General features: G+C 70.8%; 52 protein-coding genes (1 of these 52 cut by a window edge). 30 read left to right on the forward strand and 22 right to left on the reverse strand.

Translation table 11 applies throughout. The features are described 5' to 3' along the window. Window positions 1-88 precede the first annotated feature (88 nt). Window positions 89-1534, reverse strand: a complete 1446-nt coding sequence (gene argG / locus AB0K02_RS28255) for an argininosuccinate synthase (RefSeq protein WP_365995359.1) — start codon at window positions 1532-1534, stop codon at window positions 89-91. Window positions 1535-1684: 150 nt separating this feature from the next. On the opposite strand from argG, the gene AB0K02_RS28260 reads away from it, so the two are divergent. Next, window positions 1685-2041: a hypothetical protein gene (locus AB0K02_RS28260; protein WP_365995360.1), complete on the forward strand. Its 357-nt coding sequence runs from the start codon at window positions 1685-1687 to the stop codon at window positions 2039-2041. 18 nt (window positions 2042-2059) lie between these two features. Further along, on the forward strand, window positions 2060-3052 hold the full coding sequence (locus tag AB0K02_RS28265; RefSeq protein ID WP_365995424.1) for a pyridoxal-dependent decarboxylase: 993 nt from the start codon (window positions 2060-2062) through the stop codon (window positions 3050-3052). A gap of 36 nt (window positions 3053-3088) precedes the next feature. On the opposite strand, the gene AB0K02_RS28270 is transcribed toward AB0K02_RS28265, so the two are convergent. Both AB0K02_RS28270 and AB0K02_RS28275 read right to left on the reverse strand, forming a co-directional pair. Then, window positions 3089-3580: a DUF6463 family protein gene (locus tag AB0K02_RS28270; protein ID WP_365995361.1), complete on the reverse strand. Its 492-nt coding sequence runs from the start codon at window positions 3578-3580 to the stop codon at window positions 3089-3091. Beyond that, window positions 3574-4194 (reverse strand): DUF2867 domain-containing protein, encoded by a 621-nt coding sequence (locus tag AB0K02_RS28275; protein ID WP_365995362.1) that lies wholly within the window; start codon window positions 4192-4194, stop codon window positions 3574-3576. Before AB0K02_RS28275 ends, AB0K02_RS28270 begins: the two co-directional genes overlap by 7 nt. A gap of 40 nt (window positions 4195-4234) precedes the next feature. Between AB0K02_RS28275 and AB0K02_RS28280 the strand changes: the two genes are divergently transcribed. Further along, complete coding sequence (locus tag AB0K02_RS28280) at window positions 4235-4885, forward strand: TetR/AcrR family transcriptional regulator (protein WP_365995363.1); 651 nt, start codon at window positions 4235-4237, stop codon at window positions 4883-4885. Between the two features lie 155 nt (window positions 4886-5040). On the opposite strand, the gene AB0K02_RS28285 is transcribed toward AB0K02_RS28280, so the two are convergent. Continuing rightward, window positions 5041-6027: an aldo/keto reductase gene (locus AB0K02_RS28285; RefSeq protein ID WP_365995364.1), complete on the reverse strand. Its 987-nt coding sequence runs from the start codon at window positions 6025-6027 to the stop codon at window positions 5041-5043. A gap of 281 nt (window positions 6028-6308) precedes the next feature. On the opposite strand from AB0K02_RS28285, the gene AB0K02_RS28290 reads away from it, so the two are divergent. Next, complete coding sequence (locus AB0K02_RS28290) at window positions 6309-6971, forward strand: DUF4328 domain-containing protein (RefSeq protein WP_365995365.1); 663 nt, start codon at window positions 6309-6311, stop codon at window positions 6969-6971. An 85-nt stretch (window positions 6972-7056) separates the two neighbouring features. On the opposite strand, the gene AB0K02_RS28295 is transcribed toward AB0K02_RS28290, so the two are convergent. The 6 genes from AB0K02_RS28295 to AB0K02_RS28320 all read right to left on the reverse strand — a co-directional run bounded on the left by AB0K02_RS28295 (window position 7057) and on the right by AB0K02_RS28320 (window position 15246). Next, a complete protein-coding gene (locus AB0K02_RS28295; RefSeq protein ID WP_365995366.1) occupies window positions 7057-7755 on the reverse strand; it encodes a hypothetical protein in 699 nt (232 codons plus the stop codon). 565 nt (window positions 7756-8320) lie between these two features. After that, window positions 8321-9763, reverse strand: a complete 1443-nt coding sequence (locus AB0K02_RS28300) for a hypothetical protein (protein WP_365995367.1) — start codon at window positions 9761-9763, stop codon at window positions 8321-8323. 128 nt (window positions 9764-9891) lie between these two features. Continuing rightward, entirely contained in the window at window positions 9892-10377 is a 486-nt protein-coding gene (cpt, locus tag AB0K02_RS28305) for a chloramphenicol phosphotransferase CPT (RefSeq protein ID WP_365995368.1), read from the reverse strand. 103 nt (window positions 10378-10480) lie between these two features. Continuing rightward, on the reverse strand, window positions 10481-12628 hold the full coding sequence (gene helR, locus AB0K02_RS28310) for an RNA polymerase recycling motor ATPase HelR (protein ID WP_365995369.1): 2148 nt from the start codon (window positions 12626-12628) through the stop codon (window positions 10481-10483). A gap of 399 nt (window positions 12629-13027) precedes the next feature. Next, complete coding sequence (locus AB0K02_RS28315; RefSeq protein WP_365995370.1) at window positions 13028-13981, reverse strand: adenosine kinase; 954 nt, start codon at window positions 13979-13981, stop codon at window positions 13028-13030. Window positions 13982-14139: 158 nt separating this feature from the next. After that, the gene (locus AB0K02_RS28320; protein WP_365995372.1) at window positions 14140-15246 is read right to left on the reverse strand and encodes a serine hydrolase domain-containing protein; all 1107 of its coding nucleotides are present in this window, start codon (window positions 15244-15246) and stop codon (window positions 14140-14142) included. Between the two features lie 258 nt (window positions 15247-15504). Here AB0K02_RS28320 and AB0K02_RS28325 point away from each other — a divergent pair, with 258 nt between their 5' ends. Together AB0K02_RS28325 and AB0K02_RS28330 are read left to right on the forward strand one after the other, a co-directional pair. Further along, the gene (locus AB0K02_RS28325) at window positions 15505-15927 is read left to right on the forward strand and encodes an acyl-CoA thioesterase (protein WP_365995373.1); all 423 of its coding nucleotides are present in this window, start codon (window positions 15505-15507) and stop codon (window positions 15925-15927) included. Window positions 15928-16323: 396 nt separating this feature from the next. Then, window positions 16324-16941 (forward strand): GNAT family N-acetyltransferase, encoded by a 618-nt coding sequence (locus AB0K02_RS28330; RefSeq protein WP_365995374.1) that lies wholly within the window; start codon window positions 16324-16326, stop codon window positions 16939-16941. Window positions 16942-17051: 110 nt separating this feature from the next. On the opposite strand, the gene AB0K02_RS28335 is transcribed toward AB0K02_RS28330, so the two are convergent. Beyond that, window positions 17052-17393, reverse strand: coding sequence for a VOC family protein (locus tag AB0K02_RS28335; protein ID WP_365995376.1), 342 nt, complete (start codon window positions 17391-17393; stop codon window positions 17052-17054). Window positions 17394-17586: 193 nt separating this feature from the next. Here AB0K02_RS28335 and AB0K02_RS28340 point away from each other — a divergent pair, with 193 nt between their 5' ends. After that, window positions 17587-18195, forward strand: coding sequence for a GNAT family N-acetyltransferase (locus AB0K02_RS28340; RefSeq protein ID WP_365995378.1), 609 nt, complete (start codon window positions 17587-17589; stop codon window positions 18193-18195). 7 nt (window positions 18196-18202) lie between these two features. On the opposite strand, the gene AB0K02_RS28345 is transcribed toward AB0K02_RS28340, so the two are convergent. Beyond that, complete coding sequence (locus AB0K02_RS28345; RefSeq protein WP_365995380.1) at window positions 18203-18613, reverse strand: Fur family transcriptional regulator; 411 nt, start codon at window positions 18611-18613, stop codon at window positions 18203-18205. Between the two features lie 404 nt (window positions 18614-19017). Between AB0K02_RS28345 and katG the strand changes: the two genes are divergently transcribed. From katG to AB0K02_RS28405, 12 genes are all read left to right on the forward strand, one after another. Continuing rightward, window positions 19018-21240 carry a catalase/peroxidase HPI gene (katG, locus tag AB0K02_RS28350; RefSeq protein WP_365995382.1) on the forward strand — a complete coding sequence of 741 codons (2223 nt, stop codon included), beginning with the start codon at window positions 19018-19020 and terminating at the stop codon, window positions 21238-21240. Window positions 21241-21501: 261 nt separating this feature from the next. Continuing rightward, window positions 21502-22080 carry a DNA starvation/stationary phase protection protein gene (locus AB0K02_RS28355; protein WP_365995384.1) on the forward strand — a complete coding sequence of 193 codons (579 nt, stop codon included), beginning with the start codon at window positions 21502-21504 and terminating at the stop codon, window positions 22078-22080. Between the two features lie 155 nt (window positions 22081-22235). Beyond that, window positions 22236-23312, forward strand: coding sequence for a lactonase family protein (locus AB0K02_RS28360; protein ID WP_365995385.1), 1077 nt, complete (start codon window positions 22236-22238; stop codon window positions 23310-23312). Between the two features lie 305 nt (window positions 23313-23617). Then, the gene (locus AB0K02_RS28365) at window positions 23618-24670 is read left to right on the forward strand and encodes a LacI family DNA-binding transcriptional regulator (protein WP_365995386.1); all 1053 of its coding nucleotides are present in this window, start codon (window positions 23618-23620) and stop codon (window positions 24668-24670) included. 82 nt (window positions 24671-24752) lie between these two features. Further along, complete coding sequence (locus AB0K02_RS28370) at window positions 24753-26348, forward strand: FAD-dependent oxidoreductase (RefSeq protein WP_365995387.1); 1596 nt, start codon at window positions 24753-24755, stop codon at window positions 26346-26348. Between the two features lie 25 nt (window positions 26349-26373). Beyond that, complete coding sequence (locus AB0K02_RS28375; protein ID WP_365995388.1) at window positions 26374-27669, forward strand: sugar ABC transporter substrate-binding protein; 1296 nt, start codon at window positions 26374-26376, stop codon at window positions 27667-27669. Beyond that, window positions 27666-28646 (forward strand): sugar ABC transporter permease, encoded by a 981-nt coding sequence (locus tag AB0K02_RS28380; RefSeq protein WP_365995389.1) that lies wholly within the window; start codon window positions 27666-27668, stop codon window positions 28644-28646. The genes AB0K02_RS28375 and AB0K02_RS28380 overlap by 4 nt, the downstream gene beginning before the upstream one ends. Beyond that, entirely contained in the window at window positions 28636-29508 is an 873-nt protein-coding gene (locus AB0K02_RS28385; RefSeq protein WP_365995390.1) for a carbohydrate ABC transporter permease, read from the forward strand. The genes AB0K02_RS28380 and AB0K02_RS28385 overlap by 11 nt, the downstream gene beginning before the upstream one ends. A 2-nt stretch (window positions 29509-29510) precedes the next feature. Then, complete coding sequence (locus AB0K02_RS28390; RefSeq protein ID WP_365995391.1) at window positions 29511-30890, forward strand: cellulase family glycosylhydrolase; 1380 nt, start codon at window positions 29511-29513, stop codon at window positions 30888-30890. 26 nt (window positions 30891-30916) lie between these two features. Beyond that, window positions 30917-32866 carry a hypothetical protein gene (locus AB0K02_RS28395; protein WP_365995392.1) on the forward strand — a complete coding sequence of 650 codons (1950 nt, stop codon included), beginning with the start codon at window positions 30917-30919 and terminating at the stop codon, window positions 32864-32866. 109 nt (window positions 32867-32975) lie between these two features. Continuing rightward, window positions 32976-34799, forward strand: a complete 1824-nt coding sequence (locus AB0K02_RS28400) for a glycoside hydrolase family 15 protein (RefSeq protein WP_365995393.1) — start codon at window positions 32976-32978, stop codon at window positions 34797-34799. Between the two features lie 275 nt (window positions 34800-35074). Further along, entirely contained in the window at window positions 35075-36397 is a 1323-nt protein-coding gene (locus tag AB0K02_RS28405; RefSeq protein ID WP_365995394.1) for a chloride channel protein, read from the forward strand. Window positions 36398-36514: 117 nt separating this feature from the next. On the opposite strand, the gene AB0K02_RS28410 is transcribed toward AB0K02_RS28405, so the two are convergent. Continuing rightward, entirely contained in the window at window positions 36515-38593 is a 2079-nt protein-coding gene (locus AB0K02_RS28410; protein WP_365995395.1) for a SpoIIE family protein phosphatase, read from the reverse strand. 465 nt (window positions 38594-39058) lie between these two features. On the opposite strand from AB0K02_RS28410, the gene AB0K02_RS28415 reads away from it, so the two are divergent. From AB0K02_RS28415 to AB0K02_RS28425, 3 genes are all read left to right on the forward strand, one after another. Beyond that, complete coding sequence (locus AB0K02_RS28415; RefSeq protein ID WP_365995396.1) at window positions 39059-39655, forward strand: ankyrin repeat domain-containing protein; 597 nt, start codon at window positions 39059-39061, stop codon at window positions 39653-39655. Beyond that, window positions 39652-40776, forward strand: a complete 1125-nt coding sequence (locus AB0K02_RS28420; protein WP_365995397.1) for a hypothetical protein — start codon at window positions 39652-39654, stop codon at window positions 40774-40776. Before AB0K02_RS28415 ends, AB0K02_RS28420 begins: the two co-directional genes overlap by 4 nt. 309 nt (window positions 40777-41085) lie before the next feature. Then, the gene (locus AB0K02_RS28425) at window positions 41086-41415 is read left to right on the forward strand and encodes a DUF427 domain-containing protein (RefSeq protein ID WP_365995398.1); all 330 of its coding nucleotides are present in this window, start codon (window positions 41086-41088) and stop codon (window positions 41413-41415) included. 25 nt (window positions 41416-41440) lie between these two features. Here the strand turns inward: AB0K02_RS28425 and AB0K02_RS28430 are convergent, their stop codons facing one another. After that, complete coding sequence (locus AB0K02_RS28430; RefSeq protein ID WP_365995399.1) at window positions 41441-41800, reverse strand: winged helix-turn-helix domain-containing protein; 360 nt, start codon at window positions 41798-41800, stop codon at window positions 41441-41443. A 125-nt stretch (window positions 41801-41925) separates the two neighbouring features. On the opposite strand from AB0K02_RS28430, the gene AB0K02_RS28435 reads away from it, so the two are divergent. Together AB0K02_RS28435 and AB0K02_RS28440 are read left to right on the forward strand one after the other, a co-directional pair. Further along, on the forward strand, window positions 41926-42948 hold the full coding sequence (locus AB0K02_RS28435; RefSeq protein ID WP_365995400.1) for an STAS domain-containing protein: 1023 nt from the start codon (window positions 41926-41928) through the stop codon (window positions 42946-42948). Between the two features lie 66 nt (window positions 42949-43014). Then, window positions 43015-43497, forward strand: coding sequence for an MSMEG_6728 family protein (locus tag AB0K02_RS28440; RefSeq protein ID WP_365995401.1), 483 nt, complete (start codon window positions 43015-43017; stop codon window positions 43495-43497). A gap of 104 nt (window positions 43498-43601) precedes the next feature. Here the strand turns inward: AB0K02_RS28440 and AB0K02_RS28445 are convergent, their stop codons facing one another. From AB0K02_RS28445 to AB0K02_RS28455, 3 genes are all read right to left on the reverse strand, one after another. Then, on the reverse strand, window positions 43602-44405 hold the full coding sequence (locus tag AB0K02_RS28445) for an MASE1 domain-containing protein (RefSeq protein ID WP_365995402.1): 804 nt from the start codon (window positions 44403-44405) through the stop codon (window positions 43602-43604). A 65-nt stretch (window positions 44406-44470) separates the two neighbouring features. Beyond that, window positions 44471-44740: a hypothetical protein gene (locus AB0K02_RS28450; protein ID WP_365995403.1), complete on the reverse strand. Its 270-nt coding sequence runs from the start codon at window positions 44738-44740 to the stop codon at window positions 44471-44473. Window positions 44741-44995: 255 nt separating this feature from the next. After that, the gene (locus AB0K02_RS28455) at window positions 44996-45457 is read right to left on the reverse strand and encodes a hypothetical protein (RefSeq protein WP_365995404.1); all 462 of its coding nucleotides are present in this window, start codon (window positions 45455-45457) and stop codon (window positions 44996-44998) included. Between the two features lie 332 nt (window positions 45458-45789). Between AB0K02_RS28455 and AB0K02_RS28460 the strand changes: the two genes are divergently transcribed. Then, a complete protein-coding gene (locus tag AB0K02_RS28460) occupies window positions 45790-46071 on the forward strand; it encodes a GlsB/YeaQ/YmgE family stress response membrane protein (protein ID WP_365995405.1) in 282 nt (93 codons plus the stop codon). A 78-nt stretch (window positions 46072-46149) separates the two neighbouring features. Here the strand turns inward: AB0K02_RS28460 and AB0K02_RS28465 are convergent, their stop codons facing one another. Continuing rightward, entirely contained in the window at window positions 46150-49524 is a 3375-nt protein-coding gene (locus AB0K02_RS28465) for a pyruvate carboxylase (protein WP_365995425.1), read from the reverse strand. 951 nt (window positions 49525-50475) lie between these two features. On the opposite strand from AB0K02_RS28465, the gene AB0K02_RS28470 reads away from it, so the two are divergent. From AB0K02_RS28470 to AB0K02_RS28485, 4 genes are all read left to right on the forward strand, one after another. After that, window positions 50476-50730, forward strand: a complete 255-nt coding sequence (locus AB0K02_RS28470; protein WP_365995406.1) for a WhiB family transcriptional regulator — start codon at window positions 50476-50478, stop codon at window positions 50728-50730. A 76-nt stretch (window positions 50731-50806) separates the two neighbouring features. Beyond that, window positions 50807-51379, forward strand: a complete 573-nt coding sequence (locus AB0K02_RS28475) for a dienelactone hydrolase family protein (RefSeq protein WP_365995407.1) — start codon at window positions 50807-50809, stop codon at window positions 51377-51379. Between the two features lie 196 nt (window positions 51380-51575). Continuing rightward, window positions 51576-52169: a DinB family protein gene (locus AB0K02_RS28480; protein WP_365995408.1), complete on the forward strand. Its 594-nt coding sequence runs from the start codon at window positions 51576-51578 to the stop codon at window positions 52167-52169. A 536-nt stretch (window positions 52170-52705) separates the two neighbouring features. Next, on the forward strand, window positions 52706-53014 hold the full coding sequence (locus tag AB0K02_RS28485; RefSeq protein WP_365995409.1) for a hypothetical protein: 309 nt from the start codon (window positions 52706-52708) through the stop codon (window positions 53012-53014). Between the two features lie 33 nt (window positions 53015-53047). On the opposite strand, the gene pip is transcribed toward AB0K02_RS28485, so the two are convergent. The 4 genes from pip to AB0K02_RS28505 form a co-directional block, all read right to left on the reverse strand. Continuing rightward, window positions 53048-54013, reverse strand: a complete 966-nt coding sequence (pip, locus tag AB0K02_RS28490; protein WP_365995410.1) for a prolyl aminopeptidase — start codon at window positions 54011-54013, stop codon at window positions 53048-53050. Between the two features lie 142 nt (window positions 54014-54155). Continuing rightward, on the reverse strand, window positions 54156-54344 hold the full coding sequence (locus AB0K02_RS28495; protein WP_365995411.1) for a hypothetical protein: 189 nt from the start codon (window positions 54342-54344) through the stop codon (window positions 54156-54158). 125 nt (window positions 54345-54469) lie between these two features. Next, window positions 54470-55531, reverse strand: a complete 1062-nt coding sequence (locus AB0K02_RS28500) for an alpha/beta hydrolase (protein WP_365995412.1) — start codon at window positions 55529-55531, stop codon at window positions 54470-54472. 280 nt (window positions 55532-55811) lie between these two features. Continuing rightward, entirely contained in the window at window positions 55812-56147 is a 336-nt protein-coding gene (locus AB0K02_RS28505; protein WP_365995413.1) for a hypothetical protein, read from the reverse strand. 274 nt (window positions 56148-56421) lie between these two features. Here AB0K02_RS28505 and AB0K02_RS28510 point away from each other — a divergent pair, with 274 nt between their 5' ends. After that, on the forward strand, window positions 56422-56821 hold the beginning of the coding sequence (locus AB0K02_RS28510; RefSeq protein WP_365995414.1) for a hypothetical protein. The gene runs 830 nt beyond the window's last position; the window shows 400 of its 1230 coding nt (coding positions 1-400); the start codon lies at window positions 56422-56424; the stop codon falls past the right edge of the window.

Here is a 56821-nt window from a genome sequence, read left to right on the forward strand (position 1 = left end):
GCCGGCCTCTGGGCGGGCCCGGCAGGCCGTTGGGGGCGGTTGGGCGCCAGCGGCGCCGAACCGGCCCTTCCGTTGTGCATACGCCTCGTCAGTCCGTGCCGGACTCCATCGCGGCGCGGTCCAGCATCTCGTCTTCGGCGGAGACCTCGCCGCGGGAGGCGATGGCCTCCGCGCCGCCCTCCGTCAGGGTGCCGATGAGCCCGGTCGCGGCCGCCTGGGCCGCGCCGATCGCGGGTTGGGCGGTGCCGATCAGGCCGATCCCGGCGTACTGCTCCAGCTTGGCGCGGGAGTCCGCGATGTCGAGGTTGCGCATGGTGAGCTGGCCGATCCGGTCCACCGGGCCGAACGCCGAGTCCTCGGTGCGCTCCATGGACAGCTTGTCCGGGTGGTAGCTGAACGCCGGGCCCGTGGTGTCGAGGATCGAGTAGTCCTCTCCGCGCCGCAGCCGCAGGGTCACCTCGCCGGTGATCGCCGCGCCGACCCAGCGCTGCAGCGACTCGCGGACCATGAGCGCCTGCGGGTCCAGCCAGCGGCCCTCGTACATGAGCCGGCCGAGGCGCCGTCCCTCGTTGTGGTACTGGGCGAGGGTGTCCTCGTTGTGGATGGCGTTGACCAGGCGCTCGTACGCCGCGTGCAGCAGGGCCATGCCGGGCGCCTCGTAGATGCCGCGGCTCTTGGCCTCGATGATCCGGTTCTCGATCTGGTCCGACATGCCCATGCCGTGCCGGCCGCCGATGGCGTTGGCCTCCGTCACCAGGTCGACCGCGGACGCGAACGTATTGCCGTTGATGGTCACCGGCCGGCCCTGCTCGAAGCCGATGGTCACGTCCTCGGCCGCGATCTCGACCGAGGGGTCCCAGAACCGGACGCCCATGATCGGCTCCACGGTCTCCACACCGGTGTCCAGGTGCTCCAGCGTCTTGGCCTCGTGGGTGGCGCCCCAGATGTTGGCGTCGGTGGAGTACGCCTTCTCCGTACTGTCGCGGTAGGGCAGGTCGTGGGCGAGAAGCCACTCCGACATTTCCTTGCGGCCGCCGAGCTCGGTCACGAAGTCCGCGTCCAGCCAGGGCTTGTAGATCCGCAGGTTCGGATTGGCGAGCAGGCCGTACCGGTAGAACCGCTCGATGTCGTTGCCCTTGAAGGTCGAGCCGTCGCCCCAGATCTGGACGTCGTCCTCGAGCATCGCCCGCACCAGGAGCGTGCCCGTGACGGCGCGGCCGAGCGGCGTGGTGTTGAAGTAGGCGCGCCCGCCCGAGCGGATGTGGAACGCACCGCAGGTGAGCGCGGCCAGGCCCTCCTCGACCAGCGCGGCGCGGCAGTCGACGAGGCGCGCGATCTCGGCGCCGTAGGTCTTCGCACGGCCCGGCACCGAGCCGATGTCGGGCTCGTCGTACTGGCCGATGTCGGCGGTGTAGGTGCACGGGACGGCACCCTTGTCGCGCATCCACGCGACCGCGACCGAGGTGTCGAGGCCGCCCGAGAAGGCGATGCCGACGCGTTCGCCGGCGGGCAGGGAGGTGAGGACCTTGGACATAGGAAGATTATGCACCATCTCGCATGATCATGCAAAGGCTTCGAGGCACCGCCGTCGGCGGACCGGGTGCGGCGATGTGCGGATCCGCGAGCGGAGCTCCGGGCCCGTCGCGGCTTGCACAGCTGTGCCACCTGTCCCATAGTCCGAGGTATGGACGCGCGCGAGGCGGCGCTCCGACAGGCATACGGCCATGCCGTCCGATGGCTGGCGAGCCTGTCCGACCGCCGGGTTCCCGCCCGCGCTTCGGTCGACGAGATCGTTCGCGCACTCGGCGCCGACCTGCCCGACCGGCCGGGCACGCCCGCCGATGTCGTCGACCTGCTCGCCGCGGCCAGTGAGCCGGGGCTCACCGCCTTTCCCAGCGGCCGCTTCTACGGGTTCGTGGTCGGCGGCGGTGAGCCGGCCGCGCTGGCCGCGGACTGGCTGGTCAGCGCCTGGGACCAGAACTGTGTGATGCGCGCCGTCTCGCCCGCGTACACGGCGGTGGAAGACATCGCGAGTGCCTGACTGCTCGACCTGCTCGGCCTGCCGGGCGACAGTGCCGTCGGCTTCACCACAGGCGCCACGATGGCGAACTTCACCTGCCTCGCCGCCGCGCGCGACGCGGTGCTGCGGCGTGCCGGCTGGGACGTCTCCCGCGACGGTCTCACCGGCGGACCACCTGTGCGCGTCGTCGTCGGCGCGGACCGCCACATGGCCGTCGACCTCGCGCTGCGCTACCTCGGGCTCGGCGAACCCGAACCGGTGCAGGCGGACGACGAAGGACGCATCGCACCCGATTCCCTGCGGCACGCCCTGGCGGCCGGCGGACAGGGCCCCACGATCGTGATCCTCCAGGCCGGGGACATCCACTCCGGCGCCTTCGACCCCTTCGGCGAGACGATCCGCGCCAGTCGCGAGAAGGATGCGTGGGTGCACGTCGACGGCGCGTTCGGGTTGTGGGCGGCCGCCTCCCCGGCGTACGCGCGCCTGACGGCGGGGTGCGCGGACGCCGACTCGTGGGCGACCGACGCCCACAAGACGCTGAACGTCCCCTACGACTGCGGCCTCGCGATCGTGCGCGACCCGTTGGCGCTCCGGGCGGCGATGGGCCTCCACGGCGACTACCTCATCCAGGACGAGGGCGGCGACCCCATCGACAAGGTCCCCGAACTCTCCCGGCGGGGAAGGGCCTTCACGGTGTGGGCCGCGCTCAGGTCCCTCGGCCGGTCCGGTGTGGCCGACCTCGTCGAGCGGCTGTGCCGGCACGCATCCGCGTTCGCCACCGGCATCGCCGGGATCGACGGCGCGAGAGTGCTCAACGACGTGGTGTTCACCCAGGTGTGCGCCGACTTCGGCGACGACGAACGCACCGATCAGGTGCTGAGCCGGCTGCTCGACGACGGTACGGCGTGGATCAGCGGTTCCACGTGGCACGGCCGGCGCGTCATGCGGATCTCGGTGAGCAACTGGTCCACGACCGACGACGACGTGAGACGCGCGCTCGCCGCGATCCGCCGCGCGTCCCTCAGCACCTGACACCCGGCTCGGCACCTGACGCCGCGCCTGCGGAGATCAGGCCTCGGCTGCCTCCGGGCCTCGGGCTGCCTCCGGGTCTCGGGCTGCCTCCGGGCCGGGGACTGCCTCGGACCCGTCCTTCTTCCGTGCCGCCAGGACGATGAGCGCCCCGGCGACCGTCCCCGCGAAGAACGGGGACGGCACGAGGAGGACGCCACCCACCGCGCACCATGCCGCGAGGCCCCAGCCGATTCCGGCCGGCACGGCCACACCACGTCCGGCGAGGTGCCATACGAGGCAGCCCAGGAGAACCAGAGGCACGGAGAAGCTCCCGGGGCCGGCCCAGAAGGCGACCTCGTTCTGGAGTGTCCGCGCCGTCGGATCGGCGCCCCCCGCGAGTTCGAGCGGGACGGCTGCCCATATCCCGCGGTCCGCCCAGCCGGTGACATCGTCCCGGGCGATGAGCGCCAGCAGGGACAGGTGGCCTGCTCCCAGCACGAGCATGATCCCGCTCGCACAGCGGAGCAGTCGCTTCCTGGAGTTCAACACGACTCCCCCTCCTCGTCCTTCGCCTTCACCTCGTTGCGATCGCGCCAGGCTCGCTCCCACTGCCGAGTCAGCGACGGGTACACGATGAGGTGCCGGAAAGGGGCGATGGCGGCCATGTAGAGCCGCCCGAATGTTCCGTTGGGTTTGACGAGGACGGCCATCCGCAGTTCGTAGCCGTCGTTCGCTCCCTGCACCCAGCCGAGATGCATCACGGTGTGCACGGTCTTGTTCGCCAGCTCGCGAGCGGACTCCCTGTCGAGCTCGTAGACCGCTTTCAGGGGCATGCCCTCGTCGTCCGGTCCGCGCGGAGCGTCGCGGAGGTCGTCGGGCAGGCGGTCGCGGAGCGAGGAGACCCGCTCACCGACGCCCGCCGAGGGCTTGTCCCAGCCGAAGATTGCGCCGAGCTTCCATCGAACGGCGAACAGGAGCCTCACCAGCCAGGGCTGCTTCGCGGGTCCGCCGGCTGCTCGCATCGCCGCCAGCATCAACGGAAAGTCGTCGGGCCCGGCTCCTGGGGTGCGGAACGACCACACGTCCTCGACGCAGAAGTCCTTCGTGAACTCGTGGATGCGCCACGGCTGCTCGGTGTAGGCGGTCTCTGCGAGTCGTGGCACGGTTCGGCCTCTCGTTTATACGACACCGTACAATTTTCGAATGTACGGTAACGTACAACTCCGACGCGATCAATGGAGGTGGCCGACTGCCGTGGCCCGCACACCACGAGGCCGCTGGATCGAAGCGGGCCTCGAAGCACTCGCCCGAGGGGGCCCCGACGCGGTCCGTGTCGAGACGCTCGCCGCCGAACTGGGCGTGACCAAGGGCGGCTTCTACGGTTACTTCGACGGCCGTCCCGCGTTGCTCACCGAGATGCTCGACGAGTGGGAACGCCGCTGCACCGGAGAGGTCCTCGCCCAGGTCGACGCCGAGGGCGGCGACCCCGCCGAGAGGATCCGGCGCGCCGGTCAACTGACCTTCTCGGAAGACCTCCACCGTATCGATCTCGCGGTCCGGGCCTGGGCCCGCCACGACGCGTCCGTGGCGAAACGCCTGCGGCGTATCGACAACGAACGCATGGAGTTCCTGCGGAAGATGTTCGGCGCCTTCCTCACCGACCCCGACGAGATCGAGGCGCGCAGCATCCTGGCGTTCGCACTCGCCATCGGCCGCCACTTCATCGTCGTGGACCACCCCGGGTACACCAGACGCGAAGCGGTCCAACTCGCCGGAGAACACCTCTTGCGCCCGGCTGCGCACAACGCCACGAAGACCCGGGACCATGACGCCGACGAGCGGACCGAGGCCTGAACCGGCGTGGCCCCGCCACGGCGGGCCGGGCGCCCGCACACCGGGCGTGTGCTGATCGGACGACGGACCGACCACGCCGGAGACTCCCGCACGACTGAGGACGAGGTCGCCGGGTGTCAGCCGCCGGAACCGGGGGTAGGGACGGTTCGGCCGGCTCAGCCGTTGACGAAGGTGAGGCTGGTCGCGTCGTAGCGGGTGCCCGCGACCTGCCCGGGCGGTGCGGCGGCCTCGACGGCGGCGAGGTCCTCGGTGGACAGCTCGACGAACAGGGCCGCGATGTTCTCCTCCAGGTACCGCTGCCGCCGGGTTCCGGGGATCGGCACCACGTCGTCGCCCCGGTGCTGCACCCAGGCCAGGGCGAGTTGGCCGGCGGTGACTCCCTTCGCCGCGGCCAGTTCGTTGAGCTCGGCGACGATCGCCAGGTTCCGTTCGAGGTTGCCGTCGGCGAAACGCGGCTGGCCGCGCCGTACGTCGGTCTCCGCCAGCCCCTCGACGGAGTTGTACCGGCCGGTGAGGAAGCCGCGCCCGAGCGGGGAGAACGGGACCAGGCCGATGCCCAGTTCGCGGCAGACCGGGGCGATCTCCGCCTCCAGGTCGCGGGTCCACAGCGACCACTCGCTCTGCAGCGCGGCGATCGGGTGCACCGCGTGCGCCCGACGGATGGTTCGCGCGCCGGCCTCGGACAGGCCGAGGTGGCGGACCTTCCCGGCCCGCACCAGCTCTGCCATGGCTCCGACGGTCTCCTCGATCGGCACCTGCGGATCGACCCGGTGCTGGTAGTAGAGGTCGATGTGGTCGACCCCGAGGCGACGCAGCGACGCGTCGCACGCCTGCCGCACGTAGGCCGCGTCGCCGCGGATCCGGGTGGGCTCCCCCAGACGGTTGGCGAAGCCGAACTTCGTGGCCAGCACCACCTCGTCCCGGCGCCCGGCGATGGCCCGTCCGATCAACTCCTCGTTGTGTCCGGCACCGTAGAAGTCGGAGGTGTCGAGGAAGGTGACCCCGAGGTCGAGGGCATGGTGCAGCGTCGCGATCGACTCCGCGTCGCCCGCGGTGCCGTAGCCGTGGCTCATGCCCATGCATCCCAGGCCCTGTGCGGGAACCGGCAGTTCGCCGAGGTGTCGGGTGGGGATGTCGGTCATGGTGCTGCCTCCTGGAATCGGAACCACTGCCCACGACGCTAGGTCCTGGAGCGCGCTCCAAGTCAACCGGTCGAGCCGGTCCACGTCCGCCGGGCCTGGGCACCCCTGTTCAACGGCGCAGGTACTCGATGGACGACTCGACCGAGCACAGCGTATGTTCGCCCGGCGGCCCACCCTCGCCGGGCGCGCTTCCAACCTGTGGGGGGTCGTTCGGTATGTCCTCGGTCAACGCCATCGACTCGAGACCCGGGCCCAAGCCGCTGACGGCATGGTCCCGGGCCGTGTACGTCACACTGGCCCTCGTGGTCGCCGCCGACCTGTACTCGCTGCTGACCGGAATCCGGCTCTACGGGATCTGGGCCGATGTGGCGCAGGCAGGCTGGGACGACGCTTCCGCACGGAGGTACTCCGGCCTCGAGTCCCACTACACGTGGTCCGGAACGCTGCAGGTGAACACCCTGCTCGCCTGCGGGGTGGTCTTCATCGTCTGGTTCCACCGGGTACGGCGCAACGCCGGGCTCCTGGCTCCCGATGCGCACAGCAAGACATCGGGCTGGGCGATCTGGGGGTGGATCGTCCCCGTGGTGTGCTGGTGGTTCCCGCGCCGCATCGCCCTCGACTCCTGGCGGGCCAGCACACCGTACACGGACGAGGGGCGGCAGCAGCCGGGGAGCGGGATCGTCAATGTGTGGTGGGCGGCCTGGCTGGGCAGCCAGCTCGTGGACCAGGTCGCGATCCGTACGTACGAGCGCGCGCAAGAGCCCGACGCCATCCGCGAAGCCCTCCGCATGCTCAACGGCTCCGACATCGTGGACATCATCGCGGCCGTGTTCGCCGTCGTCGTGGTTCATCGCCTCACCACGGTCCAGCAACACGCGATGCGCAACTGGCCCGCACCTCCCGCGGCTGTCCCCGCCGCAGCCGTCGGCGCCTCGGACCAATGAGTGCCCAAACCCCGTCCGTTCGGACCAGGCCCGGAGTCACCAGCAGTTGCGCCGAGGCGGTGAGAACACCAAGAGCGTCGCGCGCTCAGCTCTTCGGAATGTGAGTCCCGCACTTGGAGAACGGAGTTCGTTGCACGCACGCGAACAGTGAGCTCCACCGGCTGCTGCTCTTGGCTGCCTCGGCCACCGTCGCAGCGCACGCCGAATCGGACAGACCCCAGAGGGATCCGTCGTGCCAACCCACCTCACGCGTCCGATTCCTGATCATGACGACACAGGCCACGGGGGCCTTGTGGCGCTTGACTTCTTCAATGAATTCCAGGTACTGGGGGTGCTGAAGCGAGCCGGCCCTGCGATCCAGCTTTCTCTGCGCCTCACTCCGCTCCTTCGGTGTCGCCCGCGGATCCCGTGCTTTCGCCAGCGCGTCGCTGGTCTCCTCCACCCTCTTCTGGATCTTGAATCGATCCTCCGGATCCTTCGGCCTGTAGTTGGGTTCCTGGAGCTTCTCCGCCACAGTGGCGGTCGCTTCCACGCTGACCATGCAGGGCACCCGCTCCTCAGGCGGCAATTCAGGTATTCTCTCCACCGCTTCGGCGAGATTGTCTCCAATGTTCCTGTACGTGGCGCGCTCTTGCGGCGTCGCCTTCGGGTCCTGGGCCATTTTCAGCGTCTTGATGATCCCGTCCAGGATCCTCCCGTACGCGGCCCGCTCCTTGGGCGTCGTCTCCGGGGCTTCCATGACGGCCAGTGTCCTGGTCAGTACCTTGTTCAACTGCTCCTTCATCGCCTTCGGGGCCGTCAGTTGCGTTATCGCATCTCCCAGTGCCTTCTTCAGTTCCCCCGGGTTCGCCGGTGCGGCCTCCGTCGGCTCTTCCGAGGGTGGCGGTGGATCGGGTGGATCAGGTGAATCAGGCGGTGGCGGTGGCGGTGGGGGTGGGTCGGGTGGATCAGGTGAATCAGGCGGTGGTGGCGGCTCGGGCGGATCCGGCGGCGGAGGCGTGGGTTGACCAGGTGCTGCCTTCGTGGTCTGAACGAGGGCAGCAGACTGTGCCACAGCAGTGGCCAAGCCCGTGGGCAGCGCGAGCACGACGCTCAAACAAGGGACGCCAAGAAGGCGAGAGATGTGTCTCCGGGGGCTTCTGGCCATGACGGTTCCAGGTGCGCTTGGGGAACTTGGCCCTTGAGGCGGCGCAGGGTCACAGGAGATGCACAGACGTACAGAACAACTCTTCGCCCCCTCACCGCATCCCGCAACCCGGCGACCTGCCCTGCGAGAGGCACGGAGGCGCCAGGCAGCCCATGCCGCCGGGTGGTGGCCGAACGGGAAGCCGTACCCCGTCCTCCGAGCCTCAGGACGTCACCGAGGTCAGCACTTCAGCAAAAGACACGATCGCTTGCGCGTCAACCGCACCGACACCATATCTTTCCCTCTCCCTCTTGTTCTCGTTTTGGGCGCGGATGGCATCGCGAAGGGTTGCCGGCACGAAATTGGGCGACGACGAAATGAATGCCGCGCAATGTGACTCGACGGGAGTCACGCCCCAAAGAGAGGTCACATACACCGGCCGACGCGTCACATTGATGATGTTGTTGTTGTGGCGGAGTCCTGCGCGATAGGCGACATATTCCTCGCACCTACCGGGAGGACAGTAGACTCCTTCGTTCTTGCGCCACGAGGAGTGCGGGACGATGAACTCTTCCACATCCACCTTCCCGCGATCCTTTCTCATCAATTCGACTGTGAGGTCGGCCTGTATCGCGTCGTATCCGGCAGACCTGGGCAGTTGGACCAGCTTCTTCTCGCTGTACTCCTCACCTGGCTCGAGCCACGCGCCCGGCCCGTAGAACAATCCAGCGCTTATGGTGTACTTTTCGGGGATGCCAGTGAAGAGCGCCACGTCATGACCGTTCTCCATGACCCTCCTCCGCTCCCTCAGACCCTCCGTCCCGTCGGAGAAGTCGCCCCTGAGCCCATACACCGAATAGTTGTCGCTGATGATGTACGCCGGGACCTTTCCCGTGTTCTCAACCTGCAGAGTCAGCGGGAGGTGGATGATGTCCAGTTCCGGATCGATCCGAGGCACGCCGAATTCGGCCTTCAGTTTGAAAAGGACGGGAGAAGAGGTGGGTTGATAGATCGCGGAATAAGCGAAGTTGACACCTGCCAGGAGCGTGGTGGCAGCCACCCCCGCCGCAAATCTCTTGGGGTGAGGAGTTCCCCTCCATGCCTTGTCGCGTATGACCCGCCAGAGCGCCCACAAGGACCAGCACCAGAGCGGGAAGTACGCCAGCAGATACGGCGTGTACTCTCTTTCCTGGAGCCACAGAAACAGCAGGAGACTGTTGAAGGCCGATGCGATGAGCACGCCGATCAGGACAACTGCTCCGGAGAACGTCACCTGCCGCTTTCCGCAGTGGTCGAGCACGGCGAGTGCGGCCACACCCTCGACGCCGCCCAAGAGGATCAACAGGATGCCGGTGAGTCTCCCCGCGAAGGTGAGCGCGCCGACCGCATCCGGGCTCCCGACAACGATCAGGAGCGTCATGGATCCGAGCAGCCCCGCCATCATCAGCGTTGTGGTCGCGCGTCTCCTCCACGCACGGTCGGGCCAGGTCCCGCTGTCTGCCGCACGCCAGTGCACGGTTGCACGGTCTTCCACGTCCATGTCCCGCGGATAACCGAGGCGACTGAGGACTTTCCTCAGGTCGCGCAGCGACCACGCGCTGCCCACCGTCGTGCCGCCGATCGCGATTTCGCGTAGCCCGCGGCTGTCCGGTGGCTCGACGGTCACCTTGGGTCTGCTCCTCATGGCGTCAGGCTCAGGTCCGCGTCTGCTGCGCGCAAACGAGAGTTGCTCCATTCGCCGTGGCAGCCCGGCCCTCTTCAGCTCCTTCGTTCCGCCGGGAGCCGATGCGTCGATCAGCTGACGCGGGCCGCGATGGTTCGCGCGCACACCAGCGCCTCGGTGTGCGTCGTGTCCACCTCCAGGTCGTACATCACACCGTCGTGAACCACGTCCGCCTGCGACGCTGCCATTCCCCGGACCCGATCGCCACGTGCGACCTCGCGGCCGGCGGCGACCGACTTCTCACACCTGACGCCGACCCACAGCACCTCCAGCTCGCCCAGCACCTTCTGCCACCGTTGCTGGGACGCCGCTCCGCCGAGGAAGACGTCGTCGATGACGACCCTGGCGCCCGCACGGGCCATCGCCGCGACGCCCTCCATCCATGCCGCTTCCAGCGCCCTGAATTCCGCCCCCACCTTCACGACGCCGTCCGCCGCGATCTCGATCCCCTCGTCCGACGCCTGCAACCCGGCGGGCATCGCGTCGACGAACGCATCGACGCCGAACGCCAGCCACGGATGGGGAAGTACAGCCTGCAGGCGAATTCCGGCGGGCACGGCACCCTGCCACGACCAGGTGGTGTCCCCGATCGTGCCGGCCGGGACGGTCCTCCCCCGGCCCACCCGGCTACCGGATCGGACGACCGCCTTGTCCTGGGCGTCAGGAACTCGTGAGAATGACGAGTTGCCGGGTCGCCCGGGTCATCGCGACGTAGCGGTCGACGGTCCCTTCGATCCCCGCGCCGAATGTCTCCGGGTCGACGAGGACGACCAGGTCGAACTCGAGTCCCTTCGACAGCTGCGGGGTCAGCGACCGGACGCGGGGTGTCGCCCGGAACGTGGGGTCGCCGATGACGCACGCGATCCCGTCGGTGTGTGCGGCGAGCCAGGTGTCGAGGATCGAGTCCAGATCCGCGACAGTTCCGTGGACGACGGGGACGCCGCTGCTGCGGATGGAGGTCGGCACATTGGCGTCCGGGAGCACGGACCGGATGACCGGTTCGGCCTCCGCCATGACTTCCTCCGGCGTCCGGTAGTTGACGCTCAGGCAGGCCACTTCGATCCGGTCGAGCCCGATCCGCTCGAGCCGTTCCTGCCACGACTCCGTGAACCCGTGCCTGGCCTGGGCGCGGTCCCCGACAATGGTGAAGCTCCGGGACGGGCACCGGAGCAGCAGCATCTGCCACTCCGCATCGGTCAGTTCCTGCGCCTCGTCCACGACGATGTGCGCGAACGGGCCTGCGAGCAGATCCGGTTCGGTGCCGGGCAGCGCGGTCTCGTCGATCAGGCTGTCCCGCAGGTCCTGTCCCCTCAGCATCGTCACCGCGCCCTCGCCGTCGTCATCGGCAGCGAGCACGTTGTCGATGACGTCGGCCATGCGCTCGCGTTCCGCGGCGACAGCGGCCTCGTGCCGACGCCTGCGTCGTGACGCCTCCGGGTCGCCGAGCCGCTGTCGTGCCGCGTCCAGGAGCGGCAGGTCGGACACCGTCCACGCCTGGGCGTCCTCGCGCTGCAACTTCCGCACGTCGTCGGGGCCGAGCCAGGGAGCGCACATCCGCAAGTAGGCGGGTACCGTCCACAGGTCGCCGACGAGGTCAGCCGCTTCGAGCAGCGGCCATGCGCGGTCGAGCGTCCCGACCAGTTCTTCGTCCTGCAGCAGCGACCGGCGGAACAGGTCGGGCGGAACGTCGCCGTCGTGCTTGTCCAGCAGGATCGTGACCAGTTCCTCCCAGATCTGGTCGCGCGCCTCGTTGTGCGGGGTACCCGGTCCTGCCGCCGCGAACGCCTCGGCCCACTCGTCGGCGCTCAGCCAGACGTCGGACCAGGGAGTCGTGACGGTCATCCCCTGCGCGGGGGGCTCTTCGTAGAACCTGACGGCCTTCTCGATCGCCTTCACCATGGTCGCGGACGATTTCAGGCGAGCCACGTGCGGGTCGGCCTCGATCGCTGCCGCGGCCCCCTCGGCGACGAGGTCCCGCAGGGTGCAGGTCTGTACGCCCTCCTCTCCGAGGCTGGGCAGGACGTCCGCGACGTAGGCCAGGTAGGGCCGGTGCGGACCGACGAACAGCACGCCGCCCCGACGGTGACCGAGGCGGGGGTCGGAGTAGAGGAGGTGGGCGGAGCGGTGCAGAGCGACGACGGTCTTCCCGGTGCCCGGACCGCCGTCGACGACGAGAGCGCCACGGGATCCCGCCCGGATGATGGCGTCCTGGTCGGCCTGGATGGTGGAGAGCACGTCTCGCATCCGGGCAGACCGGTGGCTGCCGAGGCCGGCGATGAAGGCGGACTGGTCGTCGAGCGCGGCGTGCCCTTCACGCCCCTCGGCGGTGAACACTTCGTCCCAGTAGTCGCTGATCCGCCCACCGGTCCAGCGATACCTGCGGCGGCTTGCCAGACCCATCGGGTTGGCGTGGGTCGCCGCGAAGAACGGCTCAGCCGTGGGGGATCGCCAGTCGAGCAGCAGCCGACGGCCCGTGCTGTCGGTCAGGCCGAGGCGTCCGATGTACACGGGCTCGGGGCCGTCCGCGCCGACGATGCGGCCGAGACACAGGTCCAGACCGAAGCGACGCAGGGCGCGCAGGCGACCGGTGAGCCGGTGGATCTCCGCGTCCCGCTCCATCGCCTGCCGGCCCGTCCCGCCGGGCGCCCTGCGCTCGGCATCGAGGCGGTCGGACAGTTCGGCGATCGCTTGCTCAAGGCTTTCCGCGATGGCCGCGAAGTGCTGCTCGTCGTCGGCGATCAGCCCCGGGTCCGCCTTGGGCGAGAGGTGGTCGGGGAGGTCGAACGCGCTGGTGGTCAGAGACTTCATGCCATCACCTCCGATGTGAGACCGCGCTCGCGAAAGTCCGGCGGCGCGCACACCCCCGCCGTGGCACCGCGTTCCCGCGGGCGCAGCGCGGGTCCCCCCACCGGCTCGACATCACCGCACAACCGATCAACCGACAACACCACACGCACCTCGTGAATCTCCCAATTCCGCAGAGTCCGACCTCGGTCGGCGATTCTGCGGCACGACCCGGGCCTTGCCGCAAGCCCCCCGGTGCGCTATACGTTGAGAGTGGCAAGGAGTGGGTTCTTCCTCCTGCCCCCTGTCGTCCGCTGTGGACGCCCTTCGCGAAGCGCAAGGCCGCTTGTCCAGCGGTCCGTCGACCCACGAGGATCCCCTCGTGGGTCTGCACGCCTCAACCGCGGAGCGAGAAGTCGTTCGTCACCCGCGTTCGCGCGCGTCGACGGGTACCGGGTGCGTCGGCGTCGCGGAGTCCAACTGCTCGACGCGCGCGTGCAGTTCGTCGCGGCTGAGGGGATCGGTGCTCGTCGACGGCACGGTGCAGGCGTGGGCCGCGGTCACCGCGCCGTACAGGCCGCACCGGTGCGGTGACCGGCCGGACAGCCAGCCGTAGAGAAAGCCGGACGCGAAGGCGTCACCCGCGCCGTTGCTGTCCACGGCCGGCCCCGGGAGCGGTACGGCCGGAATGTGCGTCATCTCGTCGCCTACGAGCAGGTACGCGCCCTCGGCCCCGGCCGTCGCGACGACGACTTCGGCTCGGCCCCGCTCGGTGATCCGCCGCATGGTTCGCTCGGGGTCGGCCAAGGCCGTGGTGGACAGGAAGACGACATCCGCCTGGTACGCGAACGGCTCGTGATACGCGTTGACGCCGTCCCAGTCGTGCAGGTCGGTCGAGACGGTGAGGCCGGATTCGCGGAGGGCGGGCAGGGCAAAGGCGCAGGGGTGGGTGATGCAGACATGGGCGTGGCGACTCACCGCGGCCAGTGCCTTGACCGTCGCTTCCGGCAGCCGGTCGTCCTCCTGAGAGCGGCTGGCGTCGTACAGCGAGAGCCGTCGTCCGTCGGGGCCGACGAGATTGACCGCGCGCTTGGTGCCGCCGGGCAGCACGACCTCGGTGAACGCGACCCCTCGCTCCCGATGTACCGCACGGACCAGGTCACCTTCGTGATCGTCACCGATGACATCGAGGTGATGGGTGTTCAGGCCGAGTGCGCTCAACCCGAGTGCGACGAAGTCCCCGGTCTGTCCCGCCCGCGTCTCGATACCGGGACGGATCATGTAGCTGTCGGCGAAGGGCAGCGGCAACTCGGGGACGTAGACGATGGTGTCCACACCGGCACCTCCGAGGACGAGAACATCGATGTCCGTACTCATGGGGGTCCTCTCGGGATGAAGGGGCGTGCGCCCGCTCACAGAAGCACGTCCCCCCGGCAGAGGGCGTGCCCCGGAGGCGTGTTGTAGGGGCTCCGGTGCCGCGTCCGGGAGCCCGGGAGCCGCGAGCCCCCGGCTCGTTGACCCGCTGCTCCGGCGTCCTACGACACGCGACGGTCCCCGCTGCCGACGAGGGCGTCGTGGACTGCCCACCCCATGTCGCCGGCGCACCAGCTGATGTTGCCGAGAACAGCGACGTCCAGGTCGCGCTGCGGGTAGTGGTAGAGACGGGCACTGACCCCGTCCTCCTCACCCGTGTGGCCCCAGCGGACGACGGTTCCTTCGTCGTCGAGGATGTGGGTGAGGCCGAAGCCGTACATCCAGCGGTAGCCGCGGACCCTCTCCTCCCGCTCCTCGACCTGCGGTGTCAGTGCCAGGCGCGTGGTCTCCTCGTTCAACAGCCGCCCGTGGCGCAGTGCGTGGGCGAAGGCCGTCAGATCCGCGGCACTGCACGTAGCCCCTCCGTCGGCAGCGGCACGAGGGGTGGTCGCGTAGTGATTGGTCCGGTACGGCGTCGGGCTGTCAGCGGTGGCGAGATACCCCTCCGCGATGTCCGGTCCCAGGTCGTCCAGGGCCGGGAACCCGGAAGCACTCATGGAGGCGCGCGCGAAGACGTCGTCCGTGATGACCTCTTCGAAGGAGCGGCCGGTCACCGATTCGATGAGCAGGCCGAGCAGGATGTAACCGGCACCGTTGTAGAGGTGGCGTTCCCCGGGCGGGAAGTGGGGCTGCTTCTCGGTGAACAGCGGCAGGTAGTCCTTGTTGTCCCGCAGGAGGTAGAGCGGGTGGGAGGACGTCAGGGCCGCCCATTCGGCCTCCCAGTCGTCGCTGCCCTCCTCGAACCAGTCGCCGATGCCCGAGGTCATCGTCAGGGCGTGGTGGACAGTGACACGCGGATCGAGGGCGGGCACATGGTCTTTCACGAAGTCCACCAGTGGGTCGTCCAGGCGCACCAGCTTCCGCTCGACGAGTTGCAGGACAGCCACTGCAGTGAACGTCTTGGACACCGACGCCACACGGAATCGCGTGTTGTGTGTGTTGGGTACGGACCACCGGCGTGAGGCCATCCCGAACACCCGGGTGAATACGGGCTCTGCGTGCCGCGTGACACGGACCGCGCCGGAGAACCCCGTCCTTTCCGCCACTTTGGTGACGGCCTCCTCCAGGAAAGCCGGATCGAAGTCGTCAGCCCTCGTCACGATCGTCACCGCGGACCCCTCGTAGAGATGGTTGATCAGCCAACGCTCATGATGATCAGCCGTCCGCCCTGCGAGCAACCGCTTTCGGCAACCGGCCGTCGAGCGGGACCCGCTCCTCCGCCACGACGCCGGCGACCGTACCGCCGACCCTGGTTGCGCCGACGGCGGCGGGGATTCACGAGACCCCGTGGCGGAATGCCGGGGGCCGCTGGACGGTTGCCCTGAATGAGCAACCGCTCAGTCAGTGCTGTCGTCGAGAGGAATGCCGTGGCAGAGCCGTTTTCGGTGCCCGTAGTCGTACGCGGATACGAGACCGACACCCAGGGCCACTTGAACCAGGCCGTCTACCTCCAGTACGCGGAACACGCGCGCTGGTCGTTGTTGCAGAAGGCGGGCATCCGGCAGGCGGATCTCCTGGACAAGGGCGTGGGACCGGTGGCCCTGGAGGTCACGGTGCGCTACCTGCGGGAACTACGGGCGGGCGACGAGGTGGAGGTGACGTGCGCGTTCGTCTGGGGTGAGGGCAAGACCTTCCGTATCGAGCAGACGATCCGCGCGTCCGACGGCACGGTGGCGGCCGAGGTGACGGGTGTCGGCGGCCTGATGGACCTGAAGGCACGCAGGCTCGTGGCGCATCCGCACGAGTACTTCAGGGCACTGGCCGCGACCCCCAAGGTCTTCGGCCTCTAGGGTCGTCCGGCAGACGCGGATCCCGCCGGCAAGGACGGCCGGGCTCGGTGGGGGTACGACTCCGGTTGGTGGCGGGGCGCCCCGGTACGCGCGGGATTCCGGCGGACATGGCCGGGTGTTGCCCAGCGTGGCCGCCGAGCAGAAGCCGCCTGCGCGCGCTCCGTTTCCTCACGGAGGCGGCGGCCGGAGCGGGCCGCGACGCCGGATGGGAAAGCGGCTGGGCGATTGTCGGTCACGCGTGATAGTCACTACGTTCACGAGGGGTGATCATCGACCTCCCCGTTCGGACACAACAAAGGTGGGGACATGGCGTTGCTCCGCGCCGCAGGTGCGGGCGGCGCTGGTCCGGCCGTTGGGGTCCACCCGCCGAACATCGAAGATCACCAGGCGTGCAGAATGATCCGTATGCCGATGACCAACACCCCGAAGACGGCAGGGATCGACGACGCTCACCTCGTCGGCCACACCCTGGCCTGCGCCTTCGACGACGACCCGATGATGCGCTGGTTCTTCCCCGACGACGCCTCGCGCGAGGCCGGGCTGGGCCGGTACTTCACCACCATCTTCACCCGGCAGTACGCCCGCCACGGCGTGTGCGAGCGCACCGACGCGGCGGCCGCCTTCTGGGTACCGCCGGAGGGGCAGGAGAAGGCCGTTCCCGACGGGGAGACCGTTCAGGAACTCCAGAGCATCCTCGGTGACCGGGCTGTGCTGTTCCGCGATGCCGTCGCGGCAGCGGCCGAGCACGCACCGACGGAATCCCACTGGTACCTGGCGGTGATCGGCGCCGACCCGGCCGCCCAGGGCCAGGGGCACGGGGCCGCCCTCCTGCGCTCGGGGCTCGCCAAGGCCGACACGGCGGGCCTGCCCGTCTATCTGGAGTCCTCCAAGCCGTCCAACCTCCCCTTCTACGAGCACTTCGGCTTCACCGTGCGCGAGGAGCTGCGACTGCCCGGGGGCGGACCGGTGCTGTGGTCCATGCGGCGTGCACCCCGCCCCCGGACGGCGTCCTAGGCGCTTCCGGCGGGCTGTGGAAAAAGCCACGGCCGAACGGCGGCGGGGCCGTGCGCCGGCTTCCAGGGGCAAGGGGCGGCGCCACCGACCGGCCCCGCACCCGCCCGAGGTCAGAGCGGAGCGCCGCCGAACGCGATCTCGTTGCCGTCCGGGTCGCGGTACATGACCTTGCGCACGCCGTTCGGGTAGGTCTCGCGTCTCGCGGGCTCCAGCCCGCGGTCGGAGATCCCTGTGACGACGGCGTCGAGGTCGTCGACGAAGACCGTGTGCATGGCGTGGCCGGCGTGGCCGGGCCGGTGTTCGATGAACACGGACCGGTGCTCCGCGAGTTCCCACACGGCCTCCGTGTCGCTCGCCACGTACGTCGGCGGGGAGCCGAGCAGCCGTCGGTACCAGGCCAGGGCCGCTGCGTAGTCGTTGACGGGGATGCCTGCGAAGAGGTCGACGGCCATGCCGTCATGGTAGGTCCGGCCCCCCGCCGAGCGGGCGTTCCCCTTTGGCCCGGACACTCCCGAGACCGGCCGTCTTCGGTGCAACTCACCGCTGCGGCCCGGTCGTTGGATCGCCCACGCGGCGGGTCCCGAGGCGGTCGGCCGTCGCCCATATCCGATTGCGGTGATCCCCTGCGTGGGCAACGATGCCGCCATGGAGCAGCCGAGCGAGACCATTGACTGCCAGGACTTCGCCCTGCGGCGCTGGCGGGCGGAGAACGACTTCGACGCCCTGTTCCGGATGATCGAGGAATCGCTCGACCACCTGCGGCCGTGGCTGCCGTGGGTGGCCCGCCACGGCCGGCAGCACACCCGCGAGTTCCTCGCCGGCTGCGATCCGAAGTGGCGGAGCGGCGACGCGTACAACTACGCGATCACGGCGAACGACGCGCTCGTCGGCAGTCTTTCCCTCTACCGTGCCGACGAGCCGGAGGGCCGCGTCCTGGGGTACTGGCTGCACCCCGCCGCCGTCGGGCGGGGTATCGCGACCCGGGCCGCGGCGGCCGTGGTCTTTGAGGCGTTCGCGTCGCTGCCGGACGTCGAGTACGTGGAGATCGTGCACGACCTGGCCAACGCGGCCAGCGGGGCCGTTCCCAGGCGCCTGGGCTTCACCGAGGTACGGCGCGAACAGGTGTCGCAGCCCGTGGCTCCCGGGGACAGCGGGACCGACGTGATCTGGCGGCTGAACCGCCACGCATCGCCGCTCACCGGCACTGTCCGGCCCCGAGCCACGGGCGCTCCAGGTGCTGCGGACAGGATGTGACGGCTCGTCAGGCGCAGGACGGGCACAGGCCGCGGTAGGTGACCTCGGCTTCGGAGACCGTGAAGCCGAACCGTTCCCCGGCCGGGAGGTCGGCCAGTGGATCGCCGGTCGGGTGGACGTCCCGGATGGTGCCGCAACCGGAGCAGACCAGGTGCTGGTGCGGACGGTGTGCGTTGGGGTCGTAGCGCTTGGCACGGCCGTCCGTGGAGACCTCGACGACCTCACCGAGGGACACCAGCTCGCCGAGGGTGTTGTAGACGGTCGCCCGGGAGATCTCCGGCAGCCGCTCCACCGCACGGGCGAGCACCTCGTCGGCCGTGAGGTGCACGTGATCGCCGTCGAGCACCTCCGCCACCACACGCCGCTGCGAGGTCACCCGCCAGCCACGCCCGCGCAGCCGCTCCAGCAGGTCACTCATATGGGTTCACCTGTTCAGGCTCGATGGGATACCTCAGGTTCACTGATCGATGTCCGGATTCCGATGGAATATGGGATCGGCGAGCTTCTTGACCTGGACTCTGTCCATTGTAGGATCCTTTCCGGCGACAGCCAAGGGCAGGAAGACCCGGGTACGGCAGGAGACAGAGACGTGACGCGACCACCGCCGAGCAGCGCGGCGACGGTCCCCGCGTGACGGCCACCCCGGCGTCCTACTGCTCGAGGCCGTACGGCGGGACAGCGACCCCTCGGTCGAGAAGGCCCTCGCTTCCGGCGCGGCTCCTGGTCCACGAGGCCGGGACCGTCCACCGGGGCCTGTGCCCCGGCTGTTCCACCACATGTACTTCCTGAGCACCGTGATCCGCATAGTCCGGAAGGATTCCCATGGCTGAGAACCCTGACGCAATCGTCACCGACGCGAAGACGGAGGGGGGAGGTGGCTGCCCGGTCGCGCACGGGCGCGCCCCGCACCCGACCCAGGGCGGCGGCAACCGCCAGTGGTGGTCGGAGCGGCTCAACCTGAAGATCCTCGCCAAGAACCCCGTCGTGGCCAACCCGCTCGGCGAGGAGTTCGACTACGCCGAGGCGTTCAAGAGCCTCGACCTCCCGGCGGTGAAGCGGGACATCGCCGAGGTGCTGACGACCTCGCAGGACTGGTGGCCCGCCGACTTCGGCCACTACGGCCCGTTGATGGTCCGCATGGCGTGGCACAGCGCGGGCACCTACCGGATCAGCGACGGCCGCGGCGGCGCCGGGGCCGGTCAGCAGCGCTTCGCCCCGCTCAACAGCTGGCCGGACAACGGGAACCTCGACAAGGCCCGCCGCCTGCTGTGGCCGGTGAAGAAGAAGTACGGCCAGAACCTCTCGTGGGCCGACCTCATGATTCTCGCGGGCAACGTCGCCCTGGAGTCGATGGGCTTCAAGACGTTCGGCTTCGCCGGCGGTCGTGAGGACGTCTGGGAGCCCGAGGAGGACGTGTACTGGGGTCCGGAGTCGACGTGGCTCGGCGACGAGCGCTACACCGGCGACCGGGAACTGGAGAGCCCCCTCGGCGCGGTCCAGATGGGCCTCATCTACGTCAACCCGGAGGGCCCGAACGGCAATCCGGACCCGATCGCCGCGGCCCGCGACATCCGTGAGACGTTCCGCCGGATGGCGATGAACGACGAGGAGACGGTCGCTCTGATCGCGGGCGGTCACACCTTCGGCAAGACCCACGGCGCCGGCCCGGCCGACCACGTGGGCAACGACCCCGAGGCCGCATCCATGGAGGAGCAGGGCCTGGGCTGGAAGAGCTCCTATGGCACGGGCGTGGGCAAGGACGCCATCACCAGTGGCCTGGAGGTCATCTGGACCACCACCCCGACCCAGTGGAGCAACGGGTTCTTCAAGAACCTCTTCGAGTACGAGTACGAGCTCGAGCAGAGCCCGGCCGGCGCTCACCAGTGGATCGCCAAGGACGCCGCGGAGACCGTCCCGGACGCCTTCGACCCGGAGAAGAAGCACCGCCCGCGGATGCTCACCACCGACCTGTCGCTGCGCTTCGACCCGGTCTACGAGCCGATCTCCCGCCGCTTCTACGAGAACCCGGAGGACTTCGCGGACGCGTTCGCCCGGGCCTGGTACAAGCTGACCCACCGCGACATGGGTCCGAAGTCGCTGTACCTCGGCCCGGAGGTCCCGGCGGAGACCCTGCTGTGGCAGGACCCGCTGCCGCAGGCCGAGGGCGAGGTCATCGACGCCGAGGACATCGCGGCCCTCAAGGCCAGGCTCCTCGACTCGGGCCTGACCGTCTCGCAGCTGGTCAGCACCGCGTGGGCGTCGGCCTCGACGTTCCGCGGCAGCGACAAGCGCGGCGGCGCCAACGGCGCGCGCATCCGCCTGGAGCCGCAGCGCGGCTGGGAGGTCAACGACCCCGACCAGCTCGCCACGGTCCTGCGCACCCTCGAGGGCATCCGGCAGGAGTTCAACGCGGGCTCCGGCGCCAAGAAGGTGTCCCTGGCCGACCTGATCGTGCTCGGCGGCTCCGCGGCCGTGGAGAAAGCCGCCAAGGACGCCGGCCACGACATCGAGGTGCCCTTCACCCCGGGTCGCGTCGACGCGACCGAGGAGCACACCGACGCGGAGTCGTTCGCCGCACTGGAGCCGACGGCCGACGGGTTCCGCAACTACCTCGGGAAGGGCAACCGCCTGCCGGCCGAGTACCTGCTGCTCGACCGCGCGAACCTGCTGACGCTGAGCGCGCCCGAGATGACGGTGCTCGTCGGTGGTCTCCGCGTTCTGGGGGCGAACCACCAGCAGTCCCAGCTCGGCGTCTTCACCACGACGCCCGGCGCTCTGACCAACGACTTCTTCGTCAACCTGCTCGACCTGGGCACGACGTGGAAGGCGACGTCCGAGGACCAGACCACCTTCGAGGGTCGCGACGCGGCCACGGGTGAGGTCAGGTGGACGGGCACCCGTGCCGACCTCGTCTTCGGCTCGAACTCCGAGCTGCGCGCGCTCGCGGAGGTCTACGCGAGCGACGACGCGAAGAAGAAGTTCGTGGACGACTTCGTCGCGGCGTGGAGCAAGGTGATGGACCTGGACCGCTTCGACCTGGTCTGACGCACCACGTTCAGGCCGGCCGGCCCCGTGCCGGCCGGCCTGGACCTCTCCGGCAACGCGTGTCCGCTCCTCCGTCCGGTCCGTTCCGGTGACGCGGCCGATTTCGACCCCGTCCTGCCCGTGCGGCAGCCTGCGCCCGCCGCGCAATATCGGTGCGACCGGACCGGTGAAAAACGACGCCACTGCCCTCTCCTGCCCCGGTAAGCGACGGCTCGGGTGTTTGCCTGAAGGCCCGACCAAGCCGCCGACAGGGAGCACACCATGCCGTCACAGCCCTCCGAGCCGTCGTACACCGTCCCCGGCATCAGCCGTGAGACCAGCGGCGACATCATCGGGCTGCTGCAGATGCGCCTGCACTCGCTGAACGATGTCGCACTGACGCTCAAACACATCCATTGGAACGTGGTCGGGCCGCACTTCATCGCCGTCCACGAGATGCTGGACCCGCAGGTGGAACAGGTCCGCGCCATGACGGACGACCTGGCCGAGCGCATCTCCACCCTCGGCGGCGAGCCGAAGGGAACACCCGGTGCCCTGGTCGCCGACCGCGGCTGGGACGACTACTCCATCGGCCGGGCCGAAGCCATCGAGCACCTGGGTGCCCTGGACCTCGTCTACACCTCCGTCATCGAGGACCACCGCGAGGCCATGCGGGCCACCGAGGAGACCGACCCCGTCACGCAGGACATGCTCATCGAGCAGCTGCGGAGTCTCGAACTGTTCCAGTGGTTCGTCCGTGCCCACCTCGAATCCAGCGGCGGCAGACTCAGCACCGCCGGCGCGGCCACCGAGAAGGACGCCGCGAGCGCGGCCGCCACTCAGGCGCAGAACCAGCCCTGACGAACGAGTCCGCGAACCCGGCAGGCGGCTGCGCGGGAAGCGGACGACCGGCACCGTGCGCTCGCGGCCCGGGCATGCGGTGGCGCAACGGCGCGGTGACGGCAGTCACCGGCCGATCATCGGACATCCGGCGGATCGAGAGCAGAGGGCATCCTGTGAGCGGCAGGCAGCAGAGCAGCCGGGCGGACCGGCGCGGTGAACAGCTCGCGTACATCGGGTCGTTCACCTCGGGCGGCGGCCATGGCATCACCGTCGCAGCCGTGGATCCGGCGACCGGAGCACTGACGCCGCGCTCGGCGGTCGCGCCGTTCGTGAACCCCGCGTGGCTCACCCTCGCCCCGGACACCGGAGTGCTCTACGCGGTGAGCGAGACGGAGCGGGGTGCGGTGGGCGCCTTCCGGCCCGGCCCCGAGGGCCTGACCGCGCTCGGCCCGGTGGTCGAGGTGGGCGCGTCCGGTCCCACTCACCTCAGTGTGGCGGGGAACCGCCTGCTGACCGCCAACTACACCTCGGGCAGCGTCAGCAGCGTGCCGGTGCGCTCCGACGGGAGTCTGTCGGGGACCGCCTCCGTCTTCGCGCACCACGGCCGCGGCCCCGATCCCGACAGGCAGGAGGGACCGCACGCCCATCAGGTGCTGCCCGACCCCGGCGGCCGCTGGGTGCTCAGTGTCGACCTGGGCACCGATTCGGTACGGGTCTGGGCACCGGACCCCGCCACCGGGGAGCTGCGGGGCCATGACGAGACCGTGTTGCGCTCCGGGTCCGGACCGCGTCATCTCGCGTTCCACCCGGACGGCGAGACGGTCTACGTACTGCACGAACTGGAACCGCAGGTGACCGTCTGCCGCTGGGACCCCGCGTCCGGCCGCCTCGAACCGCTCTGTGAGGTGCCCATCCTCTCGGACGGCCTTCCGGACGGGGAGCGGGCGTATCCCTCGGTCGTCAGTGTGGCGTCCGACGGGCGCTTCCTCTGGGCGGCGGTGCGCGGCAGCAACACACTGGTCACGCTCTCCCTTGCCGATGCGGCCGACAAGCCGCGGATCACGGACTGTGTGGAAAGCGGCGGCAGTTGGCCTCGCGACCTCGTGCCCGACCCCGAGGGTCGCCGGCTCTATGTCGCCAACGAGTGGTCCGGGGACGTCACCTGGTTCGACGTGGACCCGCAGAGCGGGCAACTGCGTTATGCCGGCGCGGTGTCCGTGCCGGCCGCCGCCTGCGTGGTCTTCTCCTGACCACGGGGACGGGGCGAGCAGCGGCCTCTGCGGTCCTGATCAGGACGGTGGAAGCATCCGCTGCGGCAGCTTCATGCCCCGCCCGGCACGCCGTTGCGGACCGGGCGGTTGCACGCGGCGGACGGAGCGAGGACGGCCGGGCCGAACGACGGCCGGGGAGCAGCGTTTCACGGCCGTGACGTCGGCAAGTCCGCAACCAGCGTTGATAATTCGAATTATCAAGCGTCACAAGTGTTGACGTGCCCGAAACACGCCCCTGACACTGAACTCCGACGGAGAGGTAATCCGCATTATCGGAGGCGTACGTGACGACTGGTCGCCCAGCGCGGCGGATAACGCAGCGGGACATCGCCCGCCTGGCCGGGGTCAGTCAGCCGACCGTCTCCCTGGTGCTCAACGGCAGAGCCGACGCCGACATCCGTATTCCGCAGGAGACCCGTGAGCGCGTGCTGCGGGTGATCCAGGAGTACGGCTACGCGCCCGACCCGGTGGCCAGGCGGCTGGCGGCGAAGCACAACCGGATCCTCGGTGTCTTCACCTACGAAGCGGTGTTCCCCAGCGACAGCAGCGACTTCTACCACCCCTTCCTGGTGGGCATCGAGGAGGCCGCCGAGCGGGTCGGCTGTGATCTGCTCCTGCTCACGAGCGCTTCGGTGACCGGCGGGAGGCGGCGCATCTTCGGCGGTGACAACCGGCTCCGCGTCGCGGACGGCTGCCTGCTGCTCGGCCGGTCGCTCGACCGCGACGACCTCACGCGGATGGTCGCCGACGGATACCCCTTCGTGACGGTCGGCCGGCGCGACGACGCCGGTGGCCCGGTGCCGTACGTGGGAGCCGACTACGCCGGCTGCGTCGGCGAGTTGGTACGGCTGGCGGTGAGCCGCGGACACCGACGCATGGCGTACCTCGGGCTGCGGGCCGACGTGGAGTCCTCCGCGGACCGGCGGGCCGGCTTCCTCCAGGCCACCGAGGCGGCGCGGGAGGACGGTGTCGTCGTCGCCTTCGACGCACTGTCCCCCGAGCGCGATCCCGACGAGTTGCTGTCGGCGCTGCTCGCCGCACGGGCCACGGTGGTCCTGGTCGAGCACTTCGCCACCGCGGTGGGTCTGGTCGCGGCCGCACAGCGCCGTGACCTGGCGGTGCCGGCCGACCTGTCGGTGGTGACGCTGGGAGATCCGACGACTCCGGTACCGACGGACGTCGACTTCACGGGATTCCGCATCCCGCGGGAGGAAATGGGCCGGCAGGCCGTCGCGCTGCTGACCGAACTCCTCGAAGGGGCCGGGGACACGACACAGCGGCTCCTCCCCTGCGAACTCGTGACCGGCGCGACCCTGGCGCCGCCCCGCACCTCGTGAACAGGCCCGCAGACAGGCCGATGACCCAGCCGTGCGACATACGGCGCGACAGGCGAGGGACACAACGGTGGAAGGAGCATGCATGGAGGCGGAAGTCCTCGTCATAGGCGGAGGGCTCGGTGGAGTGGCAGCGGCGCTGGCCGCGCTCCGCGCCGGCCGGAAGGTGGTGCTGACCGAGGAGTTCGACTGGCTCGGCGGTCAGCTCACCAGCCAGGCCGTGCCCCCGGACGAGAACAGCTGGGTCGAGCAGTTCGGCGCGACCGCGAGCTACCGGGCGCTGCGGGAGGGGATCCGCGACTACTACCGCCGCCATTTCCCGCTCACCGAACGCTCTCGGGCGTGGCGTCATCTCAACCCCGGTGCCGGGCACGTCAGCCGGCTCTGCCACGAGCCGCGCGTTGCCGTGGCGGTCCTGGAGGCGATGCTCGCGCCGTACCGGGGCAGCGGACGGCTGCGCGTCCTGCAGCCGTACCGCCCGGTGTCCGCAGAGACCGACGGCGACCGGGTGAGCGCCGTGACGGTGGCCCACCGTGACGGGGGCGGCGAGATCACCGTCACCGCGCCGTACGTCCTCGACGCCACCGAGACCGGCGAGTTGCTGCCGCTCACGGGTACCGAGTACGTCACCGGCTTCGAGGCGCAGACCGAGACCGGCGAGCCGAGCGCCCCGGATGCGGCGCAGCCGCTGAACATGCAGGCCGCGTCGGTGTGTTTCGCGCTGGACCACGTGGACGGTGACCACACCATCGACAAGCCGGCCAGGTACGGCTTCTGGCGCACGTACCAGCCGGAGTTCTGGGGCGGTCCCCTGTTCTCGCTGAGCGCCCCTCATCCGAGGACGAAGGAGATCGTCGAGCGCGAGTTCACACCGAACCCGGACGACGACCCGCTGGCGGTCGTCGCGGACCAGCGCCTCAGCCCCGGGGACAGCAACCTGTGGACCTTCCGGCGCATCGCGGCACGGCGCAACTTCACCGACGGCGCCTACGAGAGCGACATCACGCTGGTCAACTGGCCGATGATCGACTACCTGCCCGGCCCGGTCTTCGACGTGCCCGACGCCGCCGACCACCTCACGGCGGCCCGTGAGTTGTCCTACTCGTTCCTGTACTGGCTGCAGACGGAGGCCCCGCGGACCGACGGAGGCGCCGGCTACCCCGGGCTGCGGCTGCGCGGTGACGTCATGGGCTCGGCGGACGGTCTGGCGCAGGCTCCGTACATCCGCGAGTCGCGGCGCATCCGCGCCGAACGCACGGTCGTGGAACAGGACCTGTCCCTCACGGTGCGGGGCGACGCCGGTGCGGTGGAGTACCCGGACTCGGTGGGCATCGGCATGTACCGCATCGATCTGCACCCCTCCACGGGCGGCGACCACTACCTGGACGTGGCGTCCTGCCCGTTCCGGATCCCGCTCGGGGCGCTGCTGCCCGTGCGGATGGAGAACCTGCTCCCCGCGGGCAAGAACATCGGCACCACCCACATCACCAACGGCTGCTATCGCCTGCACCCCGTCGAGTGGAACGTCGGCGAGGCGGCCGGCGCACTGGCCGCCTTCTGCCTGGAGCGCCGCACCTCCCCCCGCTCCGTGCGCCACACACCGGATCTGCTGGCCGACTTCCAGAAGCGCCTGACGGACGAGGGCGTCGAACTGCGCTGGCCCGAGATAGCCGCTTACTGAACCGCGAACCGCAAGGAGTTCCGACATGAATCCGACGAGACGCTCCGTCATCGCGGCCGGCGCTGCCGGCGTGGCCGCTCTCGCCGCCGGCTGCTCGGGCGGTGGAAGCGGCGGAGGGACGGTCGCCGGCGACGGCAGGCTCCGCATCTCGGTGTGGACGGCGAACAAGGACCACCTCGCCCTGCTCAACAGCATCGGGGAGGCGTTCAGGGCCGACCGCCCCGAGGTCAGGAGCGTCACCTTCGAGTCGCTCAACCCGGCCGACTACACCACAGCCCTGACCACCCAGCTCGCCTCCGGCAACCCGCCCGACCTGGGGTGGATCCTGGAGACCACCGCGGCCGACTTCATCGAGGCCGAGACCCTCGTCGACATGGCGCCGGACATGAAGGCCGACGGCGACTACCGCTACAACGACCTCGAACCGGCTCTCCTGAACCAGTGGCGGCGCGGCACGTCGCTGTACGCGTACCCGTTCTCGAGCTCCCCCTTCGCCGTCTTCTACAACGCGGACGTCCTCGCGAAGGCCGGGGCGGCCGACCCGGCCGAGCTGGCCGCGGACGGCGCCTGGACGTGGGACGCCCTGGCGGAGGCGGCGAAGAAGGTCACCGATGCCAAGGCGGCACGGTTCGGGCTGGTGATCCACGAGTTCGAGTACAAGCAGTGGGACCGGCTCTACCCGATCATGGGCGCGTACGGAGCCCGGCCGTGGACACCCGACAACGACTGCGGGTTCTCCGATCCCCGGATGACGGATGCGATCGACTTCCTGCGGGACATGGCCTTCACCGACCGTTCCACGCCGGCTCCCGGGGAGCAGGCGGACTTCTTCTCCGGTGAGAGCGCCATGGTCATCTTCCAGGTCAGCAAGATCGGTCCGCTCGCCGACGTGCAGTGGAAGTGGGGTGCCGTGCCCTTGCCGTCCGGACCGGCCGGCGACCGCCAGGTGATCGGGCAGGCGGGTCTCGGGGTCTTCGCCAAGGGGCGGAACCTGGACCTGGCCAAGGAGTTCTTCCTGTACTCCACCAACACCGAGAACGCCGCGAAACTCGCCCGGTTCTTCCCGCCGCCGCGCGCCTCGCTGCTGACGTCCGACACCCTCGCCGAGACGAACCCGCTGCTCAGCAAGGACCAACTCCAGAAGGTCATCATCGACTCGCTGAAGTCCGGGACCGTGCGCCCCGGACACACGGGGTACGCCCAGCTCTCGGAGCAGGCGCGGGCCGGCCTCGACGCCGCCTGGAAGCCGAAGGCCGATACCCGCAAGGTCCTGCGTGACCTGTGCACCTCCATCCAGCCGATCCTGCGGACCGGGTCGTGAGTCTTCTCGTACGAAAGGCCGCCGCGCCGCCGTCCCGGCCCGCCTCCGCCCCCACCGGGGGCATGCCGGCGCGCCAGGACGGCGGCAAGCGCCGCACACCGCGGTGGCGCCGGTGGGACATGCTCGCCGGGTACGTGCTGGTCGCCCCGCAGATGGCGGGATTCGCCGCCTTCGTGCTGGGGCCGCTGATCGCCGTCGTCCACTACAGCCTCACCAAGTACAACAACCTCACGGGCGAGATCAGTTTCGTCGGCGGCGAGAACTACCGGAGACTGCTCGACGACCCGCTCGCGGTCGAAGTGGCGAGGAACACGGCCGTGTTCTCCCTGGGGCTCGTGCCGTTCAACATCTGTTTCGCCCTGCTGCTCGCCGTCCTGCTGGACCAGGGCCTGCGCGGCACCGTCGTGTTCCGCGCGATCTTCTTCTCGCCGACGGTCGTGTCGATCATCGCGTGGACCGTGGTGTGGAGTTTCCTGCTCAGCAACGACGGCGGCGTCAACCTGCTGCTGCGCACGGTGGGCATCGAGGGACCCAACTGGCTGCGGGAGTCGGACACCGCGATGTTCTCGGTGATCCTGGTGCAGGTGCTCAAGGGCGTGGGCGTGAACATGGTCCTCTTCCTGGCCGCCCTGCAGGCCGTCCCCACGGAGCTGCGTGAGGCGGCGATCGTCGACGGCGCCTCCCCCTGGACCGTCTTCCGCCGGATCACACTGCCGATGATCAGCGCCACGATGCTGCTGACCGCGATCGTCACCGTGATCGGCTCGCTCCAGGTCTTCGGCCAGATCCTGGTGCTGACCGTCGGCGGTCCCGGCAACTCCACGACCGTGCTCGCCTATTACATCTACCTGCAGGCATTCAAGTTCTTCGACCTCGGCTACGCGAGCGCGCTGGCGGTGCTGCTGTTCCTCGCCGTCCTGATCCTCACCGTCGTGCAGTGGTGGCTGCGCAAGAAGTGGGTGTTCCATGAGCAGTGAGACCCTGGGTCTGCCACGGCGCCGTCCGTGGGGGCCGGTCGTACGCCGGCCCCTGCTCTACGCGCTGATGCTGGCCCTCTCCGTGCCGTTCGTCCTGCCGATCCTGTGGATGGCGAGCAGCTCGCTCAAACCGATCTCGGAGATCTTCGCCTACCCGCCGTCCCTGCTGCCCGGCGAGTGGCGCTGGGACAACTACGCCCGCATCGTCGACTACCAGCCCTTCGGCCGGCAGTACCTCAACAGTGTCTACATCGCGGCCCTGGTGTCCGCGGGCAGCGTCATGGTCTCGGCCATGGCGGGCTACGCCTTCGCCCGGATCCGCTTCGCCGGCCGGAGCATCATGTTCGTGCTGCTGCTCACCGCCCTGCTGATGCCGAGCGAGGTCGTCATCGTCCCGCTGTTCCGGCTGTTCTCCGACATCGGCTGGACCGACACCCACTGGCCGCTGATCCTGCCGGCGGTCTTCGGCGGCAACGCCGTCTTCGGCACGTTCATCATGCGGCAGTTCTTCCTCGGTCTGCCCGCCGAACTGGAGGAGAGCGGACGGCTCGACGGGCTGGGGCGTTTCGGACTGTTCTTCAAGATCGCGCTGCCGCTCGCCGGGCCGTCGCTGTCGGCCGTGGCGCTGCTGTCCTTCCTGCACAGCTGGAACTCGTTCCTCGAACCACTGGTGTTCCTGCGCACCCCGGAGCTGTTCACACTGCCGCTCGCCCTCACCCAGATCGTGGACGCCCAGGGAAGCCCGGTCTGGAACGTGCAGCTGGCGGCCGGCACGCTCACGGTCATCCCCGTGCTCGCCGTGTTCATGGTGGCCCAGCGGTGGTTCATCAAGTCCATTGTCAGCAGCGGCCTGAAGGGTTAGCGATGAAGATGTTGAGAGTGACCGGCGACCGCCTCACCACGGCCTCCGGGGAACCGGTGACACTGCGGGGCGTCGGGCTCGGCGGCTGGATGATGATGGAGAACTTCCTCAACGGCTTCCCGGGCACCGAGCACCAGGCGCGGGACGCCCTTCGCCGCACCATGGGCGCGGAGCGGGCCGACCGGCTCTTCGACCGCATCCTCGACGAGTTCTTCACCGACGCCGACGCCGCGCTCATCGCCCGTACCGGTCTCAACTGCGTACGCATCGCCGTCAATTACCGTCATCTCGCCGATGACGCCAACCCCTTCGACATCAGACAGGAGGGCATGCGGCGGCTGACCGCCGCCGTCGACGCCTGCGCCCGGCACGGCCTCCGCACCGTCATCGACCTGCATGCCGCGCCCGGATTCCAGAACCAGTCGGAACACAGCGACAACCCGACCCATCATGCTTGGCTGTGGTGCCATCGCCACTTCCAGGACCGGCTCGTGGCCATCTGGGAGGCCCTTGCCGACCACTTCCGCGGCCGGCCCGAGATCGCGGGCTACAACCTGCTCAACGAACCCGGTGACCCCACGGGTGAGGCGATCGGACCGTTCTACCAGCGGCTCACCGCCGCCGTGCGAGCCGTCGACCCCGACCATGTGATCTTCCTCGACGGCAACCGCTACGCCAACGACTTCGACGTCATCGGCGACGCGTACGAGAACACCGTCTACTCGGTGCACGACTACGCGCTCGCCGGGATCCGCGACGCGACGACGTATCCCGGCGACGTGCGCGGCCAGTACGTCGACCGTGCCGCTCTCAAGGAGCGCTTCCTGGAGCGGACCGCGCACTCCCGCCGGACCGGGACACCGTTGTGGGTCGGCGAGTTCGGGCCGGTCTACTCGGGCGACCCGGCGGTCGACAAGCACCGGTACGCGGTCCTGCGCGATCAGCTGGAGATCTACCGGGAGCACGGCGCGAGCTGGTCGATCTGGACGTACAAGGACACCCACCTGTCCGGCCTGGTGACGCTCGACCCCGACTCGCCCTGGTCCCGGTTGCTGCGACCGATCCGTCAGAAGAAGGAGCGGCTGGGCACCGAGCCCTGGTCCACCGGCGAGGAGGGCATCGCCCACGCCCTCGCCCCACTGGACGAACTGCTCGCCGCCGAGTACCCCGACTTCGACCCGCCGCCGTTCGGTCGGCGCTGGTACGTGCGCCGGCTGGTCCGAGAACTTCTTCTCGGCGAGCCCATGCTGGAGGAGTTCGCCGCGCTCTTCTCCTCCCTCGACGACGCCGGGATCGAGGACCTCGCCGGCTCGTTCCGCCTGGACTCCTGCGTACAGCGCTCCCAACTGCTCGAACTGCTCGCCGAGTTCAGCCGCGACTGAGGCCCTCTCTTGTGAAGGAGACCACCGTGCGTCACCTGACAGACCCATGCCCTCCCCCAGGTCACGGCCTCCCCGGCCTCAGCCGTCGCGCCCTGCTCGGCGCCGTCGGCGGCGCCGCACTGCTCACCGCGCTGCCCGCCGAGGCGGCCGGCCGGACGGGGACGGGGCTGCCGCTCGTCGAACCGCTGCCGAAAGGCGCCCCCGACCGGACCCTGTTCGCTCCCGAGGAGCAGCGGTTCGCGCCGTATCTCGTGATTCTCGCCCCGATGGCCAACGAGATCGAGGACACCGACGCCGCCACCTACGGCTGGTTCACCGGCGGCTGGTGGCGCACGCCGAACGTGCCGTACAACGCCCGCATCCAGGAACACGTCTACACGCTGAGCTGGTTCCACACTCATCACCGGCCGTGGAACCCCTACGCGGGCGACCCGGCACTGCTCGCCCGCCTCGACGCGGCGCTCCAGCACTACCTGCGCCTGCAGCACGACGACGGCTCGTGGCCCGAGTACCGGCCCACCGAGCACTCCCGTGCCGCCACCGGCTTCGGCCTCGGCTACCTGGGCAAGACCCTGCAGAACCTGCGCACCACCGGGGCTCTGCCCACCCGGCAGGCCGAGATGACGGCCGCTCTGCGCAAGGCGACGCGGTGGTTCCTCGACCCCGGCAACACCACGGTCTGGGAGTCGCCCCTGAAGTACGCGAACCAGCACATCGCCGGCCTGGCCGGGGCGGCACTGTGCCTGGAGCTGGATCCGGAGCCCGCCCTGCAGCAGCGGCTGGCGGAACGCATCGGATTCGTCGTCGCTCACGGGCAGAGCCCGCAAGGTTTCTTCTACGAGCCCCGTGGGATGGACGTCGGCTACAACCTCGAGGTCATGCTGCCGGACATGGCCGAGATCCACCACCTCAGGGACGAGCCGGCCATGCTCTCCATGGCACGCGGCTTCGCACCGTGGCTGGGCTACAACCTCGTCCGCGAACCCGACGGCTCGGGCTGGTTCACCAACGTCGCCGCGTCCGCGCGTACCAGCGTCCGCGCCCTCGACGACGAGATACGTGAGCCCGACCGCACCCACCTGGGCTCGCTCTTCGTGCCCGGTGCGCCGGGACTGGCGCCGTTCTTCACGACCCGTGAGGACCGGGCCGCCGCACGCGCCGCCTGGGCCGCGGACCCGGCGCCCGTGCCCGCGCTGCAACGCGGCAACACCTCACCGCGCATCATCGCGCACGTGCCGTACGGCGAAGCCTTTCCCACCCGCGCGCAGAAGGAGGCCGCCATCGCCGAGCTGCCCTGTCTGCGACGGGACACGTTCGTGGAACTCCGCCGCGACGGCGGCCAGGACTTCCTGTACGTCCGGCGGCCGGGCCTGTATCTCGGAGCGTTCTTCGGCCACCGCGCCACGCCTCTGGTCCGTTCCGGCCTGTCCTTCCTCTGGCACCCCGACGCGGGCATGGTCGTGTACTCGCTCAACGGCGACGCCGGCTGCTGGGGCACGCGGCTCGCCGACGGACGGCTCGACGCCGACGGCAACCTGGCGGCCGAGTACGTCACCGGAGCATCGGCGCGGCCGTGGACCGGCGAAGACCCTCCGCCGGAAGCCCCCTTCGGGATCCTGTACCGCACCCCCGACTCCGCGATCACCACCGAGGTCACGGTCACCCGGCAGACGGTGCGCCGTGTCGTGACCACAGGCTCGGCGGCCACCGAGCTGATCCCGCTCGTGGTGCACCCGGCCGACCGGGTGGTCTTCACCGACGGCACGGCGGCGTCCTACGGCTCCGCCACCACGGCCACCGCGGACGGGCTCACCCTGCGCCGGGGGCGCACGACGGTCCAGATCCGGTGGGGTGGCGTGCGCACCGCGAGCCTCACCGCGACGCCGACGACGTACCTGCGCGGCGGCGCACGCCGCGCCCATCTGCTGCGCGTCCCGCACGACGGCACGCTCCAGCTGACGGTGAGCTTCGGCTGAAGCACCGGATGCGATGCGGCCCGCTTCGCAGCGCCCCGATGACGCCCGCATGCCTGACGAAACGTCCCGACGTACCGTAGGAAACGGGTGACGTCGTGAAGGGACCACCATGCTTCGTTGGCCGCCCATCGCGGATCACGGGCTCATCGGGGACCTGCGCACGGCCGCACTCGTGACCTCCGAGGGGGTGCTCGACTGGTTCTGCACTCCGCGATTCGACTCGCCGAGCATGTTCGCGGGGCTGCTCGACCCCGACCGCGGCGGTCACTTCGCGATCACCGCGCAGACGTCGGATGCCACCACACGGCAGCTGTACCTGGCGGACACAGCGGTCCTGGTCACGCGGTTCCTGACCGCCGACGGGGTCGGGGAGGTCATCGACTTCATGCCGCTGGGCGAGGCCGAAGCCCCGGCGGACCGGCACCGCATCGTCCGCGTCATGCGGGTGACGCGTGGCACGGTCGGCTTCCGGCTGGCGTGCCGGCCCCGGTTCGACTACGGGCGCGCCGGTCACAGCCTGGTGCTTGAGCAGGGAGCGGCGTATTTCCGCGGCCCCGACCAGACCGCCTGCCTCCAGGTCAACGGGCCGGTGACGCTCGAGCACGACGGGCAGGACGTGCGGGCGGACGTGGTGCTGCGGCAGGGCGAGCGGGCCGCCGCCGTCCTGACGGTGTGCGACGGCCCGGACGGACCGCTGCCGCCGCTCACCGAGGGAGGCGTGCAGCGGGAGTTCCGCTCGACCTACGACTACTGGCACCGCTGGCTTCGCCGCAGCCGGTACCGGGGCCGCTGGCAGCAGTCGGTCAACCGCTCCGCGATCACACTCAAACTGATGACGTACGCACCCACGGGCGCGCCTGTCGCGGCGGTCACCACGGGCCTGCCGGAGCAGCCGGGCGGCGAACGCAACTGGGACTACCGGTACACCTGGGTGCGGGACGCGGCGCTGTCGGTGAAGGCGCTGCTGGACCTCGGGTTCGAGGAAGAGGCGGATGCCTTCCGGCGCTGGCTCGGCGCCCGGGTGCCGGCGGGCACGACGGTGACCGGTGAGCCGCTCCAGGTCATGTACCGGGTGGACGGCGACCCGCACCTCGCCGAGGAGGTACTCGGCCATCTCGAGGGTTACGGGGGCTCGGCGCCGGTGAGGATCGGCAACGGCGCGGCCGGCCAGCTGCAGCTCGACATCTACGGCGAAGTGGTCTTCGCCCTCGCGCACGCGCCCGACATCGCCCAGCTGGCCGGGTACGACGGCTGGCAGCATCTGCGCGCGCTGCTCGACTGGCTGGCGCACGTCTGGGACCGTCCCGACGAGGGCATCTGGGAAACGCGGGGCGGCCGCAAGGACTTCACCTTCAGCCGGGTGATGTGCTGGGTGGCCTTCGACCGTGGTATCCGCCTGGCAGCGCAACTGGCACGGCCGGCCGATGTCGCCGGCTGGACCGCCGCGCGGGACGCCGTGTTCGAGCAGGTGATGGACCGGGGCTACAGCACCCGTCGCGGTGCGTTCGTCCAGCACTACGGAACAGAAGTCCTCGACGCGGCACTGCTGTTGATGCCCTCCGTCGGCTTTCTCTCCCCGAAGGACCACCGCTGGCTGTCGACCCTGGACGCCATCGACCGGGAACTGGTCTCGGACAGCCTTGTCCACCGCTACGACCCGGTCGCCTCACCTGACGGACTGCGCGGCAGCGAAGGGACCTTCTCCCTGTGCAGTTTTCTGTACGTGGAGGCCCTGGCCCGCGCCGGTCGCCTCGGAGTGGCCCGCTACGCCTTCGACAAGATGCTCACCTACGCCAACCACGTCGGCCTCTTCGCTGAGGAGATAGGCCCGACCGGTGAGCAACTGGGCAACTTTCCGCAGGCCTTCACCCACCTCGCGCTCATCACCGCGGCCTTGGCCCTCGACGAGGAGCTGGACCGTGCCGAGACGTGATCCGGCGTGTCGCGACGGGGCGCGGCCGACTTGCCGGCACTCACGCGTTCGTCACCGCGCCCGCCCCCGGCCGGCTCGTGGTGTGCGTCGTCGGTGGCGGCGGGGCCGCCGGCGCTCGTCCCCGTATGCCGGCCCCGGCGCGGGGCGCGGTCACGGCGTCACCGCGATGACGGCGGGATTCCACCGTCGCATCCGTACGCCGGACGGCTGGTGTTCGGGACGCGCCTGGATGCGTTGCCGCTTCGTCGAGCGGGAGGACCGCAAGCTGCCTGGGCATGACCGCCTCCCCCCACGTGGAGTCCGCAGCCGGTGGCGCGCCCACCCTGCGCCAGATCCTGCTCAGCCCCGGCTACCGGCGCCTGCTGCTTCTCTGTCTCGTCCTCGGCGTACCCATCGCCCTTGCCTCGTACTTCTTCGTCAGCCTCCAGCACGTCCTCGAGGAGTGGGTGTGGAAGTCCCTGCCCCACGCCGCCGGCTACGACCGCGCGCCCTGGTGGTGGCCTCTGCCCGCACTGCTGCTGGCCGGACTGATCCTCGCTCCGGTCGTCACCCGGCTGCCGGGCCGCGGCGGCCATGTCCCGGTCGAAGGGCTGGGCGGTGCGCCGATCGGCCCCAAGGCGCTCCCCGGCGTGGCCGTCGTCGCGCTGGCCGCTCTCCCGCTCGGCGTCGTCCTCGGCCCCGAGGCTCCGCTGATGGCGGTCGGCAGCGGCCTGGCCCTGCTCGCTGTGCGCGCGTTGCACCGGACCTCTGACGCGAGTTCCGCCGCTCTCCTGGCGACCGCCGGGTCCACGACGGCCATCTCCACCATCTTCGGCGGGCCGGTGGTGGCCGCCGTGATGGTCGTCGAAGGAGCGGGACTCGCCGGCGTGCAGCTCGTGGCCCTGCTGCTGCCCTGTCTGCTGGCGAGTGCCACCGGGGCCGTGGTGTTCACCGGCTTCGGCCACTGGACCGGCCTGCCCACCGGAGCACTCACCCTGCCCGACGTGCCCCCGAACGTCACCCCCGACGCGGGTGACTTCCTGTGGGGCGTCCCCGCCGCCGCGCTGATCGCGCTCGTCGTGGCGGCGGGCCGGGCGATCGGCCGCCGGACACAGGCCGCGATGCGCCGGCACACAGCGCCGCGCACCGTGGCCGCCGCGGTGGCCGTGGGCGTCTGCCTCACCGCCTATGCCCTGCTCACAGGCCGCTCCCCGGAAGAAGCGGCCCTGTCCGGCCAGGCCGTCCTCGGCGAGCTCGCGGCCCGGCCCGAGTCCTGGTCGGTCGCCGCCCTGCTCGCTCTGATCGCCTGCAAGGGGCTGGCGTGGGCCGTCTGCCTCGGCGCCTTGCGCGGCGGTCCCATCTTCCCGTCCATCCTGATCGGCGCGGCGACGGGCATCGCCTGCGCGGGACTTCCAGGACTCGGTACGACGCCGGGGCTCGCGCTCGGCATGGCCGCCGCGGCCGCCGCCGTGACCGGTCTGCCGTTGACCAGTGCGGTGCTGGCCGTGCTGCTCCTCGGCCAGGACGCGCACCACCAGATGCCGCTCGTCGTCACCGCGGCCGTTGTCGCCTTCGTCACCGCGCAGTTGGTGCAGCGCCGTCCCCCGGGCCGCGCGTAGGCGAGGGCGACGGCGGTGCTCAGGGCTTGGTTGCGGGCCGCGGCGGCCTGCGGTGCGGCGAGGCGAGGCGAGGCGAGGCGAGGCGAGGCGAGGCGAGGCGAGGCGAGGCGCGAAAAACTACCCCATGCCCGGACTTCGTTCGCTGCGGCGCACCCTGGCGAGGACGAGCACCGTGTCGTCGGACAGCGGGTCGGGCAGCAGGTCGTCGATGACGTGGTCCGCCATGGCCTCCAACGGCATCGGGGCCCGGCCCAGTTCGGTCCTCAGGGCGGCCAGGCCCACGTCGATGTCCTGCCCGCGCGTCTCGACGAGTCCGTCGGTGTAGAGGGCGAGCACCGATCCGTCGGGCACCTCGATGTCCGTCGTGCCGAAGGCGTGGCCGCCCACACCCAGCGGTACGCCCAGCACCTCGTCGACGACGTCCACCGTGCCGTCCGGGCGGACCACCATCGGCGGCGGGTGGCCGGCGCCGGCGATGCGGGCGTGGCCGGTGTCGGCGTCGTACACGAGGTAGAGACACGTCGCCAGCTCGATGCCCGCCTCCTGGGCGCAGGCGTCGAGTTCGGCGAGCAGTACGGCCGGCTCGCGCACGTGCCGGGCGAGCGCCTTGGCCGTGATGCGCAGGCGCCCCATGGCCGCGGCCGCCGGCACTCCGTGCCCCATCACGTCGCCGACGACCAGGGCGACCCGATTGCCGGGCTGGTTGATCACGTCGTACCAGTCGCCGCCCACTTCGGTCGCCCGGCTGCCGGGGACGTACCGGTGGGCGACGTCCACGTACGGGCTCGTGCCGGGGGCGGTGGGCAGCAGTGCGCGCTGGAGGGTGAGCGCGATGTCCTGCACCCGGCTGTAGAGGCGTGCGTTGTCGAGGCAGAGTGCGGCACGTGAGGCGAGTTCGCCGGCGAGGGCGGTGTCCTCGTCGGTGAAGGCGGGCCTTGCCGCGGAGCGGCCGAACATGGCGATCCCCTGGACCGTGCCGCGCGCGATGAGCGGCGCCAGGAGGATGCGGCTCAGACCGCTCTCGACGAGGAGCCGGGCACGGCTGCGGCGCACCACTGTCCGGGACACGAACTCGTCGTCGACGGGGACCGAGACGGGCCGGCCCGTTCGCACCATCTGGTGGACGGTCGAGCCCGGCGGGTACGACACGCGTTCCAGTCCGCCGACCAGTTCCGGTGCGGGCGGCGGCAGCGTCGTGCCCCACGCGATGCGGCGGGTGTCGAGCGGGAGGCTCGGGTCGAAGTCCGCGTGCTCGTCGCGCCACTGCACGAGTTCCACGACCGAGGCGTCGGAGAAGGCGGGGACGGCGACGTCGACCAGTTCCCGGGCGGTGACCATGACGTCGAGGGTGTTGCCGATGGACCTGCTCGCCCGGTCGAGCAGGTCCAGGCGCTGGCGGGCAGCGGTCGCCTCGACCACGGCCTCTTCCCGGTCGGTCATGTCCAGCAGCAGCCCCCCGACTCCCGGCCGGCTTCCGGCGGCGCCGCTCAGCGGGAAGAGGCTGACCGAGCGCACCTGGTCGCGGTCCGGGTGTCCGGCGCCGCGCATGCCGACCAGCGAGCCCACCACGGGCCTGCCCTGCGTGGCGACCCCGCGGACCATGCGCATGAACTCGCCGCCGTCGGACGTGATCATGACGTCGTCGAGGCGGCGTCCGAGATGTTCTTCGATGGTGAGCCCGTCCATGTCCGCGAGCGCCTGGTTGAGGTGCAGGAAGCGCAGGTCCTGATCGAGCATGACCAGACCGATGGGGCACGTCTCGAAGAGCGCGTCGAGGAAGGCGAGGTTGGTCTTCACCCGGTCCAGTTCGGATCCGCGGCTCGCGAGCGCCATGACGACGCTCTCGTCGGGGCCGGTGACGGGGAAGACCCGGAAGCCGCAGTCGAAGACGGTGCCGTCGCGGTGCCGGGCGGGCAGGCGGACCCGCCAGTATCCGCGGGCCCTGCTCTGTTCGACCAGCAGCGCTGCGGGGTCGGGCAGGTCCCCGTCCGCCGCGGGGAAGAGGGCGGCGCCCGGCCGGGCGAGGGCCGAGCCGGTGTCGTAGCCGAACAGGGCCTGCGCGCCCGGCCCCCACCACCGGATCCGGTGGCTCTCGTCGAGACCGAAGACGGCTACGGCCACCTGCTCCAGCAGCGTCCCGTGTTCGGACCGGACCGTGCGGGAGGTGTCCTCGTTGCCCGGCTGATCTGCTGGCACCGGATGCCCCTTTCACGGCTCAGGGGCAGCGGCGGCGGCGCACCGCGCCCCTGCCGTCCATTGTCGTGACACCGTCGGCGAGCGGCATGCCGAGCTCCGAGGCCGACGGCGGCCACCGCCGTCAGCCGATCGGTCGACCCCGGTGTCCGCCGTTGCGCGCGCCGGGTCCAGCCGGTACCCCGACGCGGGGCGGCGGGAAGCGCCCCCAGGATGGAGATCAGCGCGGTCCCGGGGTGTCCCGGCCGTCCCGTGGTCCGCCAAGCCCTCCCCGGATCTCCCCATGAAGCCCGTGAACACGTCCTCGATGCGCGCCCGCGCCGCCCAGCCGGCCCGCAGGCAGCCGGCGTGATCCTGCGGACGCCCGCGGTGCGTACGTGGATGACGACCGCCGCTTCCCTGGTGTGCCCCCGCCTGGCTCGGACCGCGCACGGTCCGGGGACCGTACGAAGCACAAGGAGCTCCGCCATGAACGCTGTCGATCGCGCCCTCCTGGAGGCCGCCGCACGCGGTGACGCCGACGCCGTGCGCGCCGCCCTCGACGAGGGCGCCACGGTCGGCGCCCGCGACGAGCACCGCCGCACCCCGCTGCTGCTCGCGGCGCTCGGCGACCACACGGCCGCCGCGCGGGTGCTGGTGGCCGCGGGCGCCGACCCGAACGACCAGGACGACCGGCTCGACAGCCCGTGGCTGGTCACCGGCGTGACCGGCAGCGTCGCCATGATGCGGACGCTGCTGCCCGCCGGCCCCCGCCTGAAGGTCACCAACCGCTTCGGCGGCGTCTGCCTCGTCCCGGCCGCCGAACGCGGCCACGTCGACTACGTGCGGGCGGTGCTCCGCGAGACCGACGTCGACGTCGACCACGTCAACCAGCTGGGCTGGACCGTCTTGCTGGAGGCCGTGATCCTCGGCGACGGCGGCCGTGACCACCAGGAGGTCGTCGAACTGCTGATCACCGCCGGGGCCGACCCGGGGCTGGCCGACAAGGACGGTGTCACCGCTCTGCAGCACGCCGAGCGCCGCGGCTTCACCGAGATCGCCGGTCTGCTGAGGGCCGTACGGTGAGGCGCGTCGCCTGGGCCGCTGCGGCTGCCGTCGTGCTCCTCGGTGGCTGCTCCGCCGGCGGGCAGGACGACTCCGCCGCCCCGCAGGCGCCGCCCACCGCTGGCCAGTCGACCGCCGGGCCCGCGCCGGCCCCGGCGGGACGCACGCCGTCCGGCACGCTCCTCGTGGCGGACTTCGGCGCCGGCACGGTCACGTTCGCCGACCCCGACCGGGGCGCTTTCGACTCCGTCGACGTCGGGACCGCTCCCTACGGGCTGGTCGTCGGCCACGACGGGCGGGCCTGGGTCGCCACCGCCGAGGGCGTTGCCGTCGTGGACACGGCCCGGCGGACCCGGATCGCCCGCGTCCCGTACGAGACGGACGGCATCGGGGAGCCCGCCCACGGCGAGTACCGTGGCGGCGGCATGGGCATCGCCCTCGCCCCCGACGGCCGCCATGTGTACGTCGGCGTGAACCGCCCCGGCGGCAACGGCACCGTCGAGGTCGTCGACACCCGGGCCCTGAAGGTCTCCGGCGTCGCCGAAGTGGGCCGCCGCCCGTTCGACGTGGACGTCTCGCGCGACGGGCGCGAGGTGTACGCGACCGGCCACGACTCATTCGACGTCACCGTGGTGGAGACCGACGGCCTCGGCACCCGGCGCATCGAGGTCGCGCCCTACGGCACGGAAGGTGGTCTGGGCTCCTGGCTCAAGCCGCACTACGCCGTCGTACGGCCCTCGGACGGGTGCCTGCTGCTGCCGTTCGAGGGAGAGCGGCTGGTCGTCCTCGACCCGGACTTTGGAGCGTCCCGTGTCGAGCGCATGACCGCCGACACCCACCAGCACGGTGCGACGATCACCGGCGACGGCACACTGCTCGTGGTCGGCACGGGACCCATCGACCCGGCGAGCGACAACGGCCCGTCACTGACGGTGCGTGACGCGGACGGCCACGAGCGGATCGTCGCCCTCGACGGGCCTCATGAGGACGTCGCCGTCTCCCGCGACGGCCGCACGGCGTACGTCACGGGCGGCTTCACGCGCGACGGCTACTGGAACGGCATCACGGTCGTGGACCTGCACTCCGGCGACACCCGTCGCCTGCCGGCGGGCGAACGCCCCTTGGGCGTCGCGGTCCTGTGACCGGGCCACATGCGCGCCGGCCTCGACGCGACCCGCGTCACGGGCCCCACCGGCGCGGACCCGCTCCGTCCGGCCCGCCGCCCGAGAGGGTGAGCGCGCGCGCCGCTCGGTCGTGGGCGCAGTCGTGCGACCAACGCGTAGTGCCGGTCGGCAGGAACGACACCACGTCGGCGGGCACCTCACCGGGGCGCGGCGTATGCGTCGTCGCGGTCGCCGCCCCGCCGGGAACACCTGTGGCCTCACCGAGGTTGGAATGCGACGTCCCCCCACAGCACCGCCGTTCGGTACCGTCCAGCCGAAGGAGAGCACATGTCGCCGGGTCACCGCATCACGATCGAGCAGGGCACGCAGCACGTCCGGGTGGTGCACGACGGTACGGTCCTGGCCGAGAGCCGCCGCCCGCTGCTCCTTCGCGAGACCGGCCTGCCGGTGCGCTACTACCTGCCGCCCGACGACGTGAGGACCGAGCTGCTGACGCCGTCGGACTCGCGCACCCACTGCCCGTACAAGGGGGACGCCTCCTACTGGTCGCGGCCGGGGGCGGCCGATCTCGTCTGGGCGTACCTCGACCCCAAGCCCGATGTCGCCGCGATCAAGGGGCACTTCTGCTTCTACGACACCGAGGTCGTGACCGGCTGACGCCCGCAGGCCGCCGGCGCCGGCGTCAGTCGGCCCTTCGGTCCCGCTCGCCCCGCTCCTCGTCGCCGGTGCGGTGGGGCGAGGGAGCGGGCGCGTCCGTCAGCAGTTCCAGGAGCGGGGCGATCGGCCGGTCGCCCTCCGCGGGATGGCGGAACGTGCCTCCGGCGTCGATCTGGTACCTGTTCCGCCTGCCCTCACGTGTGCGGGTCAGGTAGCCGCCCTGCTCGAGGTCGGAGAGCAGCGCCTGCACGGTCCGTTCGGTGAGGTCGAGGGACGAGGCCAGGTCGCGGATGCGGATCCAGGGGTTGCGGGCGATCGCCGTGAGGACACGGGTGTGATTGGTGACGAAGGTCCAGGTACTGCGTGAGGGGCCGGACGTGTCCATGCGTCGATCGTACGACCTCCCATGCATGAATCCAAAAACCGGAAATACGTTTCAGGTATCTTGACGGCCGTGCGGGCGCGTCCGAGCATGGGAGTGCAGATGCTCCGTCCGGAGAGGAACTGCGCATGACCACTCGGGACGGTTCCCGCTTCGCGGTGACCGTGACAGGCAGCGGACGAGGCCGCTCCCTCGCCACCGTCACGGGCGAGGTCGGTTCCGAGGCCGCCGACACGTTCCGCCAGACGCTGACCGCCGCGCTGGACGCCGGCTCCGGGCTCGATGTCGATCTCAGCGGCGTCTCCTCCTGCGACGCCTCCGCGGTGCACGTGCTCACGGAGGCGCTCGGGCGCGCCCGGGACGCCGGACGGACGCTCGCCCTGGTCGCCGTGTCGCCGTCGGTCGCCGGCCAGCTGGAACTGCGCGGCGCCCTGGACCTGTTGGAGCAACGGGCTCCGCAGGACGAGACCGACAGCGGCCCCGACGACCTGGTCGCCGCGGTGTGCGACGCCCTGGCCGCCGAGGGGTTCGACATCTGCGCGCCCGACCGGACGGACACCTCGGGCCTCACCGTACGGCCGGGCCCGGACGGCATCGTCGTGAGCTGGGCCGGTCCCCTCGACCTGCGCGCCCGCGGCGAGTTGGCGCGCGGCCACCGGCGTGAGGGGCCGCCCCGGCTGGAGGGCATACTCCGCGCGCTGCACACCGCGGTGACCGCGGCGCTCACGCACGCCGGGTTCGTGGTGGAGGACGAGCCGGGGCAGAGACGGATCGTCGTCACCGGCCGCAGGGAGACCGTCGGCCGCTCCGGCCCGGCCGACCATGCGCGGGCTGCGTCCGACGGCAGCCACGGGACGCCCGGGAACGACGGCGACGCAGCCACCGTCCTCGGCCGGGTCAGGGACGCCGTCGGCACCGACGCCGTGATCGCCGAAGCGAGCCACTTCATCGCGGCCACGTCGAAGCTGGACACGGCCGACGGGCGGGCCGCCCTCGTCGAGGCGGCCCGCCGCATGGACGCACCCGTGCCCGATGTGGCGGAACTCGTCATCCGCTGGGCCGCGACGGGCGAGATCCCCGCGGAGCTGCGCGAGGCGCTCCGGCACGTTGCCGTGCCTCCCGTCGACGGGTCCCCCGGGGCGCCTGTGTGAGGCCGAAAGGCCGCTCCTGCGGACGCCCGTTCCTCCACCGGCCGCGGCCGGGGGTATGACGACGCCATGCAGACATTCCTGCCCTTCGCGGACTTCGCGGCATCAGCGGCGTCGCTCGACCCCCGCCGGCTCGGCAAACAGCGGGTCGAGGCACTGCAGATCCTCCGCGGCCTGACCGTGCCGGGATACGCCTGGCGCAGGCATCCGGCGGTCCGCATGTGGGCCGGATACGAGGAGGCGCTCGTACGGTACGGGCTGGAGGTGTGCGACGTCTGGACGTCCGCGGGGCGTGCGGACACGTGCGCCCTCACGCTGGTGCACGACTTCCGGGCCTGGCTGCCCGGCGCCTCGGTGCGGTCCCAGGAAGGGCTGGCCTCGGACGGGGATCTCCCGCCCTGGCTGGGAACACCGGCGTTCCACCGCAGCCACCAGGCGGCCCTGCTGCGCAAGGACCCGGACTTCTACGCAGGCCGCTTCCCCGGAGTGCCGCCGGACCTGCCGTACGTGTGGCCGAAGTCGGACCGCGATCCGGACCCGGGACGGGGATGAGACCGTGCCCGGGCACACGCCCCGGTTCACGGGAGCCCGCCCGGTCCGTCCCCGCGCTGCTCACCGGCGACGCGCACGCGAGGCGTCGCACACCACGGGGGAGATCAACGCCCGGGTGATGGCCTGCGACGCGCCGATGGGGGCGGCACGGCCGACGACGGGGGCCGGCGGGGCGGGAACTCGTACGACTCGGGGCGCGGCTCCATCTCGGCCACCATGTCGGCGAACCGTGCGCAGACCTGTTTGATCTCCTCGTGCGTCCTGTTGCGCTCGGTGATGACGGCTGCGAGGAGGAGCGCGGTGAGCGCCGTCGTGCCGTTGAACGCCTGGAGCGTGACCATGCTGGCGAACAGGTCCTGACCGGCGAACGGCCCGATGCCACTGGCCGCGGCCACAATCCCCGTCGTGGACACCACGAGCGCGCAGGGCGCGGCGCCGGCCAGCTGGAAGCGGAAGGCCGCCCAGATCAGCACGGGGAAGACGAGGAAGAGCAGGGTCGAGTGCGGTGTGCGCGTGGCCAGACTCGTGACGAAGAGCGTCGCGCCCGCCAGCGCCACGCCCTCGGCCCATCGGCCGGGCCGTGTCCGCAGCGGCCACCGGGCTCCGCGCAGCACGAGCAGGAAGGGCGCGACGACAAGGATCCCCATCGCATCGCCGGTCCACCACACCGACCAGGTCGACCAGAAGTCGCCCGGCTCCAGCGCCCCGGAGACGACCAGTGCGCCGCTGCCGATCGTCGAACTGATCAGCATCCCGGCGAGAGCGCCGAGGAAGACCAGGGCCAGTACGTCGCGCAGGCGGTCCAGCTCGAGCCGGAACCGGGCTCTGCGAGGAGGTGTTGCGCGCTGTCGGGCGGGTCGGGGCGATGTCGTGGCATCACAGCTCCGGGTGCTCCCGCGGTTTCTCACCTCACCCTAGCCCCGGCCCCGCCGACGCTCTCGACGGACGCGGGGGGGCCGCGGCGGCCCGGCCGTCACGGGCTGTCACCCTCCCAGTCGAACCGCTGGGGATCACCGGGACGCGGCCCGTACAGGGCCCGCCCGCCTGGTCCGTAGCGGCCCAGTTCGGTGGTCAGCGCCGCGCCTTGCCGGAGCCGCTCGGCCGTCCATCCGGTGACGTCCAGGAACAGGCCGGCCGGCGGACCGCCGACCAGGTCGACGTACGCGCGCCCGGGCCGCCTGCCGGGGTCGGGATCGTCGTGGTCGGCCCCGTAGACCCGCCCTCGCATGATCTGCTCGTCCATGCCGGAAGCTTCTCAGCCGCCACTGACAGAGCGAGGTGCCGAGCCTCCGGGGCGGCTGCGCGGCCGGGCGAGATCCGGTGCATCACTCCCCCGCCTCGTCCGTGATCCGACGTTCCGTGATCCGACGTACCGGGACGGGCATGGCCCAGGGATCCGGCGCCCGGCGGCGGGAGCTGGCCTCCGGTGCGACGGGGGACACCGGCCCCCCGCCGGTCCGGACCGACGCGAGGACGCCCGTCGTGCGCGCGACGGCGGTCAGATCCGGCCGCGGGCCAGACGCGTCAACGGGCCGGTCGGGGGCTTCGCCGTGGAGCGTCCCAGGGCGAAGGCGGCGCCGGCGACACCCGCGACGCCCGCCGCCGCCCCGGCGGCGATCGCCTTCCTGTGCTTGACGGCCTCCCAGGCCGTACCGGCGGCACTGGCGGCCTGGGCGGCATTGGCGGTCACCGCCTGCTGCCCGGTCTGGAGCCCCGCGGCGGCGGCACGCCCCACACGCCTGGTGGCTTCGCCGGCCGCGCGCACGGTGTTCGAAGCGGACTTCCTGGCGTCCTGGGCCGCGGACTCGGCTCCGGCAGCGGCGGTCTTCGCCTCGGACCCGGCCTGCTTGCCGGTGTCTGCGGCGGTCTGCTTCCCGTGGGAGGCCGCGGACCGGGTGCCGGTGGCCTTCCCGGCCTTCGCGGTGCCGGAGTTCCTGGAGCCGTTGCCTTCAGCGGTCATGACGTTCTCCTTGCCTGTCAGTTGCCTGTCAGGGACGAGCCCCCGGGGAAGATCCCTCACCGGACGCTCGTCCGCACTGCATGACGCCGGTTCGCCTGCCCGTACGAACCGGACGTATGCGTGACGTCGCAGCGTGCCGGATCCGGGCGGGAAGCCGGTGCCACTTCGGTGCGAGGCCTGATCCGCGCCCGGGTGACGGACCCTCAGCCACCGGAGCGCCGTCATCGACGTCGAAGCGCCGTATGCCGGCCGACGAATGCCCGACGACGAATCGTCACGACATGTGCGGGTACCCGAGGCGAAGGCCGCGACGTCGAAGGAGGCCATCGGCCATGGACATCTCCGGACTCTTCACCGCTCTCGTCATCGGCACGACGATCGGCCTGCTGGGACGGCTCGTTCTGCCGGGCCGTCAGCACATCGGGGTCCTGTGGACGCTCGTCGTCGGTACGGCCGCCGCTCTCGTCGGCTCGCTGGTAGCGTCCGCGCTCGGTGTCGCCGACACGCGAGGGATCGACTGGCTCGAATGCCTCGTCCAGGTCGCCCTGGCAGCGCTCGGAGTGGCCGCGCTCGACCGTGCGTTGGCGGGAAGCGCACGCCGCCGCGTGAGGTGACGTGCGCTTCCCGCACGGCTGCCGGCACGGCTGCGGGAGAGGCCGCCCGCGCACCGGTGACGACCGCCGGCGGACGGCTTACGCGATCTCGACGAGGAGGTCGCCGCCCTCCACCTGCTGGATGCGGTTGATGGCCAGCCTGGTCACCCTTCCGCCCTTGGGGGCGGTGATCGCCGCCTCCATCTTCATCGCCTCGATGGTGGCCACCGTGCCACCGGCCTCCACCTCGTCGCCCTCGGCGACCGCGAGCGTCACCACGCCGGCGAACGGCGCGGCGACATGCCCCCGGTTGCCCCTGTCGGCCTTCTCGGTCACCGGTACGTCGGCTGCCGCAGCGGTGTCCCGTACCTGGATCGGCCGCAGTTGGCCGTTCAGCGTGGACATCACGGTGCGCATGCCCCGTTCGTCGGCTTCGCCGATGGCCTCCAGCTCGATGAGCAGCCGCACGCCCGGTCCGAGGTCGACGGCGTACTCCTTCCCGGGGCGCAGCCCGTAGAAGAAGTCCTTGCTGTCGAGCACGCTGGTGTCGCCGTAGGTCTGCCGGTGTGTCTCGAATTCCTTCGCCGGCCCGGGGAACAGCAGCCGGTTGAGCGTCGTCCGCCGGTCCTTGTCGAGGCCGGTGCGGTCCTCCGCGGTCAGCTCCCGCACCGGCTTGGGCTCGGCGCGGCCCTCCAGCGCCTTGCTGCGGAACGGCTCGGGCCAGCCGCCGGGCGGGTTGCCCAACTCGCCGCGCAGAAAGCCGATGACCGAGTCCGGGATGTCGAACCTGCCGGGATCCGCCTCGAAGTCCTCCGGGGAGACGGCGGCCCCCACGAGGTGCAGCGCCAGATCGCCGACCACCTTCGAGGAGGGGGTGACCTTCACCAGTCTGCCGAGCATCCTGTCCGCGGCGGCGTACATCGCCTCGACCTCCTCGAAGCGGTCGCCGAGTCCGAGCGCGATCGCCTGGGTGCGGAGGTTGGAGAGCTGGCCGCCGGGGATCTCGTGGTGGTACACGCGCCCGGTCGGCGAGGCGAGACCGGCCTCGAACGGTGCGTAGATCCTGCGGACGCTCTCCCAGTACGGCTCCAGGTCTCCGACCGCCTGGAGGTCGAGTCCGGTCGGCCGCTCGGTGTGGTCGGTCGCGGCGACGATCGCCGACAGCGACGGCTGCGAGGTGGTGCCCGCCATGGAGGCCACGGCCCCGTCCACGGCGTCCGCACCGGCCTGGACCGCCGCGAGGTAGGTGGCGAGCTGCCCGCCCGCGGTGTCGTGGGTGTGCAGGTGGACCGGCAGGTCGAACTCCCTGCGCAGCGCGGACACCAGCGTGGCGGCCGCCGGGGCGCGGAGCAGCCCGGCCATGTCCTTGACGGCCAGGACGTGGGCGCCGGCGGCCACGATCTCCTCGGCCAGCCGGAGGTAGTAGTCCAGGGTGTAGAGCCGCTCCGACGGATCGGACAGGTCGGCGGTGTAGCACAGCGCGACCTCCGCGACCGCCGACCCGGTCTCGCGCACGGCGTCGATGGCGGGTCGCATCTGTCCGACGTCGTTGAGCGCGTCGAAGATCCGGAAGATGTCGATTCCCGTGGCGGCCGCCTCCTGCACGAAGGCGTCCGTCACCTCGGTCGGGTACGGGGTGTAGCCCACGGTGTTACGGCCCCGCAGCAGCATCTGGAGGCAGATGTTCGGTACGGCTTCGCGCAGCGCGGCCAGGCGTTCCCAGGGGTCCTCCGCGAGGAAGCGCAGGGCCACGTCGTAGGTGGCGCCGCCCCAGCACTCCAGGGACAGCAGCTGCGGCAGGGTGCGCGCCACCACGGGGGCGACGGCGAGCATGTCCTTGGTGCGGACCCGGGTGGCGAGCAGCGACTGGTGGGCGTCCCGGAAGGTGGTGTCGGTGACGCCGATGGTCGGTGACTCGCGCAGCATGCGTGCGAAGCCCTCCGGGCCGAGCGCGGTGAGCTGCTGGCGGGAGCCGGCCGGCGGCTCGGTGGCGGGCAGCTGTGGCAGCTTGGTGGCCGGCGGGATCAGGTCGGGCCGGGGTCCGTGGGGCTTGTTCACCGTGACGTCGGCGAGGTAGGTGAGCAGCTTCGTACCGCGGTCGGCGGAGTGGCGCGCGGTGAGCAGGTGCGGCCGCTGCTCGATGAAGGAGGTCGTGACGTGCCCGGCCCGGAAGTCCGGGTCGTCGAGCACGGCTTGCAGGAACGGGATGTTCGTGGACACGCCCCTGATGCGGAACTCGGCCACCGCACGCCGTGCCCGGCTGACCGCCGTCCTGAAGTCCCTTCCCCGGCAGGTCAGTTTGACCAGCATCGAGTCGAAGTGGGCGCTGACCTCCGTACCGGCGTGTGTGGTGCCGCCGTCGAGGCGGATGCCCGAGCCGCCCGGCGAGCGGTACGCGCTGATCATGCCGGTGTCCGGGCGGAAGCCGTTGGCCGGGTCCTCGGTGGTGATCCGGCACTGCAGCGCGGCACCGCGCAGGACGACGGCCTCCTGCGTCAGGCCGAGGTCGGCCAGCGTCTCGCCGGCGGCGATGCGCAGCTGCGCCTGCACCAGGTCGACGTCGGTGACCTCCTCGGTCACCGTATGCTCGACCTGGATGCGCGGGTTCATCTCGATGAAGACGTGGTTGCCGTCGCGGTCGAGGAGGAATTCCACGGTGCCCGCGTTGCGGTAGCCGATCCGGCGGGCGAACTTGACGGCGTCGTCGCAGATCCGCTCGCGCAGCGCCGGGTCGAGGTTGGGAGCGGGCGCGAGTTCGATCACCTTCTGGTGGCGGCGCTGCACCGAGCAGTCGCGTTCGAAGAGGTGGATGACGCCGCCCTGCCCGTCGGCGAGGATCTGCACCTCGATGTGCCGGGGGTCGACGACGGCCTTCTCCAGGAAGACAGTGGGGTCGCCGAACGCGGACGCGGCCTCGCGGGCCGCCGCCTCGATGGCCTCACGCAGCGTCGAGGGGTCCTCGACGCGCCGCATGCCGCGACCGCCGCCGCCGGCGACCGCCTTGACGAACACCGGGAAGCCGATGTCCTGTGCGGCCGCGACCAGCGCGTCCACGTCGGTGGAGGGCTCCGACGAGCCGAGCACGGGCACACCGGCCTCGCGTGCGGCGGCCACGGCACGCGCCTTGTTCCCGGTCAGCTCCAGGGTCCGCATGTCCGGGCCCACGAACGTGATGCCCGCCTCCTCGCAGGCACGCGCGAGTTCCGGGTTCTCGGACAGGAACCCGTACCCGGGGTAGACGGCGTCCGCACCCGCCAGACGTGCCGCCCGGATGATCTCCTCCACGGACAGATAGGCCCGCACCGGGTGTCCCGGCTCGCCGATCTCGTACGCCTCGTCGGCCTTCAGCCGGTGCAGCGAGTTGCGGTCCTCGTGCGGGAAGACGGCGACCGTGCGCGCGCCCAGTTCGTAACCGGCGCGGAACGCGCGAATCGCGATCTCCCCACGGTTGGCGACCAGCACCTTGCGGAACATTCCCGATCCCTTCAGCCTGCCGGTGACGTACACCATGGTGTCGGCGCCGTCTCTGCCGTGCCACACGGGTCCGGGCCGCTCACACGGACCACGCCGGGCGGGACGCCCGAACGCTCGACCCGGCCGCCACGTTACGGGTGGGACGGGGGTTTTCTGAAGGCCAGTCTCGTCGGGTGGACGTCATGGGGCCGTGAACGGCTCGTCGGCCGGCGTACGACGGTGCTCCCTCCTGCCTGCCCGGCCACGCCGCCCAGCGTCTGCCCACTCCGCAGGTCCGCGCCTCAGCCGGCCCGCAGGTCCGCGCCTCAGCCGGCGCCCCCGGGGCCCGCCCGTCCGGTCCTCGTCCCTCGCTCGCGGTGACGCTCCGGGCGCCGCTTCCTCGTCCCGCTCGACGGCGGAGAGCTTCTCCGGGTGGGTGACGAGGAAGACGTCGCAGGCCTGGTCGCCCTCCGGTGTCAGGCCGTGGCCCCCGCTCCCCGTCGTGGCCCGCCTCTCGCCGGGGACAGGGAACGTCACACCCGGCGCCCCTCGGACCCTCCGGAGAGCACGACCGTCGTGACGACCCGGCCTGCCGCCACCGGTGCCAGGGCCAGGTCCACCACCGCAGGAAGGACAGCACGTGAAGCTCGTCGTCGCAGGCGCTCGGAAAGTCGTGAGCGGGCGCCGCAGGGGCGACGGCAGCGGCACAGGGCCCCGCCGCGACGGGGGAACGCGGCGGGGCCCTGCGCTGTCATCTACCCCACCGCCGCCGCCCCACACCCCCTGGCGTTCATCTCCTGGGCATCGGCGTCAAGTTCCTTTCTCCCGACCGCAGTTCAAGGCTGTGGGCGGCGTCACCTCCACGCCACCGAGGCGTGCTCCGCGTGTTTCGCGGGCCGATCGGCCGGTCACCCGCAACAGGAGGCGCGGCGAGAAGCGCCGCGCCAAGCGATCCCGAAGGGAGAGACGCACGTGCTGAACTGGCGTGAGTACGCGGCATGCAGGAACGAGGATCCCGATCTGTTCTTCCCCATCGGCACCGGCGCGTCGGCCCTCGTGCAGGCGGAAGCGGCCAAACAGGTCTGTGCGCGGTGCCCGGTCCGGGAGCAGTGCCTCGCGTGGGCCATGGAGAACAACCAGGAGTCCGGCGTCTGGGGCGGGCTGAACGAGGACGAGCGCCGTTCCCTCAAGCGCCGGTCCCGCCGGCGCGACCGGCACGCGGCGTGAACGGGCCGGCCCGTACGAGCACGTGTTCTAAGCTCGTGGGTCACCGCTGCGGTCGGCGCCATGGAGGTAGAGCGACGTGACGGATGTGGTCCTCTTTCACCACGCCCAGGGCCTGACTCCAGGGGTCCTCGGCTTCGCCGAGGAACTCCGGGGCGCCGGACACACTGTGCACGCGCCGGACCTGTACGACGGCCACACGTTCGGCACACTGAAGGCCGGTCTGGCCCACCTGTCGGAGATCGGCGTCGAGGAGATCCTGACGCGCGGCACCCGTGCCGTCGCGGAACTGCCGGCCGCCGTCGTGTTCGTCGGGTTCTCCCTCGGCGTGGTGAGCGCGCAGAAACTGGCCCAGACGCGCCCCGGCGCCCGTGGCGCGGTGCTCGTCTCGGCGTGCGTTCCCACCTCGTACTTCGGGCCCTGGCCCGCCGGAGTCCCGGCACGTGTCCACGCCATGGAGGCGGACCCGGTCTTCCGCGACGAAGGCGACGCCGAGGCGGCCCGCGCGCTCGTCGACGAGGTGCCCGACGCCGAGCTGCACCTCTATCCGGGCGAGCAGCACAACTTCGCCGACAGTTCGCTGTCGTCCTACGACGCGCAGGCCGCCGCACTGCTGCTCCAGCGCACCCTGGCCTTCCTCGACGGGAGATGAGCGGGCGCGTCTCCTCGGCGCTGCTCCGTTTGACGCTGCCGACGCGTTCCACGGTGGCCGTCGCGATCACGTACGCGACGCGCGGCCGCCCGGCGGTGTCCCCACGATCTCCGTCAGGCCGACTGCCGACCGGCGGGGGGCTGTCGCCGGTGGGAAAGACGGTGGACATGGCTCAGGCGAGCGGCAGACTGGCCCCATGACCGCATCCGATCCCAAGCGCGACCTCCACTTCTACCTGCAGTCCGCCCGCGACGCCCTGCTCTGGAAGCTCGAAGGACTCTCGGAGTACGACATCCGCCGCCCCATGACGCCGACCGGCACCAACCTCCTGGGCATGGTGAAACACGCGGCCGGCGTGGAACTGGGCTATCTCGGGGACACCTTCGGCCGGCCGTCCGGCGAGCCGCTGCCCTGGCACGAAGAGGGCGCCGAGCCCAATGCGGAGATGTGGGCCACCGCCGCCGAGTCACGCGAGTACACAGTGGGGCTCTACCACCGGGCGTGGGCGCACGCGGACGCGACGATCGACGCGCTGGCCCTGGACACGATCGGCAGAGTGCCGTGGTGGCCCAGCGGCAGGGACGAGGTGACGTTGCACCATGCCGTGGTGCGCGTGATCGCCGACACGCACCGGCACGCCGGGCACGCCGACATCATCCGGGAACGACTGGATGGCGCCGTGGGGATGAACAAGGGCAACGACAGCATGCCGCCGGGTGACTCGGCGTGGTGGGCGAGTTATCGGGACCGAGTGGAGCGCGCGGCTCGCGAAGCGAGCCGAGACGCGTAGGACGCGCCGGGCATCACCATGCCCGGCGCGGTCGCGCCCATGACCGTGCGCATCACAGCTGAACGTCTGCCCGTTCGCGGGCGAGCGCGCCCGCGGTCACGGCCCGGCGCAGCGGGAGTTCCACGTCACCGTAGTCATGGGTGTTGACTCAGTTCACACCTCATGATCTTATTGCCCCGGCTTACATCAGCACGGATATCGGGCTCGCACCCGCAAGGAAGAGTCATGGGCATATGGATTTCCACAGGTCTCTTCGCCCTTCTCGAGTGGGGTCTCGAGGTCTCACGGATCGGGGGCGTGGCCCTCTGCCTGTGCGGCGTTGCTCTGTTCCTCCGGCACGGCGTGGCTGTGCGCAGACGTCAGATGCGGGAAGGATCGCCGAGAACGGTCCCGTGGGCGGCGTTGACAACCACCGGTATCGGGCTGCTCGCACTCGCCCTGGCCTCTGTGGCGCTCTTCGTCGGGGAACGTACGGGCGTCTTCACCGCCTGACCGGACCGGTTGCACCAGCCCACCACGAACCCGCAGGAGCGGCCATGCGGCCCCGGAGAAGTCCCCGCACGACCAGAATCGAGATTCCCCCCGCCCCCACCGACCTGTGGCCACTGCGGTTCGGCCTCCTCTCCCTGGTCGGCTGGTGCTGCGCACTTGCGTCCTACCCTCTCGGGGGATTCCTCCTGGCCTTCCTTCTGCCTTTCGCCTCCCTCACCGCGGTCCTCGGCGGCGCGGGCGTCCTGTGGCGGCTGCGCGGCACGGCGAACTCCCGCCGCTCGCCGCTCATCGGCATGGCTCTCGGGCTCCTGGGGCTCTGGATCGCCTGGTATCACTTCGTCATCTGGATGTAGCCCCCCGAGGCCGGCGGTTCGCGGGCCGGCCTCTCAGCGCGCCGGCTGCGCGAACCGCTCCAACGCCCCGTACATCGCCGTACGCATCGCGGCACTGCCCAGGTGTCCGGAGTCCTCGACGACCACCAGTTCCGCGCCGGGCCAGGCGCGCGCGAGTTCCCAGGCCGTGTCGAGCGGCCCGCTCATGTCGAGGCGGCCGTGGATCAGGACGCCGGGGATGCCCGCCAGACGCCCGGCGTCCCGGATGAGCCTGCCTTCCTCCAGCCACGCCCCGTGGGCGAAGTAGTGCGAACAGATCCGTACGAACGCCAGCCTGGCCTGGGACGGCCTGTCGCCGTACGGGTTGGGCCGGCCCTGGGGCTCGGCCGAGACGACCGCGTCCTCCCAGGCGCACCAGTCCACCGCCGCCTTGGCCCGCACATCCGGATCGGGCCTCTCCATGAGGCGCGCGTACGCCCCGACGAGGTCGCCGTCACGGTCGGCCTCGGGAACTCCGTTCCTGAAGCGCTGCCACGCCTCGGGGAAGAACCGGCCCACGCCCCGGTAGAGCCAGTCGATCTCGTAACGGCGGGTGCTGGTCACGGCGACGAGGACGATCTCCGACACCCGCTCGGGATACCTCTCGGCGTACGCGAGACTGAGCGTGGACCCCCACGAGCCGCCGAAGAGCAACCACCGCTCGACGCCCAGGTGTTCACGCAGCCGCTCCATGTCGGCGATCAGGTGCTCGGTGGTGTTGAGCCCCATGTCCGTGGCGGGGTCGCTCGCGTGGGGTGTGCTGCGGCCGCAGCCGCGCTGGTCGAAGAGGATGATCCGGTAGCGCTCGGGGTCGAACGACCTGCGCGAGCCCTCCGAGCAGCCCGAACCGGGTCCGCCGTGGACGACGAGGGCGGGCTTGCCCGCCGGGTTGCCGCACACTTCCCAGTGGACGAGGTTCCCGTCGCCGGTGTCGAGCATCCCGCGGTCGTGGGGTTCGATCGGAGGGTAGGGCGCGGCCATGGCGTGGCTCTCCTTCGTCTCGTGCGTCGACAGGCACAAGCCGGCCACCCTACAAGCCGGTCACTGCCCGACGGTACGGAGATTGCCGCGTCGCCCGCCGGGCGCGGAGCGGCGGGCGCCGGGGCACCGACTCCGCCCGCGCTCAGACGCCGAGTTCGGCGGCGAGACAGGAGAAGGACATCCACGACCCCTCGGGGTCGTACCGCGTCGGGCCCTTCGGCGCAGCCGCCTTCTCCCCCACCATGTCCTCTTGGCGTATGCGCTCGGGCAACGTGCCGAACCGCGCTCGGCGTGCCGCCGCGGCACTGTCCGTGGTGTGTTGGCTTTCCATGGTCCAAGTCCCTTCGGTCTCTGGCGGAACGGGCCCTCCGGCGGATTGGTTACCCTTGTGACGGTGGCCAGGAGCGGGGAGGTGCCGTCGCCCGGAGTGAGGCGTGCGGGCCGATCGGTGCTTCGTCAGAAACGGTCCACGTCGATGACGGCCTGGGCGAAGTCGGCGGGCGCCTCCTGCGGCAGGTTGTGGCCGATCCCCGTCAGGGTTCGGTGCTCGTACCTGCCCGTGAACCTCTCCCGGTACGAGGCCCCGTTGCCCGGAGCGGTGAAGGGATCACGCTCGGCGTCGAGGGTGATGGTGGGCACCTCGATGACCGGCCGCGTGGCGAGCCGCTTCTCGAGCCCGTCGTAGCGGCGCTCCCCGTCGGCGAGGCTCAGCCGCCAGCGGTAGTTGTGGATGACGACAGCCGCGTAGTCGGGGTTGTCGAAGGCTGCCGCGGTGCGCTCGAACGTGGCGTCGTCGAAGGCCCACGTCGGGGAGACGGTGTCCCATACGAGCCTGGTCAGGTCATGGCGCAGGGACTTGTCCTCCATGGCGAGCCGGCCGCGCTCGGTGGAGAAGTAGTACTGGTACCACCAGGCGTGTTCGGCTCCAGGGGCCAGCGGCTTCAGGTTGGCCTGGAGGTTGGTGATGAGGTATCCGCCCACCGACACGAGGGCCTTGCAGCGTTCGGGCCAGAGTGCGGCGATGATGTCGGCGGTGCGCGAGCCCCAGTCGAAGCCGGCCAGAACGGCCCTGTCGATCTTCAGGGCGTCCATCAGGGCGACGACGTCGAGGGCAATGGCCGACTGCTGGGCGTTGCGGAAGGTCCGGTCGGAGAGAAAGCGCGTCGTGCCGTGGCCGCGCAGATACGGCACGATCACCCGATAGCCCTGCTCGGCCAGCAGGGGGGCGACGTCGACGTAGCTGTGGATGTCGTACGGCCAGCCGTGCAGGCAGATGACCGCGGGGCCGTGGGCGGGGCCCAGTTCGGCGTAGCCGACGTTCAGCAGGCCGGCCCTGATGTGCTTCAGCTGCGGAAAGGTGGTGTGTGCGCCGGGGGTGACCGTGGGAACGGTCGACGCCGCGGGTGCGCTCCGGGGGGCGGCGGACGCGGTCTGCGAGCCCTGCAGGCCGGTCAGCGAAACGGCGGCCGCGGCCGTGCCCAGCCCCAGGGTCCTGCTGAAGTCACGCCTGTTGATCATCTGAATCCCTCCGTGCGTCCACGTGCACCGGCTTGCGCATGGATGACTGTTCCACGAACGTCGTCACCTGTCAAACCGGTGACGCACATGCGTGGCCCTGAAGTCACCCCACACAAACCCGGGCGGAGAGGCCTACTTGAGTGCGCTGACTTCACAATCATCACCGTACGGAAAGGTGATTAGCGAAGCCGCAAGGACGAAGGGGCCGGATCACGGAGGATGATCCGGTCCCCGAACGCCCTGGTCCGCCCGCTGTCCGGCGCGGACGCCCGCCCGCCCGTCACAGGGACCGGGTGATCCACCGCTGGAGTGCGGCGTGGGTGGTGTCGTCCAGCGTGCACAGCGCCTCGATCGCCGCCAGATCGCCGGGAAGCGGCGCGATGCCCGCGGTGGTCAGTGCGGCGTGCAGGTCCAGGCGACGCCGGTCCGCGGGCTCCAGCGGCAGGGGGACGCGCCGGCCGGGGTCGGGGGCGGGCAGCACGTAGTCGCCGGACTCCAGGCCGTCGTAGGAGATGTGCGCCGCCCCGGGGTCGTCGACGAGGGCTCCGGGGAAGCGGTAGGTGTCGAACGCCGAGTTCGCGACCGGGGCGATGATGGATGCCTGTCCGCTGTTCATGCGTACCTCCTCGGTTGTCGTGCAACTGATGAGGTGGACTGCCGGGCCGGTCCGCGCAGTTGCGGCACGGGCCGCTTACCACCCGAATGACCCCTATGGCATCTCGTCCGATGAGAGACCTGGTCGCCGCCGCCTGGTGCACCGGGGGTGGCCTGCGCGTCGTCGTCACGCCCGGCCGCGTCTCGGGGAGGGCGGCGGCAGGGGAACGAATGACTGCTAGAATGTGGGCAGTTGGCCTTCGGCGCGGCGGTGCACGCGTCCGGAGGCTTTTTTCATGCCCTCTGACTCCTCCGCTGCCATGTCGCCCTCCGTGCCCACCACCGGCTGTCGCGAGCTGCTTCGCAACAGCGAGTTCACCGGCCTCTGCTCCGGCTTCGCCTTGTCGGTCGCCGCGAGCTCCGTGTCGGGCCTCGCGCTCGGCACCCTGGTCGACCACGAGACGGGCTCGCCCTTCCTGACGGCCGTCAGCATGTACGGCGCCACCTTCGCGACGGTGCTCGGAGCGCTGACCCTGATGTCGGTCGCGGACGGGCGGCGGCCGCGCCGGACCGTCGTCGCGCTCCAGTTCGCCTCGGTCGCGGGCGTCGCCGCGCAGGCGGTCCCGGGCCTGCCACTGGGCGTCCGGTTCGGAGTGCTGCTGGTGCTGGGGTTCTTCCAGTCACTGGCGACCGGCA

It is taken from the genome of Streptomyces sp. NPDC049597 (assembly GCF_040675505.1).
GTDB lineage: Bacteria > Actinomycetota > Actinomycetes > Streptomycetales > Streptomycetaceae > Streptomyces.

What these genes read in the sequence shown, in the direction of transcription:
- AB0K02_RS28390 (WP_365995391.1), top strand. Translation starts at nt 29,511, where the DNA reads ATGAAGATGTTGAGAGTGACCGGCGACCGCCTCACCACGGCCTCCGGG.
- AB0K02_RS28370 (WP_365995387.1), top strand. Translation starts at nt 24,753, where the DNA reads ATGGAGGCGGAAGTCCTCGTCATAGGCGGAGGGCTCGGTGGAGTGGCA.
- AB0K02_RS28460 (WP_365995405.1), top strand. Translation starts at nt 45,790, where the DNA reads ATGGACATCTCCGGACTCTTCACCGCTCTCGTCATCGGCACGACGATC.
- AB0K02_RS28400 (WP_365995393.1), top strand. Translation starts at nt 32,976, where the DNA reads ATGCTTCGTTGGCCGCCCATCGCGGATCACGGGCTCATCGGGGACCTG.
- AB0K02_RS28495 (WP_365995411.1), bottom strand. Translation starts at nt 54,344, where the DNA reads ATGGAAAGCCAACACACCACGGACAGTGCCGCGGCGGCACGCCGAGCG.
- AB0K02_RS28335 (WP_365995376.1), bottom strand. Translation starts at nt 17,393, where the DNA reads ATGGCCGTCGACCTCTTCGCAGGCATCCCCGTCAACGACTACGCAGCG.
- AB0K02_RS28435 (WP_365995400.1), top strand. Translation starts at nt 41,926, where the DNA reads ATGACCACTCGGGACGGTTCCCGCTTCGCGGTGACCGTGACAGGCAGC.
- AB0K02_RS28485 (WP_365995409.1), top strand. Translation starts at nt 52,706, where the DNA reads ATGCGGCCCCGGAGAAGTCCCCGCACGACCAGAATCGAGATTCCCCCC.
- AB0K02_RS28500 (WP_365995412.1), bottom strand. Translation starts at nt 55,531, where the DNA reads ATGATCAACAGGCGTGACTTCAGCAGGACCCTGGGGCTGGGCACGGCC.
- pip (WP_365995410.1), bottom strand. Translation starts at nt 54,013, where the DNA reads ATGGCCGCGCCCTACCCTCCGATCGAACCCCACGACCGCGGGATGCTC.
- AB0K02_RS28455 (WP_365995404.1), bottom strand. Translation starts at nt 45,457, where the DNA reads ATGACCGCTGAAGGCAACGGCTCCAGGAACTCCGGCACCGCGAAGGCC.
- AB0K02_RS28465 (WP_365995425.1), bottom strand. Translation starts at nt 49,524, where the DNA reads ATGTTCCGCAAGGTGCTGGTCGCCAACCGTGGGGAGATCGCGATTCGC.
- AB0K02_RS28260 (WP_365995360.1), top strand. Translation starts at nt 1,685, where the DNA reads ATGGACGCGCGCGAGGCGGCGCTCCGACAGGCATACGGCCATGCCGTC.
- AB0K02_RS28330 (WP_365995374.1), top strand. Translation starts at nt 16,324, where the DNA reads ATGATCCGTATGCCGATGACCAACACCCCGAAGACGGCAGGGATCGAC.
- AB0K02_RS28480 (WP_365995408.1), top strand. Translation starts at nt 51,576, where the DNA reads ATGACCGCATCCGATCCCAAGCGCGACCTCCACTTCTACCTGCAGTCC.
- AB0K02_RS28415 (WP_365995396.1), top strand. Translation starts at nt 39,059, where the DNA reads ATGAACGCTGTCGATCGCGCCCTCCTGGAGGCCGCCGCACGCGGTGAC.
- AB0K02_RS28375 (WP_365995388.1), top strand. Translation starts at nt 26,374, where the DNA reads ATGAATCCGACGAGACGCTCCGTCATCGCGGCCGGCGCTGCCGGCGTG.
- AB0K02_RS28505 (WP_365995413.1), bottom strand. Translation starts at nt 56,147, where the DNA reads ATGAACAGCGGACAGGCATCCATCATCGCCCCGGTCGCGAACTCGGCG.
- AB0K02_RS28340 (WP_365995378.1), top strand. Translation starts at nt 17,587, where the DNA reads ATGGAGCAGCCGAGCGAGACCATTGACTGCCAGGACTTCGCCCTGCGG.
- AB0K02_RS28355 (WP_365995384.1), top strand. Translation starts at nt 21,502, where the DNA reads ATGCCGTCACAGCCCTCCGAGCCGTCGTACACCGTCCCCGGCATCAGC.
- AB0K02_RS28385 (WP_365995390.1), top strand. Translation starts at nt 28,636, where the DNA reads ATGAGCAGTGAGACCCTGGGTCTGCCACGGCGCCGTCCGTGGGGGCCG.
- helR (WP_365995369.1), bottom strand. Translation starts at nt 12,628, where the DNA reads ATGAAGTCTCTGACCACCAGCGCGTTCGACCTCCCCGACCACCTCTCG.
- AB0K02_RS28450 (WP_365995403.1), bottom strand. Translation starts at nt 44,740, where the DNA reads ATGGACGAGCAGATCATGCGAGGGCGGGTCTACGGGGCCGACCACGAC.
- AB0K02_RS28425 (WP_365995398.1), top strand. Translation starts at nt 41,086, where the DNA reads ATGTCGCCGGGTCACCGCATCACGATCGAGCAGGGCACGCAGCACGTC.
- AB0K02_RS28315 (WP_365995370.1), bottom strand. Translation starts at nt 13,981, where the DNA reads ATGAGTACGGACATCGATGTTCTCGTCCTCGGAGGTGCCGGTGTGGAC.
- AB0K02_RS28430 (WP_365995399.1), bottom strand. Translation starts at nt 41,800, where the DNA reads ATGGACACGTCCGGCCCCTCACGCAGTACCTGGACCTTCGTCACCAAT.
- AB0K02_RS28405 (WP_365995394.1), top strand. Translation starts at nt 35,075, where the DNA reads ATGACCGCCTCCCCCCACGTGGAGTCCGCAGCCGGTGGCGCGCCCACC.
- AB0K02_RS28285 (WP_365995364.1), bottom strand. Translation starts at nt 6,027, where the DNA reads ATGACCGACATCCCCACCCGACACCTCGGCGAACTGCCGGTTCCCGCA.
- argG (WP_365995359.1), bottom strand. Translation starts at nt 1,534, where the DNA reads ATGTCCAAGGTCCTCACCTCCCTGCCCGCCGGCGAACGCGTCGGCATC.
- AB0K02_RS28295 (WP_365995366.1), bottom strand. Translation starts at nt 7,755, where the DNA reads ATGAAGGAGCAGTTGAACAAGGTACTGACCAGGACACTGGCCGTCATG.
- AB0K02_RS28345 (WP_365995380.1), bottom strand. Translation starts at nt 18,613, where the DNA reads ATGAGTGACCTGCTGGAGCGGCTGCGCGGGCGTGGCTGGCGGGTGACC.
- katG (WP_365995382.1), top strand. Translation starts at nt 19,018, where the DNA reads ATGGCTGAGAACCCTGACGCAATCGTCACCGACGCGAAGACGGAGGGG.
- AB0K02_RS28280 (WP_365995363.1), top strand. Translation starts at nt 4,235, where the DNA reads ATGTACGGTAACGTACAACTCCGACGCGATCAATGGAGGTGGCCGACT.
- AB0K02_RS28440 (WP_365995401.1), top strand. Translation starts at nt 43,015, where the DNA reads ATGCAGACATTCCTGCCCTTCGCGGACTTCGCGGCATCAGCGGCGTCG.